At 46.1% G+C, this 57,671-nt stretch carries 52 protein-coding genes and 2 pseudogenes (2 of these 54 only partly in view); 15 read left to right on the plus strand and 39 right to left on the minus strand.

What is annotated here, in order from left to right:
- The 4 genes from ACFVS2_RS11260 to ACFVS2_RS11275 form a co-directional block, all read left to right on the plus strand.
- On the plus strand, positions 1–748 hold the 3' portion of the coding sequence (locus ACFVS2_RS11260; RefSeq protein ID WP_390233804.1) for a BMQ_0737 family morphogenetic spore coat protein. Its footprint begins 455 nt before the window's first position; only the last 748 of its 1,203 coding nucleotides appear in the window; its start codon lies beyond the left edge, outside the window; its stop codon occupies positions 746–748.
- A gap of 152 nt (positions 749–900) precedes the next feature.
- On the plus strand, positions 901–6,960 hold the full coding sequence (locus ACFVS2_RS11265; RefSeq protein ID WP_390233807.1) for a hypothetical protein: 6,060 nt from the start codon (positions 901–903) through the stop codon (positions 6,958–6,960).
- A gap of 82 nt (positions 6,961–7,042) precedes the next feature.
- Entirely contained in the window at positions 7,043–7,225 is a 183-nt protein-coding gene (locus tag ACFVS2_RS11270; protein ID WP_217367677.1) for a hypothetical protein, read from the plus strand.
- 22 nt (positions 7,226–7,247) lie between these two features.
- Complete coding sequence (locus ACFVS2_RS11275; protein WP_217367678.1) at positions 7,248–7,637, plus strand: M67 family metallopeptidase; 390 nt, start codon at positions 7,248–7,250, stop codon at positions 7,635–7,637.
- 37 nt (positions 7,638–7,674) lie between these two features.
- On the opposite strand, the gene ACFVS2_RS11280 is transcribed toward ACFVS2_RS11275, so the two are convergent.
- From ACFVS2_RS11280 to ACFVS2_RS11305, 6 genes are all read right to left on the minus strand, one after another.
- Positions 7,675–7,863 carry a hypothetical protein gene (locus tag ACFVS2_RS11280; protein WP_017251140.1) on the minus strand — a complete coding sequence of 63 codons (189 nt, stop codon included), beginning with the start codon at positions 7,861–7,863 and terminating at the stop codon, positions 7,675–7,677.
- Between the two features lie 16 nt (positions 7,864–7,879).
- Complete coding sequence (locus ACFVS2_RS11285) at positions 7,880–8,176, minus strand: ferredoxin family protein (RefSeq protein ID WP_007726971.1); 297 nt, start codon at positions 8,174–8,176, stop codon at positions 7,880–7,882.
- Positions 8,176–9,471, minus strand: coding sequence for an FAD-dependent oxidoreductase (locus tag ACFVS2_RS11290; protein WP_390233811.1), 1,296 nt, complete (start codon positions 9,469–9,471; stop codon positions 8,176–8,178). Before ACFVS2_RS11290 ends, ACFVS2_RS11285 begins: the two co-directional genes overlap by 1 nt.
- Positions 9,464–10,486 carry an electron transfer flavoprotein subunit alpha/FixB family protein gene (locus ACFVS2_RS11295; protein ID WP_390233813.1) on the minus strand — a complete coding sequence of 341 codons (1,023 nt, stop codon included), beginning with the start codon at positions 10,484–10,486 and terminating at the stop codon, positions 9,464–9,466. The genes ACFVS2_RS11290 and ACFVS2_RS11295 overlap by 8 nt, the downstream gene beginning before the upstream one ends.
- Complete coding sequence (locus tag ACFVS2_RS11300) at positions 10,483–11,313, minus strand: electron transfer flavoprotein subunit beta/FixA family protein (protein ID WP_173619025.1); 831 nt, start codon at positions 11,311–11,313, stop codon at positions 10,483–10,485. The genes ACFVS2_RS11295 and ACFVS2_RS11300 overlap by 4 nt, the downstream gene beginning before the upstream one ends.
- 199 nt (positions 11,314–11,512) lie before the next feature.
- On the minus strand, positions 11,513–13,774 hold the full coding sequence (locus ACFVS2_RS11305; RefSeq protein WP_390233815.1) for an immune inhibitor A domain-containing protein: 2,262 nt from the start codon (positions 13,772–13,774) through the stop codon (positions 11,513–11,515).
- Positions 13,775–14,171: 397 nt separating this feature from the next.
- Between ACFVS2_RS11305 and ACFVS2_RS11310 the strand changes: the two genes are divergently transcribed.
- Both ACFVS2_RS11310 and ACFVS2_RS11315 read left to right on the plus strand, forming a co-directional pair.
- Positions 14,172–14,930 (plus strand): TrmB family transcriptional regulator, encoded by a 759-nt coding sequence (locus tag ACFVS2_RS11310; protein ID WP_173619027.1) that lies wholly within the window; start codon positions 14,172–14,174, stop codon positions 14,928–14,930.
- A 125-nt stretch (positions 14,931–15,055) separates the two neighbouring features.
- Complete coding sequence (locus tag ACFVS2_RS11315; RefSeq protein WP_390233818.1) at positions 15,056–16,243, plus strand: MFS transporter; 1,188 nt, start codon at positions 15,056–15,058, stop codon at positions 16,241–16,243.
- Positions 16,244–16,319: 76 nt separating this feature from the next.
- Here the strand turns inward: ACFVS2_RS11315 and ACFVS2_RS11320 are convergent, their stop codons facing one another.
- Positions 16,320–17,651, minus strand: coding sequence for a sensor histidine kinase (locus ACFVS2_RS11320; RefSeq protein ID WP_390233820.1), 1,332 nt, complete (start codon positions 17,649–17,651; stop codon positions 16,320–16,322).
- Positions 17,652–17,892: 241 nt separating this feature from the next.
- Here ACFVS2_RS11320 and ACFVS2_RS11325 point away from each other — a divergent pair, with 241 nt between their 5' ends.
- A complete protein-coding gene (locus tag ACFVS2_RS11325) occupies positions 17,893–19,077 on the plus strand; it encodes an amidohydrolase (protein ID WP_390233823.1) in 1,185 nt (394 codons plus the stop codon).
- A 57-nt stretch (positions 19,078–19,134) separates the two neighbouring features.
- Here the strand turns inward: ACFVS2_RS11325 and ACFVS2_RS11330 are convergent, their stop codons facing one another.
- From ACFVS2_RS11330 to ACFVS2_RS11395, 14 genes are all read right to left on the minus strand, one after another.
- Entirely contained in the window at positions 19,135–20,301 is a 1,167-nt protein-coding gene (locus ACFVS2_RS11330; RefSeq protein ID WP_390233825.1) for an FAD-dependent monooxygenase, read from the minus strand.
- A gap of 15 nt (positions 20,302–20,316) precedes the next feature.
- The gene (cysK, locus tag ACFVS2_RS11335) at positions 20,317–21,231 is read right to left on the minus strand and encodes a cysteine synthase A (protein ID WP_390233828.1); all 915 of its coding nucleotides are present in this window, start codon (positions 21,229–21,231) and stop codon (positions 20,317–20,319) included.
- 133 nt (positions 21,232–21,364) lie between these two features.
- Positions 21,365–22,417, minus strand: a complete 1,053-nt coding sequence (locus tag ACFVS2_RS11340; RefSeq protein WP_390233831.1) for a hypothetical protein — start codon at positions 22,415–22,417, stop codon at positions 21,365–21,367.
- Between the two features lie 416 nt (positions 22,418–22,833).
- Positions 22,834–23,820 (minus strand): ROK family protein, encoded by a 987-nt coding sequence (locus ACFVS2_RS11345; protein ID WP_390233833.1) that lies wholly within the window; start codon positions 23,818–23,820, stop codon positions 22,834–22,836.
- Positions 23,821–23,847: 27 nt separating this feature from the next.
- Positions 23,848–24,672 (minus strand): sugar phosphate isomerase/epimerase family protein, encoded by an 825-nt coding sequence (locus ACFVS2_RS11350; RefSeq protein ID WP_390233835.1) that lies wholly within the window; start codon positions 24,670–24,672, stop codon positions 23,848–23,850.
- Positions 24,673–24,677: 5 nt separating this feature from the next.
- A complete protein-coding gene (locus tag ACFVS2_RS11355) occupies positions 24,678–25,652 on the minus strand; it encodes a Gfo/Idh/MocA family protein (protein WP_390233837.1) in 975 nt (324 codons plus the stop codon).
- A gap of 15 nt (positions 25,653–25,667) precedes the next feature.
- On the minus strand, positions 25,668–26,642 hold the full coding sequence (locus ACFVS2_RS11360; protein WP_390233840.1) for a Gfo/Idh/MocA family protein: 975 nt from the start codon (positions 26,640–26,642) through the stop codon (positions 25,668–25,670).
- Between the two features lie 13 nt (positions 26,643–26,655).
- Positions 26,656–27,645 carry a Gfo/Idh/MocA family protein gene (locus ACFVS2_RS11365; RefSeq protein ID WP_007726915.1) on the minus strand — a complete coding sequence of 330 codons (990 nt, stop codon included), beginning with the start codon at positions 27,643–27,645 and terminating at the stop codon, positions 26,656–26,658.
- A gap of 30 nt (positions 27,646–27,675) precedes the next feature.
- Positions 27,676–28,518: a carbohydrate ABC transporter permease gene (locus tag ACFVS2_RS11370; RefSeq protein WP_173619037.1), complete on the minus strand. Its 843-nt coding sequence runs from the start codon at positions 28,516–28,518 to the stop codon at positions 27,676–27,678.
- A 30-nt stretch (positions 28,519–28,548) separates the two neighbouring features.
- Entirely contained in the window at positions 28,549–29,508 is a 960-nt protein-coding gene (locus ACFVS2_RS11375; RefSeq protein ID WP_082195893.1) for a carbohydrate ABC transporter permease, read from the minus strand.
- Between the two features lie 71 nt (positions 29,509–29,579).
- The gene (locus ACFVS2_RS11380; protein WP_390233844.1) at positions 29,580–30,860 is read right to left on the minus strand and encodes an ABC transporter substrate-binding protein; all 1,281 of its coding nucleotides are present in this window, start codon (positions 30,858–30,860) and stop codon (positions 29,580–29,582) included.
- 154 nt (positions 30,861–31,014) lie between these two features.
- Entirely contained in the window at positions 31,015–32,220 is a 1,206-nt protein-coding gene (locus tag ACFVS2_RS11385; protein WP_390233847.1) for an ROK family transcriptional regulator, read from the minus strand.
- Between the two features lie 288 nt (positions 32,221–32,508).
- Complete coding sequence (locus tag ACFVS2_RS11390; RefSeq protein ID WP_390233849.1) at positions 32,509–32,997, minus strand: PepSY domain-containing protein; 489 nt, start codon at positions 32,995–32,997, stop codon at positions 32,509–32,511.
- 37 nt (positions 32,998–33,034) lie between these two features.
- A complete protein-coding gene (locus tag ACFVS2_RS11395; protein ID WP_390233852.1) occupies positions 33,035–33,289 on the minus strand; it encodes a hypothetical protein in 255 nt (84 codons plus the stop codon).
- Positions 33,290–33,547: 258 nt separating this feature from the next.
- Between ACFVS2_RS11395 and ACFVS2_RS11400 the strand changes: the two genes are divergently transcribed.
- Complete coding sequence (locus ACFVS2_RS11400) at positions 33,548–33,790, plus strand: hypothetical protein (RefSeq protein WP_390233854.1); 243 nt, start codon at positions 33,548–33,550, stop codon at positions 33,788–33,790.
- Between the two features lie 248 nt (positions 33,791–34,038).
- Here ACFVS2_RS11400 and ACFVS2_RS11405 read toward each other — a convergent pair whose 3' ends face one another.
- Positions 34,039–36,255: a glycosyl hydrolase family 18 protein gene (locus ACFVS2_RS11405; RefSeq protein WP_390233857.1), complete on the minus strand. Its 2,217-nt coding sequence runs from the start codon at positions 36,253–36,255 to the stop codon at positions 34,039–34,041.
- A gap of 397 nt (positions 36,256–36,652) precedes the next feature.
- Between ACFVS2_RS11405 and ACFVS2_RS11410 the strand changes: the two genes are divergently transcribed.
- Positions 36,653–37,171 (plus strand): hypothetical protein, encoded by a 519-nt coding sequence (locus ACFVS2_RS11410; protein ID WP_390233860.1) that lies wholly within the window; start codon positions 36,653–36,655, stop codon positions 37,169–37,171.
- Positions 37,172–37,228: 57 nt separating this feature from the next.
- The gene (locus tag ACFVS2_RS11415) at positions 37,229–37,519 is read left to right on the plus strand and encodes a hypothetical protein (protein ID WP_390233863.1); all 291 of its coding nucleotides are present in this window, start codon (positions 37,229–37,231) and stop codon (positions 37,517–37,519) included.
- A 161-nt stretch (positions 37,520–37,680) separates the two neighbouring features.
- On the opposite strand, the gene ACFVS2_RS11420 is transcribed toward ACFVS2_RS11415, so the two are convergent.
- Both ACFVS2_RS11420 and ACFVS2_RS11425 read right to left on the minus strand, forming a co-directional pair.
- Positions 37,681–37,866, minus strand: coding sequence for a hypothetical protein (locus tag ACFVS2_RS11420; protein ID WP_390233865.1), 186 nt, complete (start codon positions 37,864–37,866; stop codon positions 37,681–37,683).
- A 476-nt stretch (positions 37,867–38,342) separates the two neighbouring features.
- Entirely contained in the window at positions 38,343–38,498 is a 156-nt protein-coding gene (locus ACFVS2_RS11425; protein WP_390233867.1) for a hypothetical protein, read from the minus strand.
- 148 nt (positions 38,499–38,646) lie between these two features.
- Between ACFVS2_RS11425 and ACFVS2_RS11430 the strand changes: the two genes are divergently transcribed.
- Entirely contained in the window at positions 38,647–39,030 is a 384-nt protein-coding gene (locus tag ACFVS2_RS11430; RefSeq protein ID WP_390233869.1) for a hypothetical protein, read from the plus strand.
- Positions 39,031–39,497: 467 nt separating this feature from the next.
- On the opposite strand, the gene ACFVS2_RS11435 is transcribed toward ACFVS2_RS11430, so the two are convergent.
- Together ACFVS2_RS11435 and ACFVS2_RS11440 are read right to left on the minus strand one after the other, a co-directional pair.
- On the minus strand, positions 39,498–39,719 hold the full coding sequence (locus ACFVS2_RS11435) for a DNA adenine methylase (RefSeq protein ID WP_390234523.1): 222 nt from the start codon (positions 39,717–39,719) through the stop codon (positions 39,498–39,500).
- A gap of 9 nt (positions 39,720–39,728) precedes the next feature.
- Positions 39,729–40,049 carry a DNA adenine methylase gene (locus ACFVS2_RS11440; protein WP_390233872.1) on the minus strand — a complete coding sequence of 107 codons (321 nt, stop codon included), beginning with the start codon at positions 40,047–40,049 and terminating at the stop codon, positions 39,729–39,731.
- Between the two features lie 286 nt (positions 40,050–40,335).
- On the opposite strand from ACFVS2_RS11440, the gene ACFVS2_RS11445 reads away from it, so the two are divergent.
- Both ACFVS2_RS11445 and ACFVS2_RS11450 read left to right on the plus strand, forming a co-directional pair.
- A complete protein-coding gene (locus ACFVS2_RS11445) occupies positions 40,336–41,328 on the plus strand; it encodes a GNAT family N-acetyltransferase (protein WP_390233875.1) in 993 nt (330 codons plus the stop codon).
- Positions 41,329–41,580: 252 nt separating this feature from the next.
- Positions 41,581–42,015 carry a hypothetical protein gene (locus ACFVS2_RS11450; RefSeq protein WP_390233877.1) on the plus strand — a complete coding sequence of 145 codons (435 nt, stop codon included), beginning with the start codon at positions 41,581–41,583 and terminating at the stop codon, positions 42,013–42,015.
- A gap of 613 nt (positions 42,016–42,628) precedes the next feature.
- Here the strand turns inward: ACFVS2_RS11450 and ACFVS2_RS11455 are convergent.
- A pseudogene (locus ACFVS2_RS11455) lies at positions 42,629–42,826 on the minus strand (Tn3 family transposase); the annotation flags it as partial.
- Between the two features lie 163 nt (positions 42,827–42,989).
- Between ACFVS2_RS11455 and ACFVS2_RS11460 the strand changes: the two are divergent.
- A complete protein-coding gene (locus ACFVS2_RS11460) occupies positions 42,990–43,544 on the plus strand; it encodes a PadR family transcriptional regulator (RefSeq protein ID WP_173619052.1) in 555 nt (184 codons plus the stop codon).
- 1 nt (position 43,545) lies between these two features.
- On the plus strand, positions 43,546–44,526 hold the full coding sequence (locus tag ACFVS2_RS11465; protein WP_390233880.1) for a BtrH N-terminal domain-containing protein: 981 nt from the start codon (positions 43,546–43,548) through the stop codon (positions 44,524–44,526).
- An 865-nt stretch (positions 44,527–45,391) separates the two neighbouring features.
- Here the strand turns inward: ACFVS2_RS11465 and ACFVS2_RS11470 are convergent.
- The 12 genes and pseudogenes from ACFVS2_RS11470 to ACFVS2_RS11525 all read right to left on the minus strand — a co-directional run.
- Positions 45,392–45,481 (minus strand): annotated as a pseudogene (locus ACFVS2_RS11470) (helix-turn-helix transcriptional regulator); the annotation flags it as partial.
- A gap of 145 nt (positions 45,482–45,626) precedes the next feature.
- Positions 45,627–46,427, minus strand: coding sequence for a hypothetical protein (locus ACFVS2_RS11475; RefSeq protein WP_390233883.1), 801 nt, complete (start codon positions 46,425–46,427; stop codon positions 45,627–45,629).
- 684 nt (positions 46,428–47,111) lie between these two features.
- Complete coding sequence (locus ACFVS2_RS11480; protein ID WP_003387736.1) at positions 47,112–47,333, minus strand: helix-turn-helix domain-containing protein; 222 nt, start codon at positions 47,331–47,333, stop codon at positions 47,112–47,114.
- 421 nt (positions 47,334–47,754) lie between these two features.
- Positions 47,755–48,678 carry an ABC transporter permease gene (locus tag ACFVS2_RS11485; protein WP_390233885.1) on the minus strand — a complete coding sequence of 308 codons (924 nt, stop codon included), beginning with the start codon at positions 48,676–48,678 and terminating at the stop codon, positions 47,755–47,757.
- A 44-nt stretch (positions 48,679–48,722) separates the two neighbouring features.
- The gene (locus ACFVS2_RS11490; protein WP_390233887.1) at positions 48,723–49,646 is read right to left on the minus strand and encodes an ABC transporter permease; all 924 of its coding nucleotides are present in this window, start codon (positions 49,644–49,646) and stop codon (positions 48,723–48,725) included.
- 34 nt (positions 49,647–49,680) lie between these two features.
- Complete coding sequence (locus ACFVS2_RS11495) at positions 49,681–50,544, minus strand: ABC transporter permease subunit (protein ID WP_390233890.1); 864 nt, start codon at positions 50,542–50,544, stop codon at positions 49,681–49,683.
- A 350-nt stretch (positions 50,545–50,894) separates the two neighbouring features.
- Positions 50,895–51,416, minus strand: coding sequence for a GNAT family N-acetyltransferase (locus tag ACFVS2_RS11500; protein ID WP_390233892.1), 522 nt, complete (start codon positions 51,414–51,416; stop codon positions 50,895–50,897).
- A gap of 198 nt (positions 51,417–51,614) precedes the next feature.
- Complete coding sequence (locus ACFVS2_RS11505) at positions 51,615–53,411, minus strand: ABC transporter ATP-binding protein (protein ID WP_390233895.1); 1,797 nt, start codon at positions 53,409–53,411, stop codon at positions 51,615–51,617.
- 20 nt (positions 53,412–53,431) lie between these two features.
- A complete protein-coding gene (locus ACFVS2_RS11510; RefSeq protein WP_390233898.1) occupies positions 53,432–53,956 on the minus strand; it encodes a hypothetical protein in 525 nt (174 codons plus the stop codon).
- Between the two features lie 79 nt (positions 53,957–54,035).
- Positions 54,036–54,494, minus strand: coding sequence for a chemotaxis protein CheX (locus ACFVS2_RS11515; protein ID WP_390233901.1), 459 nt, complete (start codon positions 54,492–54,494; stop codon positions 54,036–54,038).
- Positions 54,495–54,674: 180 nt separating this feature from the next.
- On the minus strand, positions 54,675–55,073 hold the full coding sequence (locus ACFVS2_RS11520) for a hypothetical protein (protein ID WP_390233903.1): 399 nt from the start codon (positions 55,071–55,073) through the stop codon (positions 54,675–54,677).
- 70 nt (positions 55,074–55,143) lie between these two features.
- On the minus strand, positions 55,144–57,671 hold the 3' portion of the coding sequence (locus tag ACFVS2_RS11525) for a S8 family serine peptidase (protein WP_390233905.1). The gene runs 1,204 nt beyond the window's last position; the window shows 2,528 of its 3,732 coding nt (coding positions 1,205–3,732); the start codon falls outside the window, past its right edge — the gene reads right to left on this strand; its stop codon occupies positions 55,144–55,146.

A 57,671-nucleotide genomic window follows, 5' to 3' on the forward strand; every position in this document is an offset into this window, starting at 1 on the left:
TATCTTGTGCCGAATCAGTGCTTTCGAGTGCTCACCGACCGGTACTGTTCTCCTCGGTGGCATGGTTCAACTCGACGTCATTGTCTGCGTGGAGATCCAGGTAGAAGCAGAAGTCAAACTGGAAGTATTGGCGAAATTCTGCTCTCCACGTCCAAACAACATTCCAATTCCATCGCCAACGCCATCTTTCCGTTGCCCGCCGATCACATTCCCGCCACAATGCCCACCAATCTTCCCAGTACGCAACTGCGATTGCCAGGCGTCCGTCAACGCGTTGGTACCAAACGTCTCCGTATCGATCGGTATTCCACTCGCCATTGCCGTTGGTACGATCCAGCTCATCGCGGATATCTGCCCAAGTTGCGATCCATCCAGCAGCTCGTTTACCTTTAACTTCTTTGATGCTCTCCTGCCTGATGTCCTTGGCGATCAAAGCTTCAGCTTCTCGCCAACGACTATCAGCTCTCCGACATGCATTTCCGTACTACCTATCCTGCCAATTGTGACAGGTCTGATCGTAACAGGTACTGGTGTACGGACATTCACAGCAACAGGCGCACAAGAAACGGTGACCTACTCTCTGACACTCGCCGAAACAGGACTCAACCTGCCAGACGTTATCATTCTGACACTCACCGACTCTTCTGGTGTCCTCGTCTTCAGTGCCACTATTACAATCGTTCCAGACGAACAATTACTGGTTGCCGATTGCATCACGTTCGGGGATATTGTCATTACCACTCCGTAAGAAAAAAAATATTCGTTTCCAATCAGGCGGGAGAAGACCAACACTTCTCCCGTTTTTTCTATAGATGAGCCGTCACTACAATACAGGCACCAATTCCAACCCCGTACATATGTCTATATGGGAAAGCCAGACGGAAAAAGGAGGACAACACTGTGTACAAAAGGAGAATCTCCAATGCGAACAAGTCGAGAGAAAATGAGAAGCTCCTCCTGCTAAAAAAACAAGCACACTACTACGAAGAAAAAGCAAACCAACTCATGCAAGAAGTGTGGTACCTACAGAAGCAGATAGAGGAAACATCCCAAAAAAATGAAGCATATAGAGAGCAGCTTGAACAACTGAACCAGAACCTCCACGATTTGGACAGCAAAGGCGCAGAATGGAAGCAGCGCTTGAATGATTCACAAGACATGCTTCAAGAAATGAAGAGCAAGCTCGACTACTACGAACATCTCCTAAAACAACGCGAAAATGCCATAACCGACCACCAGGAAACAGAGGCAAAACTAAAGAGTTCAATCGACAGCTTGCAAACCGAGATCAGAGAGCAACGAAAAGGTCCACGGATTGAAGAAATCATGTCCAAACATCAAGCGCAGGAAACACACTTACGCGAGCACATTGAATTGCTCCAACGGCGAGTACAAAGCTACGAACAAAAAGAGGCACAATGGCAAAAAACGTTACACGATCAAGATCAGCAGCAGCTGAGTAAAATCGAGGAGATCCTGCAAGAACGCCAGCAGCATTTAGACATGATCGCGCATCTGGAGCATCAACAGCTTACATGGAAACAAGCTTTGGATCATGTACATGAAGAGTTTGAGTGTGCGCAGATGAGGCAGCACGAGCAACTATCCAAAATTGAATCATTGAATCAGCAGTTGGAGGACGCACGAGCACGGGAAGAGCAGACACTCTCTAACCTCCAGCAGCTTACAGAAGCAAGCGCAAATTGGGAGCAGCGGGAGCAAGAGCTACAGGTGCGGGAGCAAAACCTCCACGTGTTTGAGCACAGTCTAACGGCACAGGAGCAGGAACTTCACGATCTTGAGCAAGAGTTGCTGGGGCAAGGGCAGGAACTGCAATCCCTAGCGAGTAGCCTTCAGACGAAAGAGCAGAATCTACTTTCTCTCGAACAAGACCTCCAATCGAAGGAGCAAGAGCTGCATTCTCAGACGCAACGCCTACAAAAACGGGAGCAGAACCTTCTCGGTCTTGAACAAGAGCTTCAGACGCAATGGTTAGAACTGCATTCCCAAGCGGATAACCTACAGACAAAAGAACAAGAGCTGGTTGTTACAGATCAAAAGCTCCAGGCTAAGGAGCTCGAGCTGCATTCTCAGACACAAGACCTTCAAGCACAGCAGCAGGAACTTGCCGGTCTTGAGCAAGAGTTGCTAGGGCAAGGTCAAGAATTGCAATTCCTAAAGCATAACCTCCAGACCAAAGAACAACAGCTGCTTGTTACCGAGCAAAAGCTCGATGCTAAGGAGCTGGAGCTGCATTCTCAGACACAAGAACTTCAAGCACAGGAGCAGGAACTTCTCAGTCTTGAACAAGCGTTACAAGCGCAAGGACTAGAAATGCACACTCAGGCACAAGACCTCTATGCACGGGAGCAGGACCTTCACGTTCTCGAACAAGAGCTTCAGACTCAAGGGCAAGACCTTCAATCCCTAACGCATAACCTGCAGACGAAAGAACAACAGCTCCAGTCCAAAGAGCTAGAGCTTCATTCTCAAACGCAAGACCTCAACGCACGGGAGCAAGAACTTCTCGATATCGAACATGAGCTTCAGACGCAAGGGAAAGACCTTCAATCCCTAACGCACAACCTACAAACGAAAGAACAACAGCTCCAGTCCAAAGAGCTAGAGCTGCATTCTCAAACGCAAGACCTCAACGCACGAGAACAGGAACTTTTCGATCTCGAGCAAGTGCTTCAGACTCAAGGCCAAGACCTTCAATCCCTAGCGCACAACCTGCAAACGAAAGAACAACAGCTCACTTCCAAAACGCAAAACCTCGACGCACGAGAGCAGGATCTTCTCGATCTCGAGCAAGTGCTTCAGACGCAAGGCCAAGAACTTCAATCCCTAGCGCACAACCTGCAAACGACAGAACAGCAGCTCACGTCCAAAACGCAAGACCTCGACGCACGGGAACAGGATCTTCACGTTCTCGAGCAAGAGCTTCAGACTCAAGGCCAAGACCTTCAATCCCTAGCGCACAACCTGCAAACGAAAGAACAACAGCTCACTTCCAAAGAGCTAGAGCTGTATTCCCAGACGCAAGACCTCAACGCACGGGAGCAAGAACTTCTCGATATCGAACATGAGCTTCAGACGCAAGGGCAAGACCTTCAATCCCTGGCTCAAAACCTGCAAACGAAAGAACAACAACTCCAGTCCAAAGAGCTAGAGCTGTATTCCCAGACGCAAGACCTCAACGCACGGGAGCAAGAACTTCTCGATATCGAGCAAGAGCTTCAGACTCAAGGGAAAGACCTTCAATCCCTAACGCACAACCTACAAACGAAAGAACAACAGCTCCAGTCCAAAGAGCTAGAGCTGCATTCTCAAACGCAAGACCTCAACGCACGGGAGCAAGAACTTCTCGATATCGAGCAGGAGCTTCTGACGCAAGGGCAAGACCTTCAATCCCTGGCTCAAAACCTGCAGACGAAAGAACAACAACTCCAGTCCAAAGAGCTAGAGCTGCATTCTCAAACGCAAGACCTCAACGCACGGGAGCAAGAACTTTTCGATCTCGAGCAAGAGCTTCAGACGCAAGGGCAAGACCTTCAATCCCTGGCTCAAAACCTGCAGACGAAAGAACAACAGCTCACTTCCAAAACGCAAAACCTCGACGCACGAGAGCAGGATCTTCTCGATCTCGAGCAAGTGCTTCAGACGCAAGGCCAAGAACTTCAATCCCTAGCGCACAACCTGCAAACGACAGAACAGCATCTCACGTCCAAAACGCAAGACCTCGACGCACGGGAGCAAGATCTTCACGTTCTCGAGCAAGAGCTTCAGACTCAAGGGCAAGACCTTCAATCCCTAGCGCACAACCTGCAAACGAAAGAACAACAGCTCACTTCCAAAGAGCTAGAGCTGCATTCTCAAACGCAAGACCTCGACGCACGGGAACAGGAACTTCACGTTCTCGAGCAAGAGCTTCAGACTCAAGGGCAAGACCTTCAATCCCTGGCTCAAAACCTGCAAACGAAAGAACAACAGCTCACTTCCAAAGAGCTAGAGCTGCATTCTCAAACGCAAGACCTCAACGCACGGGAGCAAGAACTTCTCGATATCGAACATGAGCTTCAGACTCAAGGCCAAGAACTTCAATCCCTGGCTCAAAACCTGCAAACGAAAGAACAACAGCTCCAGTCCAAAGAGCTAGAGCTGCATTCCCAAACGCAAGACCTCAACGCACGGGAGCAAGAACTTCTCGATATCGAACAAGAGCTTCAGACTCAAGGGCAAGACCTTCAATCCCTAGCGCACAACCTGCAAACGAAAGAACAACAGCTCACTTCCAAAGAGCTAGAGCTGCATTCCCAAACGCAAGACCTCAAAGCACGAGAACAGGAACTTCTCGATCTCGAGCAAGAGCTTCAGACTCAAGGCCAAGAACTTCAATCCCTAACGCTCAACCTGCAAACGACAGAACAGCAGCTCACTTCCAAAACGCAAAACCTCGAAGCACGGGAGCAGGAACTTCACCTTCTCGAGCAAGAGCTTCAGACTCAAGGCCAAGAAGTTCAATCCCTAGCTCATAACCTCGAGACGAAAGAACAACAGCTCCAGTCCAAAGAGCTAGAGCTGCATTCCCAGACGCAAGACCTCGACGCACGGGAACAGGAACTTTTCGATCTCGAGCAAGAGCTTCAGACTCAAGGCCAAGAACTTCAATCCCTAGCGCACAACCTGCAAACGACAGAACAGCAGATCACGTCCAAAACGCAAGACCTCGAAGCACGGGAGCAGGAACTTCACCTTCTCGAGCAAGAGCTTCAGACTCAAGGGCAAGACCTTCAATCCTTAGCGCACAACCTGCAAACGAAAGAACAACAGCTCCAGTCCAAAGAGCTAGAGCTGCATTCTCAAACGCAAGACCTCGACGCACGGGAACAGGAACTTCACGTTCTCGAACAAGAGCTTCAGACTCAAAGGCAAGACCTTCAATCCCTAGCGCATAACTTGCAGACGACAGAACAGCAGCTCACTTCCAAAACGCAAAGCCTCGAAGCACGGGAGCAGGAACTTCACCTTCTCGAGCAAGAGCTTCAGACTCAAGGCCAAGAACTTCAATCCCTAGCTCATAACCTCGAGACGAAAGAACAACAGCTCACTTCCAAAGAGCTAGAGCTGCATTCTCAAACGCAAGACCTCAACGCACGAGAACAGGAACTTTTCGATCTCGAGCAAGAGCTTCAGACTCAAGGGCAAGACCTTCAATCCCTAGCTCATAACCTCGAGACGAAAGAACAGCAGCTCACTTCCAAAACGCAAAACCTCGAAGCACGGGAGCAGGACCTTCTCCATTTTGAGCAAGAAATCCAAGTACAAGGGCAAGAACTGCAAACGCAAGCAGATAACCTGCAAACAAAAGAACAAGAACTAACAATCCTCGAACAAGAACTCAAAGCTCGGGGGCAAGACCTTCTCACCCAGACCCAATACCTTCAAGCACGAGAGCAGGACTTTTACATTCTCGAGCAAGAGCTGCAAACGCGCGGGCATGAACTTCACTCTCAGAATCAAAACCTCCAGACGAAAGAACAAGAGCTACTCACTTTCGAGCAAGGTCTTCAGGCACGAGATCAAGAACTTCTCGCACAGACGCGAGAACTACAAGCACGGGAAGAAGAACTAAACGGTTTTGAACAAGATCTGCAGGTGCAAGGAAAAGAGCTACAAGCTCATGCGCAGGCGTTGCAGGTTCAAGAACAAGAGCTCAAAACCCATGAACAGGAGCTTCGGGATTGGGAGCAAGCCAACCTCTCCCAGGAACAAGCACTTCTGGCTCAGACCCAGGAACAACAGCTTCAAGAACAAGGACTTCAATCCCGAGAGCAAGCGCTACAGCTTCGCGGGCAAGAGCTTCTCTCTCATGAGCAGGAAGTCCACTCCCACGAGCAAGAGTTACTCACGCTGAAACAAGAGCTGAACGCACGAGATCAAGAGCTACACAACCAAGAGCAGGAGCTGCAGGCTCAAGGGCATACCCTACACAATCGTGAACAGGAGTTGCTCACTCAGGAGCAAGAATTAAACACACTGGAACAGGCCCTCCTCTCTCAGGAACAAGAAATCCAAGTTCAGAGGCAAGAGTTGCAAACCTGGGAGCAGGAGCTACAAGTGCAGAATCAAGATATTTACACCCGAGAGCAAGAATTCGAAGCGCAAAAACAGGATTTACGCACGAAAGAGCAAAAGCTAGAAGCCACCCGCCATGAGATGTTGCAAAAAGCAATAGATCTCGAACAAAGTTGGACAGCAAAGCACGAAGAGACTTCTCAACAATTAACAGAAGCTCTGCTTGAGCTGGAAGCAGCTCGGTTAACGAAAAATCAACTCGTCGCTGACTATAAAAAGCTGGCCGAATCGCATTCTCTGCATGAGCAAGAATTGCAGCAAAGCATCCAAAAACGCGACGAAGAAATCCAACAAACACAAAACACCGTTAAGAGTCTCCAGTCGGAGTTAAAAGAAACAAAACAGCAATTAACGGATGCCCAGGATCGAATCAAATCTTTTCAGCAACAAACCAAGGAAACCGACGAAAAGCTCGCGAACGTCTCTCTTCAAAAAAATAAATGGAACGAAGTCCTGGAGAAAACAACCCAAAAATACGACTCTCTGTTAACAGAAAAGGAAAAAGCCATGGAGCAGCTTGCATCCCAGGAGCAAGTGTTGAAAAAAACGATTACCGGACTCAAAAACATGGTGAAAGAACTCCAAAACAACGAAGAAAAATACAAGCAAATCATCAAAGAATTCACGCAAAAAGAATCTCGAACTAATAAAGCCTTCAGTCAACTCCAGCAAAATGCCCAATTCCAACCAAACACTCAATTCCAACCAAGCACGCAATACATGCCAATCTCCGATCCCTCCACTCAACAACTGTCTTCCGCACCAGTAAAAATGCAGATGCCCTTTCCCAAAAACGCCAACGAATTCAACCCGTTTCGTTGAAAAATTGAAAATGTGCGAGAGCCGTTACCATGTGAATCCATCATGAATACAACATAATACAGCCAGAAAGGGAGGAAAAACCATGACACCTGAACAAATGCGTGCACTGTATCATCAACGTCAACAACATCAAGTCCATCCTGCCCAGCGCCCATCGAGAATGCCGCGATCACCATTGCCAAAATCCGGTCCGGTTCATAAAGTCCAACCGTCCGTCCAGAATAGAACGAGTGGGGGATGCTGCGGCAGGCGTTGGCAGGGCTAATCTTTTAGAGACCCCCTTTTTCATGACCCGTGCAGTCTGGGATGAAATCATCCGAGATTCCCTGGAGAAGAAGCCAAATGAAACGTGCGGATTGCTTTCCGGTAGAAATGGCAGTGCACAGACGGTTTGGCGTATGGAAAATATATTGAAAAGCCCGGTCGCTTTCGCCATGGACCCCAAGCAGATTCAATACGTTTTCCACAAAATGGCGTTGCGCGGAGAGCATTTGGTTGGGATCTATCACTCCCACCCTACTGCACCTCCCATTCCGTCACCTGAAGATATTGCTTACTGTCATTACCCTGAGGCCGCGTATCTCATCGTTTCGCTCGCTTCTCCACAACCAGTTCTCGGCTGTTTTCGAATGGAGGGGGCTTTTGCTCGGGTGTATCCTTATACAGTCCGTAACTAGTGGTCAAATTCACGCAAAACAAAAGAACAGTGGGAATTTACTCCCGCTGTTCTTTCTGTTTTTGAAGATCGCCATGTTCCATTGAACTGGGCAGTAGCCATTCCCTTTTCTCCCAGCTGACAAAATCATCTTCCCACTTTACCTGGAAGCGGTCCTCCTCAATATGAATGACAACTCCCTTTGCGCCATCCTTTACGTATACGACCAGATCTCCTACTTGTATCACCGCTCATCGCCGCCCATTACCCGAGTCTGAAAATGATTCCGTGTCCACCCTTCGGATACACCCATTTGATATTTTCGTACGGACAACCAATGCGGCAGCTCCCACATTCGTGACACCCTTCGTAACCGACGTGCATCCGCACTTCTTCCCATTTGTATACTTCCGCAGGACAGAAGATGGTACAGAGCTTATCAGGGCATTGCGTCGCACAAACATCTGCAGAGAGCACATGCAAATGTGACTCCGTATCTGCTTTGAAGCGCACAAGGTACTGTTTCTCCTCGATTGACTGGCCCTTCGGTAGATCCTGCATCACTTCATCACCCTCCACGCATTCATCAAGTCACGCGCCATTTTCCATTTGTCCTTCGCAGAGCCGAGGTCGCTCCAGATTTTCTTCTGCTTGCTCCATTTCGAGCTGCCATCAACCGTGAACATTTGACTCGCCGCTTTGTTCATCATCGGAATGTACTGTTCGATATACTGCGGGAATTTTTCAAAGTGATGCGTTGCATCCTTATACTTTTTCAAATCTTGACCGACAAAGCTGTTCAATAGATTGATTCGGTATCCGTCGAGCATTTTTTCGGAATAGTCCCCTGCCTCTTTTGCGGCCAGGATCGTTTCCGCCGCCATGACACCAGATGCCATTGCCATATTCGATCCCTCTCGATGGATCGCATTGACGAGCTGGGCAGCATCCCCTACAACAAGTACACCATTGCCGACAACTTTGGGAATGGAACGATATCCCCCCTCGGGAATCAGGTGCGCCAAGTATTCCTGCTGCTCACAACCTTGGATATACGGCCGAATCATCGGGTGATTTTTTACATAGTCCAACAACTCATACGGCTTGATCTTGTTTTTGATCAGACCTGACAGCATCGTCCCTACCCCAATGTTCAAGCTGTCCTTATTCGTATACAACCACGCCGTCCCCAAAATCCCTTTGGTCGAATCCCCGAAAATTTCAATCGTACAACCGTGATCGCCCTCTAAGTTAAAGCGATCCTCGATTATTTTGCGATCCAGCTTCAGTACTTCCATGACAGCGAGCGCTACTTCATCTGGGCGAAACTCTTTGTGGAAACCTAACGATTTCGCCAGCAAGGAGTTGACGCCGTCTGCCAGAACGACAACATCTGCGTATAGATCCCCATCCGGTCGATCTGTTTTGACACCGACTACCTTGCCATTTTCAACAATGCACTGCAAAGCAACGGTCTCATTGAGTAAAAGTGCTCCCTGCTGTACAGCTTTATCTGCAAACCATTGGTCAAATTTCGCTCGCAACACCGTGAAATTGTTATAGGGCTCCTGGGCCCACTCCATGCCCTTATAACTGAAATTGATGGCTGATTCCTTATCGAGCATCATGAACCGCTGCTCAACGATCGGCCGTTCAACAGGCGCCTCCTTGTAAAATTCGGGAATGATGTCTTCCATCGTTTTGCGATACAAAACACCTCCCATGACGTTTTTGGAACCCGGATATTCCCCGCGCTCCATCAACAGTACATTTACACCCGCCTTGGCAAGCGTATAAGCACAAGCCGTTCCAGCCGGACCTGCTCCGACAATGATTACATCAAATTTCTCAGCCATACGTTACCTCCTTGTCCGGCTCCTTTTGGAATGCTTCAATGAGCATTGGCACAATTTCAAAAGCATCACCGACAATACCGTAGTGACAAGACTGGAAGATGAGTGCATTCGGATCTTTATTGATGGCAATGATCAATCCCGAGTTGCGCATACCGACCAAATGCTGAATAGCTCCCGATATGCCGATGGCAAAGTATATTTTGGGTGTGACAGTCACTCCCGTCTGTCCTACCTGATGTTCATGACCGATCCAGCCTGCTTCCACCGCATCTCTGCTGGCCCCGACCGTTGCCCCGATTCGTTCTGCGAAGCGATGAATAAGCGCAAAGCCTTCCTTGCTTCCGAGTCCCTTGCCACCAGCGACGATCACATCAGCCTCATCCAGCCGCACCTTTTCCTTCGTCTCCCGGACGATTTTCAGTACTTTTGTGCGAATGTCTTCTTCACGCAGCTCCATGCTTTCATCAATGATTTCTCCTGTACGTGACTCGTCTGGCTCAAGCGCTTTCATGACTTTCGGGCGAACGGTCGCCATTTGCGGGCGATGTTTTTTGCACAAAATCGTTGCCATGATGTTACCGCCAAACGCTGGACGGCTTGCCTCCAATAAGCCTGTCTCCGCGTTCACATCGAGCATGGTTGTGTCAGCGGTCAGCCCTGTCTCCAAGTCCGTCGCGACAGCGCTCGCCAAATCTTTTCCGGTTGAAGTCGCCCCATACAAGATGATTTCCGGCTTGTGCTTTTGGACACATTCGATAACTGCTCGCATGTAGGACTCTGTTCGGTAATCATGAAAAATCTTGTGATCGTATACATACACTTGGTCCGCACCGTATGGAAACGCCGTGTGGGCCAACTCCTTGATTCCATCTCCGATTAACAAGCCAGCAAGCGGCACGTCTCGCTTGTCAGCCATTTGTCTACCCGCCCCCAGCAGCTCGAGTGACACAGGCGCGATTCGGCCGTCACTCACCTCTAAAAACACCCAGATGCCACGAAAATCATCCAGATTCATATCTGCTCCTCCTTCACCCGAAACAGTCGCTGTTTATCGTGCAAAATTTCCATCAAGCGCGCGATTTGCTCGCTAACGCTTCCTTCGAGCATTTCGCCACCCTTTGGCTTCTCTGGGGGCCAAACTTTTGCAACGATAGTAGGAGAGCCCTTCAGACCTAACTGCGTCCGATCGATATCCCCCAAGTCATCGACGGACCAGACAACGGGATTATATCTAGCAGCTCGAAGCATGTTGGGCAGCGGAGAATAAGGTACCTCGTTAATCTCCTTCTCCACGGAAAACAAGCAAGGCAAGGTCGACTGAATGACTTCATAACCATCCTCCAGCTTTCGATGCACGATGGCGTAACCTTGTTCTTTGTTTATCTCCACTACTTTTTTCACACACGTAAGCGGCGGAATATCCAACCTTCTGGCGACACCTGGTCCGACTTGTCCCGTATCACCGTCGATAGTCATCTTCCCGCAAATGACGAGGTCGACTGGCTGGCTTTCTGCAATCTTCTCAATGGCTTTGGTAATTGCATAGCTGGTTGCCAATGTATCTGCTCCGGCAAATGCGCGATCCGTTACCAGATAGCCTGCGTCTGCTCCGATCTCGATACATTTCCGAATAGCCTTCACCGCTGGCGGAGGTCCCATGGTGACGACAGAGACCACACCCCCATATCGATTTTTCAACCGAACGGCTTCCTCCACCGCATGTGCATCATACGGGTTGAGGATGGCTGGTGCACTGGCGCGATCCATCGTATTCGTCTTCGGATTCATCTTGATGATTTTGGTGTCCGGCACCTGCTTAATGCAAGCAATAATATGCAGCATGATTGATCCCCCCTTGCTGCCGAGCGCGATACCTATGCCTGTACAAAAGGTTGCCTTTCTTACGCGCAATCAGATCAGGCAGCTTGTCGTTCATTGTTATAGCCTATTTCGATGCAGCCGAGCTTAGACCAGTTATCATAGAAACGAAAAAGACGCCAAACATCAGCTTGGCGCTGTGTGGCGTCTTTTGGCTTATTCATTATTTTTTATCAATAGAGAACTCAACCGAAGCTTCCGTAAACTTTTTGTCTACTTTTTTCAGCTTAATTTGCAAACCAATTTGCTGCAGGATTTTTCCGACTTCCGGTACTTCCGGCATCGAGAAGTCATCACTGTCGTCAAACTCCTTAACGCCTTTCAACGGCTCATATTCCATCGTTCCATAGATGTAATCCAGATCCATACCGGATGTTTTGTTCGGGCTAAACGCAGCATCGTTCACCTGATAGCGGGAGTCTGCAATTGCGTTTTTGTTACCCTCATCATTGTTCCAGTAACGTACTTCTTGATGGGCATCTACTACACCGAGTAAGCCGTAGCCTGGATGCTGGCTCGTATTGTTATCACGTGTTCTTTCGTAGCGACCATCAAAGTACCAGATCACCATACCTGGATCATACGTGAAGAAGGAGTCGTTACGGCGGAAGTGCTTCAGTCCAGCGTCAATTCCTTCGTGAGAGCGCAGCTCAACCAGGTAGTACGCATCGTACATTTTACCTTTTCCATCGAAGTGGACGAAGCCATCCAATTTGAACTTCTTCTCACCCTCTGCATCATCCGCGAAGATGACTTGTCCATCTGCCTCTACTTCAAAGTTATCGAGATAGAAGCCGTCCAATACGAAAGCAACGTCTGTCACATAGTTAAACTCAACTTGCACTTTTTTGCCGACAAACTCATTCAGGCTGATTTCTTCTTTGTCCCAGCCATTTGTTACATCATCGAATTTCTGTACTTCTTTTTTCTCACCTGTATCCGCATCAATCACATTGACGGACAGGTAGTCATAACCTTCCTCAATGCTTCTCCATGAATCGAATTTCATCGTTGCGGAGCTGACCCCAGTCAAATCGATCACATCGGAAGTCATTTTGGTGTTAAGTTTGTTGCCTTCATCCGAGAAGTATGCGTATCCACCATCTTTTGGCTCAACCGGCGGTTTCTTTTCAACTTTCGGCATATTCAGCTTAACGACTTTTCCGCTTTTCTCGGTGCTGCTCGCATCGATGAGCGGAACCGTTCTCTTGCGTTTTTCTACATCCTTGTAGTCCAGAACAGTCGGAGCAATCCAGTTGCCGCCAAACATTTGTTGCAGAACCATTTTGGACCAAGGATCAAGGCCAGTAGGTTCCGTTTGGAAGACTTTACCTGTATGGCTACCAGACGACATGAGAGACCAAGCACCTACTGGAGAATCTTTTCCTTTTCTTGACGTGTCATACAAGTCTGGCAAACCGAGATTGTGTCCATATTCGTGAGTGAATACACCTGGTGCGCCATCTTCAGGCTGGATCATGTAATCAAACGCTTTGAGGCTTGTGCCTGGAATATCCACTGGTTTTTTCAAGGTCCAACGGTGAGACCAGATCGCATCTGGGTCTTCCCCTGTCTCTTCTCCGATCCCTGCATGAACGAGCATGAGGTTGTCCAAATTGCCATCCGGCTCCATCAGGTCTCCATCACCATCGATGTCATACGGATCGCGCTGATCATACAATTCCTCTTTCCCAGCAATGGATTCCCCAACTGCCTCAAGCGTCTCGATTACCAGATCGCGCGGATTGGAATCGTCACCGGCCTTGGAGTTTCCTCCATAATACTTGTAGCCATTCTCTGCCATTTGCCAAGGCGTTACCACACCGTCAACCGTCCAAGATCTTCCCGATTGCAGATAGAAGTATTTCGCCATTGTTGTCATGCCGATTCCTTCAGGAGTTTCGTACCCCTTCTGATCAAACAGCATCTCTTTGTAGTGCTTTTCGTTGAAGTCTTCCGTCCAAAGCGAATCACTCACTTTTGGTAACTGGTTATGCTCCCGGTCAGGGAACTCAATAAGAGCGACAACAATGTTATCGGTATGTAGACGTTTGGAAGAGCGCACTTCATCGCCGTCCTCCATCTCAGCCACTTTCTGCACAGCATCAGCCAATGCTGCCTGCTGTCCTCTGCTCGCTTCCTTACCGTAAGAGGACGTTTCATCAACGCCGTGCGGTACTTTTTTGTCTTCGAAGTACTCGAGCAACGCCTCGTCAATCTCTTCCTGATCGGCGTCTTCATCAATGATTCCTTGCTCTATTAACCCTTTAATCAGTCGATCCAGGTTAACAGTGGACAAGTCTACTTGCAGATCATGCTTGTCCTCTTTTGATTTGGCCAAACCAGCTGTAGGTGCAGCCACAAAAGTACTGAGCACGAGTGAGGAGGAAAATAAAACGGATAAGAGCTTTTTGCCTTTCTTCACTACGGTTCACCCTCTTTTTCTATCTATTTGTGATGCATCGGAAAAATCAGACCCCCAATTCCGACTATTCATAATTATTGCGTGATACGTAATTTTTGCCAAATTCTTTTCTTCGACAAAAAATACTTCCCGTTCAAAAGAAATTTCTTAATAAGGCTATCGAACTAGTTACAATACGTGCCGAATTTTCGGCGATTCATTTATTCACGGGGTATCAGTTCGATATATTATCATCGTGTCTACTGTCTAAAGGCCTATAGAAATTTAGCGAATTTTGTCGAAAAAGCTCGATATTTTTCTATCATTTATTTCTTTCGCCCCCCTCTCTTTCTTGCAAAACAATTCATTTATCGGTACGATCGAATAAAAATGCTCGTGTTTTCCATGGAGGATTTTGATGCTGCAAACATTTGGTTTTTCTCTGTATGAGAGTAAAGTTTATGAAGCGTTGGCGTCTAGCGGCGAGCCTCTCGATGCAGCAATGGTCGTGAAGCATTCGGGGGTGCCAAAGGCAAAAATTTACGAGGTGTTGAATCGTCTGGTAGAAAAGGGGATGGTCCTTGACACCGTATCAGAAAAGAAAAAGCGGTATACAGCCCTTCCTTTGGACAGCCTGGTAGAAAAGCTGACCCGCCAATTTCAAACAGACGTCAAAAAATTGACCAGCTCCCTTTCTCATAAAACCGTACGCGATGACCGGGTCTGGAGCCTGAAGGTTAATGAATCGATCCGCGCTGAATGCAAACAATTGATCCAACGAGCAACACGGTCTATTCGCATCTCTGCCTGGTCCGATGATTTTTTGGAGTATGTACCCCTACTGGAGATGAAAGAAAAAGAAGGGTTGGAGATCGAAGCCTTGGTCATCGGGCAGATTAACACCAAGCTCTCCTGTGTTCATTCCTTTATCCCTGTGCAAGAGCATCAAGGCTTGGAGCGCTATCAGCTAATCGTAGCGGACCAAGATGAAATGATTTTTGCAGGCGAGGAGGACACGGGCTGGCATGCGATCAAGACACGCGGTCAACCGTTCGTCAAATTTTTTGCCGATTCTTTCTACCATGATGTCGCGCTGACAAAAATCACCCAAAAATATGTGGATCAACTGTTTGACGATGAAGAAATCCGCAAGATGATCATCCGCCTCCGATACTGACAATACCTGGACTTTGGCTTTTGGCCAGAGTCTTTTTTATTTGTATGGAGAAATTTGTAGTTGCACAGCACAAAAAAGGTTACTATTATGGTAGTAACCTTTTTATTTGGAGAGGAGCTATTGTTTTGAATCCACGTGTCTTCATCTTAGCGATTGCTACCTTTGTTGTAGGTACGGTGGAATTGATTATCGGTGGTACGCTCGATCTGATTGCTCGTGATCTTCAGGTATCGATTAGCGCTGCCGGACAATTGATTACCATATTCTCCCTTGCATTTGCCATTGCCGCTCCTCTGCTCCTACATGTTACAAGGCGTGTCGAGCGCAAAAAGCTATACATGTATGCATTAGCGGCCTTTTTCCTAAGTAATGTGCTCGCGGCACTTAGTCCGAGCTACGCTGTATTAATGACGGCACGCATCTTGAGCGCAGCAAGCAGTTCCATCCTGATTGTGCTGTCGATTACCATTGCGACAAGTCTTGTGGAACCTGCTTATCGCGGCCGTGCCATTGGCGTTATTTTCATGGGGATTAGCGGTTCGCTCGTACTCGGCGTCCCTGTCGGATTGGCTCTGGGGAATGCCTTCGGATGGCGTGCCCCGTTTTGGCTAATTGCGGCTCTGAGTATCGTCGCGATGATTTTTATCCTCTTGTTTTTGCCAAAAGTACAAACTGCACCGCCCATTCCGCTGCGTGATCAAATGACTACCCTCCGTAGCGGCAAGCTATTCAGCGCATTGTTTATCGTCTTGTTAATGTTGACAGGGCACTTGACTCTGTACGCATACTTTACCCCTTATCTTCAAACAACGATGAATGTGGACGCAACGACACTGAGCTGGATTTATCTCTTGTTCGGGCTTGCTGCCGTTGCAGGCGGTGGTATTGGCGGTTGGATCTCAGACAAATGGGGAGCAACCAAGAGCATTCTGTTCATCATTCCAGTGTTTGGCTTGATCATGTGTGTCTTGCCGTTTTTTGCAGGCTCTCTTTATTTGTTCTTGCCGATCATGGTCATCTGGAGTGCGCTTAGCTGGGCTATTTCGCCAGCACAGCAAAACTATTTGATCTCCTGCTCACCTGCTACCGCAGACATTCAATTAAGCTTGAATACTTCTGCCCAGCATTTAGGTATCGCCCTTGGCTCTCTGGCTGGCGGTCTCGTCGTCGAGCGGTCATCTGTCATCTACACGCCTTGGGTTGGAGCCGTGTTCGTCCTGCTTTCGTTCGGGTTTGCCTTCTACTCGATCTCACGTCCATTTCAAGCACAGGAGAGCCAAGTAGCACAGCCTGCGCCAGGACAAAATGCATAGTGACTCGCAAAAGCAAAAAGCCGTCAAATCATTGACGGCTTTTTCTTATCATCCTAGAATCGTTTTCGTTACGAGCCTATTTCACTGGCAACCGGACGGTAAATCTCGTGATTCCCCGCTCGGACCAAACCTCAATTTTCCCCTTGTACTTGTGAACAACTGAATCTACGATCGTCAGACCCGTTCCACGAGAGCCACATTTTTTCTCTGTTTTCGTTGTATAGCCATTCTCGAAAATACGTGCACGTTGTTCTGGCGATATTTCCGGTCCTGTATTTTCCACTCGGAAAATAACGTGTTCTTCATCACAACAAAAATAAATGCTGATTCGTTTCTCCCCATCCGCTAACTCCGCCGCTTCAATCGCATTATCAATAAGATTCGATAAAATTTTGATCAGATCAATGGATGGAATGCTATCGAGTGGATCAGAACATTCTTCAAATTGCATCACGATTTGTTTGGATTTAGCCTGCTCCCATTTGGTGTGAAGCAATACCATTAAGGCAGGGTTCGCAAACCTCACGGTGAGGTCCAGAAGCTTGGTTTCCTTCAGCAACGACTGCACGTAATCTCGTGCTTTTGGATAATATCCGCATTCGATCAAACCGTAGAGCACTTGCATGTGATTGACGAAATCATGGCGTATGGAGCGCATCGAACAAATGACTGAGCGCAATTCATCCTGATAGGTTTCTTCCGTCTCGCCAACTGCTGCCTTGATGGCGCGTTGGTACCAGCGTTCCATGCAAAGAACCAGGAAGATGAGTACGACGACAAACAAACCTTGAATCGCAAAAACAGGAATGCTGCTACGAACGACATCATTTCCAATGTCCTCGATGATGGCTACGTCCGTATCTACTCCGATGATTCCGATGATTCTTCCTTCTCTATCTCTAAGCGGCGCACCCGCAGACATGTAGACCCCGTAATTTGGATCTCTGATAATATCTGAGTAGTACGCTGATGATCCTTCGTAAATCATTTGAATGTGCTCAGAAGATAGAACAATAGGCATACCGATATCAAAATTTTGCTGCGCACTTGGAGGTCTTGCGACGATCATCGCGCGACCACTCTGCCTGTCTTCATTGACTTGAATCGTGTATAAATACAGCAGACCGAACTGCTCACGCGCTAGATTCAATTGCTGTTCGATTCGTTTATAGGCGGGCGTCTCTTTTACCGGATTTCGTAAAAACTCCTGATACGCGTCAACATCTAGACTGTCTGCTACCGTAGAAGCAGCTTTCATGCTTTGATTCGCAATGGAGAGTCGGACGGATTGAATCGTATTGAAATAGGAAATCGCGATGCTTACACAAGTCAAGATCAAAACAAGGATGCCAGAAACGAGCATAATGATTAGAACTCTAGGATTTTTTGGTTGTATTGGACTCGTCATAATCTCCTCAATCCATCTGTTCAAAAAGTCGTCTTTTGATTACGCAGTTGTACTAAAAACACGACTTTTTGAACATGTCTCTCTAATATTCTAGAGATTTCTACTGAAAATGTCTACATAATATGAATTTAGCTTCATTATACTTCTCGAAATCATACATTGAAATATGATTCGGAATATTTTTATAATAAGACGAATACGAAATACCAATCTCTTTCCCTAGGAAAAAGGAGTGGGTTCGATGGAAGAAAAATGGTTTGCCCGACTGCAGGAGATTTATCCAGAGCTTGTTTCATTCAGACGTGATTTGCATATGTATCCCGAGCTTTCCTTTCAGGAGGAAAACACAGCGAAGAAAGTTGCGGACAAGCTGGCTTCTTTTGGTATAGAAGTACAAACCGGTGTCGGCGGCATGGGTGTTGTCGGTCTCTTGAGGGGTGGAAAGCCAGGAAAAACAGTTGCGTTGCGCGCTGACTTCGATGCCTTGCCCATTCAAGATGAAAAAGAAGTACCGTACAAGTCCCGCATTCCAGGCGTTATGCATGCCTGCGGTCACGATATACATACCTCCGGACTTTTGGGAGTCGCACAAGTGTTGAGCGAGTTCCGTGATGAGCTCCCAGGAAATGTGGTATTCCTGCATCAGTTCGCGGAAGAGCTGCCACCTGGTGGCGCCAAAGCCATGGTAGAGGCGGGTTGCCTCGAAGGAGTCGATGTCGTGTATGGCGCGCATGTCGCCTCCGAGCTTCCCGTAGGCACTGTCGGGATTGGTCATGGCTACATTACGGCAGCAGCAGATAGCTTCGAGATCGTCTTGTACGGAAAAGGCGGACACGGTGCTTATCCTCATACCTCCGTTGATCCAATCGTATTGGGAAGTCAGGTTGTCATGAATTTGCAGCAGATTGCCAGCCGTCAGGTAGATCCGCTGAAACAAGTCGTTTTGTCTGTTTGCTCCTTCGTGGGCGGGGGCGAGGCGTTCAACGTCATCCCTGATCAAGTAAGGCTAAAGGGCACAGTCCGTACGTATGACGAGGAAGTGAGAGTCGCGGTCGAGCAATCTCTGAAACGCATCGTGGAAGCCAGCTGCCAGGCCGTAGACGCTACTTGCGAAATCATGTACCAACGCGGCTACCCAGCTACTTGGAACGATGAGACAGAGACTCCGCTGTTTGTAGCAGAAGCCAAACGTATTTTTGGTGAGGAGCGCGTTTTGAAAATCCCACCTGGCATGGGCGGAGAGGATTTTGCTTACTTTGCCCAAGAGCGCCCCGCTACCTTCTTCATGGTCGGTGGACGCAACCCGGAGATTCAGGCGACGTATCCGCATCACCATCCCAAATTCGATGTCGATGAGCGCTCCATGATTCAAACCGGTCAGTTATTCATTGCAGCGTTGCTTGCCTATCAGGCACGTCATCAATAATCAAACAAAGTTGAAAGGCAAGGGCCTCTTGTCCCTTGCCTTTTTTCTGCGCCATATTCACACCTCGTGTCCAACAATCCAGTCCAGTCTTCTGCTCTGGATACGGGCAGGGATCGTTTTTAGCATAAAATGACGAGCCGCGATGGCCAACGGATTTTCCCATTGGGTGACTGCCCCCATCAAGCGGGAACCTTTCACAATCGCATTCGCCCGCTTCTTCCGTAGCTCTTCATACATGTGCAAAGCATAAGCCGAGTCTGTATGATCTGCCACTGCCAAGCATCTGGCCAGCACGAGTGCGTCTTCCATTCCCTGACCCGCTCCTTGCCCCAGATTTGGTAGCATCGGATGTGCCGCATCGCCCACTAATGTAACCCGGCCCTGACTCCATCTCCTGAGTGGTGCACGGTCGTATATATCATGCCGCAAGATGGCTACATCCTCTGTCGCCTCAATCACTGCACGTACTGGCTCATACCAGCCATCCAGTCGGCGCAACGTCTCTCGCTTCCGGCCCAGCGGCCCATCTTTTTCTCCCTCAGGTGCATTGATGGCGGCAAACCAATGTATTCGATTGTTGCCAATATGGGAAAACCCGAAACGAATCCCCCTGCCCCATGCTTCAAAGCCTCCTCCTGATTCCAGCGGATAACGAGGGTCTTGGTAAGTAGCAATCCCGCGAATCGCCGTGTACCCGGAGTATCTCATAGACTCTTCACCGAACAGGCTCTTCCGCACACAAGAGTGAATCCCGTCCGCTCCGATCAGAATCGTTCCATGTGTACTTGACCCGTCTGCAAAAGCGGCATAAACCCTTCCTTCTTCTTGAGAAAAAGAAACGAACTGCTTGCCGAGAACCAATTCATGCGTCGAGATTTTCGCCAAAAGAGCCTGCTGTAGATCAGCCCGATGAATTAAGTAGCTATCAGCCCCGTACCGTTCTGCTTGTTCCGCGACAGGCAGCTCGACTAACAAATTTCCCTTCCAGTCGCGAATTCGTGCTGAACGGACAGCTGCCCCAAGCTCGCGTACTTCCTGTCCAACTCCCAGCTTATCCAATGCCTTCATCGCATTGGCAGCCAAAACGATTCCAGCACCGATGCCTTTATGCTCCTTTGCCTGCTCATAAAGCGTCACTTGCCAACCCTTTTGCTTCAAGGCAAGCGCCGATGCAAGCCCGCTCAAGCCTGCCCCGATGATCAGCGCGTGTTTTTCGTTGCTCATCGCCTTTTCTCCTAATTAGAAAAGATTCATACTCAAATACCGCTCCCCCGTGTCAGGCGCAATGCAAACGACCCGCTTACCCACTCCCAGCCTTTTGGCAATCATGATGGCAGCAAAGACCGAGGCACCCGATGAAGGCCCGACGAGAATCCCTTCCAACGCTGCAAGCTGCCGCATGCTTTGTAGGGCGTCTTCGTCTGCGATTTGAATGATTTCATTATAAATGCTTGTATTGAGGATTTGTGGAACAAAACCAGGGCTCGTGCCGACCAGTTTATGTGGACCAGGCTTTCCGCCAGACAGAACCGGGGAGCCTTTTGGTTCGACGACAGCGATATACAGCTCCGGGAGCTTTTCCCGCAACGCTTCGCCTGTTCCGGTAATCGTTCCCCCCGTCCCCGCTGTGGCGACAAACGCATCCAGTCGACCATTCGTTTGCGTAAAAATTTCCTCAGCTGTCGTCGTTCGATGGATGTCCGGGTTTGCCTGATTCTCGAATTGCTGAGGTATAAAGCTGCGTGGAATCTCTTTTTGCAGCTCTTGCGCTTTGGCTATTGCCCCCGGCATCCTCAGCTCGCTCGGAGTCAAGACAACCTCTGCCCCATACGCTTTCAAAATATTGATCCGTTCCTTCGACATATTGTCAGGCATGACCAAAATCGCGCGATAGCCTTTTGCTGCGGCATTCATCGCCAAGCCGATTCCGGTATTTCCGCTCGTCGGCTCTATGATCGTATCCCCCGGTTGAATCAGTCCTGCTTGCTCAGCCGTCAAAATCAGATTGTAGGCAGCGCGGTCTTTCACACTCCCGGATGGATTGAATTTCTCCAACTTCACAAAAACTTCTGCTGCTCCTTCAGGAACCATGCGCCTCAGTCGAACAATCGGCGTATTTCCAATCAATTCGGTAATGTTCTGGTAGACGCTCATCGTACTCCTCCTGGAAAATTTGCCTTATGATTATCTCTTAGTAATACTATAAGAATAATACAATTTTTTCGACCTGAAAACGATAAGGGTGCTCAAATGGGAAAAAGCTCTCGAATGAGAGCCTTGTTCCTGTCTAAAAACCATACTTTTCTTTTGTCTGATTCAGTACATTCACCGCTTGTTGATACAGGCTGTTCGCAGTTTCTTTCACTTTTGCTTGTCCGCTTTTGTCTACCGAGCCTTGGCGCTGCTTCGCCTCCGCAATTGAATCAGTCGCCGTCTTGACTGCCGCATGGATTGCTTTTTCCCGTTTCTCGGCATCCGGCACGCTCGCTTTGATTTCCGCCCATATCGTTTGGATATTCTTCATATCGGTCTCCATGATGGCGATCATTTCCTGCATGTTTTTGTTTTTATCCTGGATCGAACCATCCATGGTGTTCATCCCATCGACCAACACCTTCATACTGCCCAGCGTTCCTTGCATGACCTCGAATTCCATTTTGCTCAAGCCTGGCTGCGTCGAATAGGTCCGAATCTCTTCCAACAGTCTTTGTAGCTCCGCTATTTGATCATTTGAAAACTGCGCTTCATCCGTAAATTGCAGCTCGTCCAAATACTTTGCCGTTTCAATCAGATCAGCCTCTAGCTTCCCTGTCTGTTCTACTTTTTTGGCGAAGTCGACACGCGCTGCTTCTTTGACTCTTTGTTCTGCTACTTCTTTCTTTTTTACTTCTGCTTCCTCGTTGATGCGCTTGGTTAATGTCGCCAACTTGCTCTCGAACGCGCTTTTGTTTGTAGCAACAAGACTCGTCAGTCCCTTATTTTCTTCCATAAGCAGCCCGTCAAATTGGAGCTCGTCACCATTCACTGTGCCGATGATATCCTGGCCAGTTGCCGGATTTTTGAGGGTCAGCTGCTTCCCATCCATAGTTCCCTCCAGCAAGATCGACTCGGTTTTTAGAACAGGGATGCTGTCTTCCGTTTCGACGATAGAATCTGTCATTTCTACGTTTACTTTCTCGTTAGTTACCGTGACACTCGTGTATAGCATGCGTGTATCGTCTTCGTACAAATACCCTTCCGCCAGTGTCACAGGACCAAAGAAACGATAGCCTGCGTAACCCAGCAATGCGACGATGACCAGAGCCATGACGATCATGATGCTTTTGTTTTTTCCTTTCATGCTGCGACCCCTTTACCCACAAATTCTATTACGTTTGACCTGTTTTTCCTGCCAAAACGTGCCATAGTATTATGATACATGAATCGCGCTGGAAAACCCTATGAGTCTAAAGGCCAAAACACTCATTAAAAGTACGTGTTCCCAAAATCGTGACTAAAATCGAGGGTTTGACCTTCTTCGATTGTAATGGTAGAGACCTGATATTTCTTATCCATTAGACTCAACGATAAAAAATCATCCCATTTTTGTAGCACTATTCCCCTCCGTCAGTCTCTCTATCAAGTTATGTGAAGATTTTCCAATCAATATTTTACCAATAGATAGAATCTAGGTCTAGGCTCCTATGACTCGCACTGTCCACGGAACAGGAAAAAGCCGATGTCTACCAAACATCGGCTTCTCGTACTTTCGTTTCGTTATACCTCAACCATTTCACGCTCGGACGGATAATACATGCCTGCAGCACCGAGCACCCCTGCTTCCGCTCCAATTGTCGTCATCTGGAGGCTCACTTGGTTTGCCATCCTAGAGATGGAGCGCTCGCGAATGACGTTCTTTGCTTCCGCAAGCAGCAACTGTCCGTTCTTCATCACACCGCCACCAATGACGATCACCTGCGGATTGAACAGATGGATCAGATTGGTCAGTCCGACCCCGAGATAATAACCTGCTTCCTTCATCAAGGTCATGCTGAGCAAATCGCCCCGAATCGCTGCCTCTCCGACCTCTCTAGCCGTTATCCTGCTCAGGTCATTCCCATTTTCAACGAGCAACGAGCTTGTAACACCCTGTAGTAGCTGTTCCCTAGCTCTACTTGCCAAAGCCAGCCCAGACGTGTAATTTTCCAGGCACCCTCTATTCCCGCACACGCACAACGGTCCTTCGGGATCAAGCGAAATATGCCCGAACTCCCCGGCACTATCGCCAACACCTGTAATCAGCCGTCCTCCACTGATAATGCCAGCACCAACACCCGTACTGACCGTTACATAGATCAAGTCTTTCGTACCTCGTGCACTTCCAAACGCCCATTCTGCTACCGCTGCTGCATTGGCATCATTGATCAATTGCACAGCTACGCCAAACCGCTCCTGAAGTATCGCGCCAATCGGCACATCGCTCCAGTTTAGATTGCTCGCAAAGATGACCATTTGGCGCTGCGTATCAATAATTCCCGCAGTTGCAATCCCGATCCCGCGAATGCGAGAGAGATTGATTCCGCTATCGTCTAGGACAGTCTGCACCAAATCACCGATGCGTCCGATGACTGTCTGAGCTGCCTCTTCTGTTTGGGTCGCTGCGTTCGCCTGCCTGAGGATGTTGCCATGCTGGTCGACGATCGCGGCTATGATTTTTGTACCACCCAGATCAATCCCGATGGCATATGGTTTGTCTTGATTCATCTTCCGCTTCACATCCTTGTTGTCCATTCACGATTGAAAAATGGCGTCCAACGCTTGGGACGTATGCGCGATCAATTGCTCAGGCAACTGGCTGTATGGCGAGATTTCCGGGATGATGTAGCCTTCATACCCGATCTCACGCAACGCTTCCACCACGCGGTTCCATGGGATATCGCCAGCGAGCAGCGGCACGAAACCTGTGATGTTGCCTGTCGACGTCTTGAAATCTTTGACGTGAATAGCTTGGATTCTCTTACCCAAAATGCGAATCCATTGCTCAGGAAAACCGAATTGCAGCACGTTGCCTACATCAAAATAAGCGCCTACCCAAGGACTGTCTACTTCATCGATCAAGCGGGCCATCTCCAGTGGACTGAGCAAAAACTTGTTCCACACGTTTTCTACTCCGATGTATACCTGATGCTGCTCCGCCTTTTTCGCCAAGTGCTGCAATGCTTCACGCGCCCGCTCGTAGGCCTTATCATACGACACCTCAGCCGTTACGAGACCTGGGACGACGAGAACGGTCCGTGAGCCAAAAATACTTGCCGCCTCTATCATTTTCTCGACAACGCGAATACCTTGCTCGCGGATCGCTTCCTCATTGTGTGTCAACGGATATTTCCATAAAAGGGCAGTAGAAACGCTTGGCAGCTCCAAACCGAGCTCACGAGCCTCGTCTGCCAGCCCCTTCCATTCCTGCTCTGTCATCTCTAGATGAAAGGGTGCATCTCCCTCCTCCAAATTCAGTTCTACCCCTTGATAGCCATGCGCTTTCGCCTGGCGAAACATTTCTTGTACGCTCGTTTCCTTTGGGAAGCACCAAGCATTGATTCCCTTTTGAAAAGCCATGCGCCTCACTCCCCTTTTCTCAAAATAGTGACAGGCTTTCCTTCTTGTGCCGACTGATTCGCTGCCAATGTTACTTCTAGCGTCTTTCTCGCTGATTCATAAGGCGACAGAATCAAGCTGCGATCCCCTGTCAAAATCGCTGTAATAAACGCTCGATCTTGCTCCACGTACATATCCACTGTGCTCTCTTGAGTACGTGCTCCCTGCTCATCCATGATCGCTAATTGCTTCCCGTCAATCATGACGCGGAAATCTTTACCCAAGATTTCTACATTTGTACGGTGATCCTGCTGGATGAAGCACGTATCCAGATGTCCTAGCGCCCCTGACTGAAACACCATACTGATGGATGTCACGTCTGGAATATCGATGTTTGGAATGTCACGCGAGGCGAGCAAGGCCATCTGCGCATAGACCTTCTCGATATCTCCGGCCAAATACCGCATCATGTCCAATGTATGTGTCGCCTGCTCGACAAGCTGTCCGCCTGACTTGCCCATTTCCCTCCACCAAGGTGTCGTGACGAACTTAGTCAAATAATGGCCACGAACGAGTGCAATCGACTTGCCTTCCAAGTACGCTTTTGCTTCCTGCACGATATCTAGATAGCGTAGGCAATAGCCAGTCGCGGTGATAATCCCTGCCTTTTCAATCGCTGCTTGCTTTTCGTTCACTTTCTGTATGTCCAGCCCAATTGGCTTTTCCACAAACAGATGAATGCCTTTCGCCGCCGCCGTTTCCTCAATCTCTTCATGCGCAAAAGGTGGGACGCACACAAACAAAGCATCCAGCTTTTCTGCCTCTACTAGCTCACGCCAAGAGGTGTAGCCATGCGCACCAATGCGCTCAGCAGTCTCTGCAGCCGCCTCTTGGTTCACGTCGCACACCGCAACGACCTTTACCCTTTCGTCCGTCAATAAGCCTTTCAGATGATGCTGCCCGATTCCACCTACGCCGATCATGCCTACACGTACACTCATGCGTCATTCACCGTCCTAGCGTAATACGACTGGTTGCTTCTGTTCAGCAGATTGATAAGCTGCGAGTGCTACTTCCACAGCTCGCAAGCCGTCTTCACCCGTAATCGACGGCGCTTTCTTTTCACGTACGCTGGTGACGAAATCTTTGACCAATTGACTGTCCATGTCATCGCCCCAGTTGACCCACTTCAAGCCTTTTTCATTGGAATAGACATCCAGCTTTTGAGAAAAAGCGTCGAGCGAAATCGTGCCTTCTGTCCCGATGATTTCCATCGTCACGTCGCCCCATGTTGGGAAGGCTTTGTTGCGAGACCAGCTGCAATCGAGTGTAGCAAATACCCCATTCTCAAATTCCATGGTCAAAATGCCGCAATCATCAATCGGCGTATCGGAAAACTTGCTGTCTACCTCCGCGTAAACCTCACGCACTTCAGAGTCCATGAACCAGCGCATCAAATCAACAACGTGAACCGTGTGATCGATCACTGCGCCTCCGCCGGATTTTTCCCGATCGACGAACCAACCACCAGGATTTTGTCCACGGTTCGTACCCCGGATCGCCATGATACGTCCGACCTTGCCTTGCTCCACCAATTGCTTTGCTCGAACAACAGCCGGATGGAATCGCACTGGGAATGCCGTCTGCAAAATAACGCCCTGCTCGCGGCAAAAGTCGATCATCTCTTGAGCAGCCTCTGCTGTTGTCGCCAGCGGTTTTTCGCACAAGATGTGCTTGCCAGCCTTCGCTGCCGCTAACGTATGCTCTTGGTGCTTGGCGTTTTCCGAGGTGACGATGACCGCATCGATATCCGTTGCGAGCAGCTCGTGATAATCGGAGAAGAACGGAACACCAAACTTTTCAGCCGCCGCCTTTCCGCGTACTTCATCCTCATCTGCTACTCCGACCAATTGAACCCCATCTACTTTCGCAATCGCATTTGCATAGCTGTATGCATGCATATGTGCAACACTGATGATTCCGAGTTTCATGTCTAGTCCCCTCCTACACCAAAGTTACGGGTTTACCCGTTTCGATTGACACAAGCGCAGCACGAGCGATTTCTACCGCTTTCACGGCGTCTTCTGCCGTCACGAGTGGCTCCAGATCACGGTCGATGCACTCGATAAAATGCTTCAATTCTCTAAAATACGGGTTTTCACGCAACGGACTCTCCGGAACTGCGACTCCGCTCATGCCTGCTTGCTTCGAGCGATTAACCGCCACGAGCGGTTTTTCCTTCGAGCTGTCGTAGGAAATGATGCCTTCCTTCCCTGCCAGCTCCATTTTCATCGCGAAGCCTTCGTGTGCCCACGAGCCTTCCACATGTGCAATCATGCCGTTCTTGAAGCGAAGCGTAACCAGTGCGTAATCCATCCGGGCAAAACCTCGACCAAGCAAGCCTTTCGCGTATACACGCTCCACATCCCCGAAGCACCAACGCAAAAAGTCAAAATCATGAATGATCATATCTAATACAAGGCTGCCACTGTTTTTGTAGTCCGCGTACCAGTCGTTCCACGCTGTCGGGAAAATACCACCACGGAACGTACGTGCCACACCAACGTTACCAATCGCACCATCATTAACCAGCTGACGGGACTTTTCGTATTCCGGGAAGAATCGCAGGACGTGTCCAACGAACAGCTTGACGTTCTTCTCCCGGCAATAATCAACGATAAAACGAGCCTCTTCCTTATCACGAGCCAACGGCTTTTCGCAAATGACATGCTTGCCTGCATCCGCAGCCTTTTTCACATAAGTCTTATGAAGGTACGTAGGCAAACACACGTCTACGATGTCGACCTGCGCCAATTTTTCCATAGCCTCTTCATAGCTTTCAAACCATTCTGTTTTTGTCTCTGCTGCCAGCTCTTTTCCTCTCTCGCTGCGGATATCGACGATCCCGACCAGCTTGACGTTTTCCATGGCAGCATACGATTTCGCGTGAACAGTCCCCATGGTTCCTGCTCCGATTACCAGAACATGATGCATAATGGTTTCACTCCTTTTTTTGAACTTGTACTATTTGGACCCAGTTAGGGTAATTCCCTCGACAAAATGCTTCTGCAAGAAAATAAAGACGATGATCATCGGCCAAATGGCAAGAACGGAGCCCGCCATCAAAATCGGGTAATTCGTCAAATTGGTGTGCTCGCCCGTCAAGTACGCCAAACCAGCGGAGAGCGGCATTTTATCAGGCGTGCTGTTGACGATCAGCGGCCACATTAGGTCGTTCCAAGACCACAACGCTACGAAAATGGCGAGTGCGATCAAGCCGGGCCTCGCCAGCGGCAGCATAATTCTCCAGTAAATCTGAAAATGGTTGCAGCCATCGAGCTTCGCCGCTTCTTCCAGTTCTTTTGGCAGCGACATGAAAAACTGGCGCAGAAGAAACGTTCCAAATGCACTAAACAATCCTGGTACAATCAATGCTGTCAACGTATTCAGCCAGCCAAGCTCTTTCATGATCATAAATTGCGGAAGCAGAAACACCTGACCTGGCACCATCAAAACGGTCAAGAACAAGATGAACAAGGCGTTTCGCCCTGGAAATTCAATTCGCGCGAATGCGTATGCCGCAAGCGAGCAAAGGAATACTTGTCCGACTACCTTCGCCGCGGTTGTGATCACGGTATTCCAATAAAAGTCCAAGAAGGGCAGCATCTCAAAAATATGGGTGTAATTCTCCCATTGATACTTGGTCGGCAAAATGACTGGAGGCACCTGTGTCGATTCGCCTAGTGACTTGAGAGAAGTGAGGACCATCCAGACGAATGGCGCAATCATCACGAGAGCACCTGCAATCAACAGCAGATGAATCAACAGCTTCTTGCCCATTTTGTTCCGACTCGTATAAACACTCATTCCATATCCCTCCCGTCTGTTCAGCTTTGATTAATCATAGTGAACCCATTTTTTCTGCAACTTCATTTGAATAGCAGTGACGATCAGGATCATCACCAGAAGCACGACAGCAACTGCGGCCGCATAGCCACCGTTCCCTGATTCAAATCCATTCGTAAAGAACAAGTACGCCATCGTCTGCGTTTGCTCAGTCGCCGGATTGCCCATTTTGCTTCCGAGCATCAGATAAATCAGGTCAAATACTTGAAAAGCCCCAATCAAGGAAGTGATACTGACGAAAAAGATCGATGGAGTCAACAGCGGCAACGTAATCTTGAAAAACATACGAACCGGTCCCGCTCCGTCAATTTCTGCTGCTTCGTAATAGCTTCTCGGGATCCCTTGCAATCCGGCCAGAAAAATCACCATGTTGTATCCGATGGAGCTCCAAACGGCAACGATAATCACCGCATACAAAGCAATGGCGGGATCAGATATCCAGCGTGGGCCCTCAATGCCTACCAAGCCCAGCAAATAATTGATCAGACCGTAGTCAGCGTTGTACAACCATCTCCACACCATCGCCACCGCTGCCGCCATCGTCACAACGGGCAGGAAGTACAGGGTGCGATAAATCGTAATACCCTTAATTTTCTGATTAAGCAGCACAGCGATAAAAATGGAGATAGCGATACCGACAGGAACTGCGATCACTGTATAAATCAGCGTGTTTTTCAGCGCGATCCACAAGTAAGGGTCCTTGAACAACAACTCGTAATTATGTAAGCCAGCCCACTTGTACTTGCCGAATCCTCCCCATTTGGTAAAGCTCAAATAAATGGTTTGTACGATCGGCCATAAGTAGAAGACACCCAACCCGATCAGTGTGGGAGCAATCATGAGATACGCCCAGAACCAATCACTTCTCTTCATGCGATTCAACGATTTTTTCGTTTTTGGCTGGACGGCGGCGTGCATTTCAGGCTGCAACTGGCTGCTCATCGCATTCATTCCCTCCTTACATAAGCTTTTCAAAAAAGGATGGCCTCGTCCATGATGCGAAGCCATCCATCATGGAGCTTTTATTCTTGGCTAAGCATTTCGTTCATTTTTTGTGCGAGCTCTTTGGAAGCATCCTCTACGCTCATTTGACCAGCCCAAGCCTTGGTCATGAGCTCTGTTTCCAGCTTGGCCCATTTTGCTGTGTCCTTCGAGATCGGATATGGTTTTGCTGCAGCTGCCTGATCAATAAAAATTTTCAGATTAAAGTTCGGCATGGATTGTACCCATGTATCCTGTGTTCCGTTAAATGCCGGAATCGCAGCACCCGATTTTGCCAGGATTTCTGCCCCTTCTTTCGAGCCCAAAAATTTCACGAATTCCCATGCTTCCTTCGGATGTTTGGTATTAGCCGAAATCACGTTGCCCAGGCCGTGAATGACGCTTGTGTTCTCTTTCCCTTTTGGAAGATACGTCACGTCCACTTTGTCCTTTGTATACTCATTCTTATTAAAAGCGGATGCCATCCATGATCCGTTGTACATCATCGCGATCTTGCCTGATTCAAACAGCTGTGTTGCCTCTGTTTCGGACAATTGCGCTGCTGTTGGGGATGATTTTTCGTTGATCAGGTCTGTCCAAAACTTGAGGCCTTCGATCGTTTCCGGTTTGTCATAGCCGGACGTTTTCTTGTCTTCCGAAATGATATAGCCACCGCTTTGATAGATCGTGTTATAGAAGCCGTCTTGTCCATAAGGAGGTGCTGCAATTCCCCAAACGCCTTTTTTCTCATCAGTCAGTTGCTTTGCTGCTTCCTTCAGCTTGTTCCAATCCCAGGTTTCGTCTGGATATGGTACTTTTGCGTCATCAAACAACTTCTTGTTGTACCAAAGGCCAATGGTGTCGAAGTCTTTCGGTAGCGCGTAGTTTTGTCCATCGTAGGTGTAGAGATCAACGAGAGCTTTCGGATAATTGTTCAGATCGATGCTATCTGCCTTAATTTGATCTGTAAGCGGCAAGAGCATGTCATTCGCTGCGTATTTAATAATACGTGGACCATTAATCCAAAAAATGTCTGGCAAGGTGCCACCCGTTGCGGCTGCCTCCATCTTTGTCCAGTATTGCTTGTTAGGCGTTAGCTCGATTTTGATGTCCACGTTCGGATTCTTTTCGTTAAACTTTTTCGCGATTTCCTCCATCGCAGGCAATTGGTTTTTGTCCCACAGTGCATATGTGAGCGTTACCTTTTCGCCTGAAGCAGCACTGCCAGTCGTTCCAGCTGGTGCGGAGCTCTGTCCGCCGCCCGAACATCCTGCCACTGCTACCAAGAGAGCAGCCATTGCAATCGAAACCAACTTCTTCATCAGAAATCCCTCCTCGATTTACGTTCTCCTCTTTTACCCCCAAAACATTGCCAAACACGACACGCTTCCCTTTTCGACTCGCCCCCTTTCAACGATTTTTAATGGATGAAAACTTTCTTTTTCCAATGACCAAACAAAGAATGTAAAAAAGATGTTACAAGCTGAAGTGAAAAACCTCTTGTAACAAAACAGCAGCAGCAGCCTTGACCTCGAAATCAGCTCCCAATACAGTTGGACGGAATTCCAGCCCTTCGACCATCGTCCCCATCGCTTGAGCCATCACTTGTTTTTGGATGCGATCAAACAACACTTGATTGTCTCGGATCATTTCTCCACCCAGAATGATTAGGCTCGGGTTGAACAAATTCACCAGATTCACAATGCCGATCGACAAGTACGAAGCGATTTCGTCGACGATGTCTTGGCATACTTGATCCCCTTGATGCAGTGCTTGGCGAAAGACATCAAATGTGATTCTTGTCATATCTCCGTCAGCCAAATCCATGACGAGCGTTTCTTTTCCGCGTGTAACGGCGGACAATATGCCTGAGTAAATGGCTGGCCACGCCACGTAGTTTTCCAAACAGCCGACGTTGCCGCAGTCACAGCGCATCCCACTTCGATCGACTGTCGTATGCCCGAATTCACCTGCTCCACCTCGGCTTCCGCGGAAGATGGAACCGTTTACAACGAGACCCGAACCAACCCCTTCTCCTACGGTAACAAACAGGAGATTGTCAGCATTCAGTCCACCACCAAAGTTTTTTTCTGCCAGCGCGATTGCATTGGCATCATTGTCGAGCCATGTGTTTAGCCCAAAACGTTCTTCTGCCATGTCCTTTAACGGAACATCATGCAAGCGCAGCTTGGAGTTGAAGCGGATGACCCCACTCGCTGCATCGACAATCCCTGGTGCGATGATGGAAATGCCTAGACAACGACTAACATCATCCACTGACTGGAGAAAGTCCTCAATCGAATCCAGTACATACTGGATGATCAGGTCACTCACTTGACCAGCTTTTACCGGATAGATTTTCTTTTGCTTTGTAGCCGCTTCCAAATTCATTTCCGCAATCGTAATCGCTGTATTCGTAATAGAGACGCCAATCAAAAACTTCCCGTCTGGACAGAAGCGAACCATAATAGGCTTACGGCCACCCTTTGACTCACCTGTCCCATCTTCTGCAACCATGCCGTCACGGATCAGCTCATTGACTGCCGAGGTGACTGTAGTTGGACTGATGCCCTGCTTTTTGGCGATATCACTTCGCGAGATGGGCCCAAACTGGCGAATAGTGTCGAGTATAATAAAGCGATTGAGCTCTTGGATTAGTTTCAGATCTCCAGTTCTGCGCATCGTATTCGTTCATCCTTTGTTTTTCCAATGACTTTATAAAGTGATCATACTGAAATTTGTATTTTGTGTCAATTTCGTTTTTTCTTAGATTTCAATCAATTTTTTCTGATTGAATATTCCATATATCTTCGCCAACAATCAAGCTGATATACTATATCGCCTTGGGTGCCTATCTCACCTTGGATTCTAATAGCTCTGGAGACTTTATAGGAGGCTACGATGAAACGAAAACCATTCCACTAAAGAATGGCCCCGCCAAGTTCGGTTACAACGGCCCATTAGCCACTCTTATCTGGAAAAACCGCTCCACCCACTATGAACTAACGTACCATTACTATTATGAGGACGATGTGGAAGCCAAGCTGGTGGAGAAGGAGGTTCTTCTTGCTTATTCTTATTCTGTGGGCCGTAGGTATAAAACTCACCCGTCAGCGCATCTATTTTTGCATCGAATAACATAGGCAGGGTATAAACGAGAGAAGCTTTGCCTTCCTCTTGCAAGATATACTGTAACTGCAATGGATATTTCTTGAGTAAAGCGGCTGCAGCTTGTTCCTGGGAGATTGCCTTCTTCGGATCAGTCATTACTCCATCGACCTTTTCATTGAGATCGCTCCCCATGACTTTCCCATTGCTACCGTTGATCGAGATATGCGTCAGCCAATCCTCTACAGGAATCCCTTGCTCTTGCGTCAATTTTTTAGTAGCGGTCTTTGACACACGAGTATCGATGACATGATAGTTCACAATTGAACCTGTCTCCGGTTCGATTAGCATGCTCCCAATCCATCCGTCGTCCGTTCTCCACGAATAATTAGTACGTCCCTCCCATTTCTTTGTTTTCCAGAAATAATTGATAATCACGGGTTTTCACCAGTTTATTCTTCAAAAAAGACATCCCCTTTTGCAAAATCATAACCCCTTTTTCTACCAGTTTGTTTATTTCAGGTGTCATTTGCTCTACTTTTATTTTTTCCAGCGTGTTCTCCCTTGCCAGTGCACCACTAGAAGATGACATCGCAATACTTGCAGCCATCAGGAGGAACACAGCGTGCGTAACTTTTTTCATCATTTCTCTTCCTCTCGTCTGTTCATATTTGCTTTCTCGCATTCATTATTCGAACCTCAATCTGTTTTGTTTCAATTATCCCGAAAAATTTACATAAAAAAACATTCCTCCGATGAATCGAAGGAACGCTGTGCCTGCCTTGGTAAGAAGTCGGAATACTCCCCTTTGCTTTTCATTTAAGTCCCCAACTGGGCCTTATGGCTTGGCTTATTTCTTATGTATGTTAAAATTTACAAAAAAGGGAAATGGGGCGTTAGTATGAGTGAGCAGCCCTTTTGGTTTAAAGCGACTGCAACTGTTGTTGTTGTCATTGGAATTTTAGCACTACTGACAAGTGTCGCTTTCTTTCAGCTATTAGCATTGGTAGGCCTTGTCGTTATCTGTGCCTCGAAAGGCGTATTGGAATGGAAAAAGAACAGAGACTGGGCTGTTATTATTTTTGGACTGGTTGCATTACAAATCGTTATTGTTATCAACGCATTCTATCACTTTTTTACATAAGCCACTTTGTTAATTCGACATGAGTGGAAAATATTTCTTGATTACTATTATGAACATTAATATAATAATAGTGAATTTGGAATTTTAAGGAGGGGCTTCTATGAATACTGCAATTGCGATTCTTACTTTTATTGGAGATCTTATTCCATTAGTCCTCCAACTGTTAAAAGCCTTTGCTTAATTTCCAAACGAACAAATAGGGGCTGTTCCTCCGTCATTTATGACTAGAGGGACAGCCCCTTCCTTACTTATTGGGTATCTGCATTTCCTTCTGTTTCTGGCGTTTCTTCTGTTCCTTCCGTTCCTTCGGTTTCCTCCAAAATCTCCTCATCTACATAACCATCGACTCCTTCTACTGCCGCTTGCTGTTGAACTTGCCAGAGAGCCGCTACATTTGATGGCTCCCACCCTACGAGAGAAGTGTGTGGTTGCAGACATTTGTATACCTTGCCTTGATAGCTAACCAGGTCACCAGGTACGTAGCTTACATTTGGAGCCCATGCTGGAGTTCCCGGATTTGCAGCATCTGTCACGCCTACGACCTCGATGCTTTTCTGAGAAGAATTACCTGCTGCATCCTTCGCTACCACCGAGAAGGTATAAGACGTGTTAGGCGTGAGTCCTGTGACAGTTGCAGTTGTAGTCGTTACATCCGTTGCTAATGCTGTCCCGTTGTAAACCTCGTAATTCGTCACCGCGATATTGTCTGTAGAAGCAGCCCAGCTCAAGCTGATACTCGTGCCTGTTTTCCCTGTTACAACTAGATTGGTAGGTGTGCTTGGAGGTTGATTGTCTGGCTGAATCGTATCCGTCGTAACCGTTACCTCATTGCTTGCTACTGAGGAATTACCCGCTGCATCTTTCGCCTTCACCGTGAATTGGTACGTAGTGCCAGCTGTAAGCCCGCTAATCGTCGTAGTTGTACCGGTTACCGTTTTCGCAAGCTGAGTGCCATTGTATACTTCATAGCCAGTAACCCCTACATTGTCGGTAGCAGCTCCCCAACTCAGGCTAACACTTGTAGCTGTTTTTGCAGTCGCTTGGAGAGTGGCTGGAGCTGTCGGCGGTACATTGTCGACTGGAGCTGTCCCGCCCAGAAGATCGCCATTCACTTTGTCCAGTAGAACCTTGTTACGGTCCCCGCTAAATTCCCAGAACATTGCGCCTGCCAATCCTTTGGATGTAATATAAGAGGTTTTGTGTCCGATCGAAGTCACATCGTCATAGCTAATATATGTTTTCGAAGCAGGGTTGAAGAGGTAAGGCACTTTTGCCGCGTCATTCCAGTGGCGTGTGAAGCCATTTTTGTTTACATAATTATTTTGGATATCCGTGAAGTCAAGCATGCCAGGTTCCCACGTTCCTACTGAAGGCCCAGTGCAATTTTGATATTCTCCATTGTTAGCCGTTCCGCAACCCGACCAGCCCCTTCCGTAAAATGGAAGTCCGAGAACGAGCTTGCTGGCAGGAACACCGTCACGAAGATGACCCTCTACAGCTGTTTGGATGTTATAGGTTTGAGCATTTGGCAAACCAGCTGCTCCTGCTGCTGGATCATAGGCCAACGGAGCGTTATGTCCAGTCTGCTTTTGGAAGGCTCCATAGAAGTCGTAGGTCATAATATTGATCCAATCCACAACCCGGGCAATATTTCCAAGCTCTGTATTTGCTGCATAGCTAGGGCTGGCACCAGAGGCAATCGTCAAATAGTACTGTTTGCCATCCGTTACCTCAGCCGCATCGAGTTTGTTTCTGACAGCCTGTAGCAACAACGTATAATTTTGCTTATCTTCTGGACGTTTGCTGTTTCCAGGCAAGCCTCCTTCAACTGGGTACTCCCAATCGAGATCGACCCCATCCATCTGATATTTCCGGATAAAATCTACCGAAGATTGTGCAAATACTTCCCGTGCAGCCGGATCTGCCGCTACATCAGAGAAACGATTGGACCACGTCCAGCCCCCGATCGATATCAATGTCTTCAATTGAGGGTTTTTTTGCTTCAATTTTGCCAATTGATTCAAATTTCCGCGGATCGGCTGATCCCACGTATCTCCTGGAAAGGATTTTTGCACATCAATCCATGGATCTCCGAGAACAACCGTACCATTTGGGGCATTAATATTGCCTACTTCATTCTGGCAAGCCCACGTTTGTGGATTGGGCCCCGTTGGATCAGGGTTGCCGTGTCTGCCATTCCAGCAAATATCCGCAAATGCGTAGTTAATATGCGTTACTTTATTGGGATCGATATCCGTTACATTGTAGTTTCGTCCATAAGCCCCCCATGAGGGATAGTAGCCAATAATTTTGTAATTGGATACCGCTGTCGCCTCCGCTTGATTTTCCTCTGCTTGCGCCGCCTGTGCCGCCATGGGCAATACGGAGGTGACAAGCAGGGCACCTACCATTAGCACATTCCTAACACATTTCCCAAATTTCATAGTATCCCTCTCGATCTTCATGGATTTTGTTACAAATCCATCTTATTACGACTTATATCACGATATGCTAATGCATTTACATAAATGGTAATAAAAGGGTAATCTAATGCAAAAGAACATAAAAAACCCTTCCTTCCGACCAAGGGAAGAAAAGGGAGGATGGGTGGACTGTGTTCAAATCTCTCGTTCACCAAGTCGAACGTGTACACAAGGCACACTCATAAATACCGCCAATGTAATGAGATAGCTTTTCGGACCCGCGCGTTGGGCAGCATCCCCCTAAAAAAATAACTCTACAAAAATTTTAGTATTCACATTTTTGTAACAATCCCTTCCGTACATCCAAAGGAAAACAATTGATAGTCAAGAAATTCATATTGAATTGGAAATAAATTACAAATTAAGGAGTTGTTTTTTTATGAAGCGCACTTTGTCTTGCCTATCTGCTACATTACTTTTAGCTAGTATGTTGGCTACACCATCGTATGCTGAGTCAAATAAGACGACTGCCACCTCTCATTCTCCAAAGTCAAGTCAGTCAATTCAAGCAAAAGCAATAGATCCACATCTATTGAATGGTTTTCGGGTGAAAGAAACTAACAGTGCAACAGTATATTTGGTCATGGATGGTAAAAAAAGAGGCATTGTTAGTGCCGAAGTTTATTTTAAATTATTTAATAATTGGGATGGTATTAGGGAATATCCGTCTCTTAGCAGTATTCCCGATGGGCCAGTCATTGGTGAAAATGCTCAACTGATAAAGTTCCAAAGCAGTGCAACTGTCTACCTTTTGGATGAAGAAAATGGAAGAGTCATTAAGCGCGGCATCACAAGCGCATCTGTTTTTAACAAATACAATTTTGATTGGAATAAAATTATTGTACTTGCTGACTCTCTAAAGAATGCATTTCCCGACGGTTCCCTACTAGACAAATAAATTGTTTTAACAAAGCTTGATAATAGACACACCTCTTACATTGCGTTAAGAGGTGTGTTGACGTTTCTTGTTTATTACTTGATGGATAAAACAAATTCAGATGGAAGTATCGATCTGGATTACATTCAGGTGTCATCACTGAAATACCAACAAGGTAGCTTAGTTGAAGTGGATAAACTTATTACAAAGAAATTACCTGACAAGCACACTCTAGACTTTTCCTATGGCGGTCTAAAGTTGTGGGCGAGTGTGCTCGACAATACAAGTGGTGAAGAAAAACTCGTTAAAACCGATTTATACAAATGGGATTTCAAAACACATAAGATCATTCCTATCAGTAATAAGTGATACCGTATATCTTTTTTCGTCAAACAGCAACGTGTGTGTCTCTGTTTCCAAAGGGCACACCGTTTTCATTGTTTCTAGACAAACTCGCGAATGGTTTCTTTGGCCCGTTCAAGAGTATTCAGAACCTCCCCATTTACCAAATCGATTGTTTTGTCAAATTACTAGACAGGAATCGGGTCTTCGTAGATGTTACCAACGACTTCGACAACGTTCCCAATTTGAACATAGTGAAAAAGGTCATTATCACCTTCGTCCAACGAAATGACATCATTTCTAAAGTCAATTTTTTCGACTGGCAACATCTTTTCTTGGACTGTATCCCAAGCGCGAAACCTAATCGCTCGCATGCTCATTCCTCTTCTTTACAAATCGTGTGGTTTGTATCCACCCTATTAAGAATCTCCTTACCAATATTTGTGATTTCGAGTATTGTTTTTAGAAACACTCCGCACTCCTCGAAATGACCAGGAATATTATGCTGATTAGATTAGGAAGGAGTGGAAAGCGAATGGCGTATCCTGCTCAGGCTCCAACATCTCCACCCCCAAGCTTCATCCCTCCCAGACCAACTTACATCCCTCCACAACCATCTACCTATCTTGTCGATTGTGTGTACGAAAACACTTATGTTTGGCTCGTAAATGGAGAACAATTTTGGTTTTATCCAACTACCGTTGAGTACAACGGGGTTTCAGGCTATCGGTGGAACGGCAGGTCCTGGATGTTTTATGGTATTGATCCAAGGTTTATCGATGCCGTTGTATGTTACCCGACTCCTACCCTTTATTAAGGTGTGGGAGTTTTGTACATATTTACCGATGTGTTACGCACGTGTCTCAATCGCTTTAATCGTCCTTTTGGGTGCTTCACAAATGACCTCTGGATCAATCGCGCAAACGTATGGCGTACCAGTGTTGTGAAGAGCAATCGCCACGTCGATGTTGTGCCCGCAATATCGGCAGTTTGTTGTCCTCGACATCCATCTTTCCTCCCTAACTATTTAGTAAAATAAGACTCGTTATCCCTTACGTATCCTAGTCAAAATACCAAAAATCAAAAATTGTAGTGATGCCCTTGTCCCCTCCAACACCTCCTGCATATATTGGTACAAGGAGGTGATATCTCTCATGGCAACACAGCCGATTACAATCGGGGCAAATAGCATTGCACGGATCGGAGACCGATTTTTCCTAATTGTTGAAGTGGAAGCAAAGGCGCCTGGTGTTGAAATTGACCCCGTTTTTGCGGTTCGTACAACGCCCCAACAGGCGAGGGCACTCATTAATGCAGGTGTAATGCGTACTATTATTCAGAACACACGACCGCGAGCCCGCCCAGGATTGAGTGTTGAATTTAAAGGTGTACTGTTCGCTAATGGTCGGTTTTTCTCAGTCTTTGACGTTGAAAACTCAACAGATACTTCAGTACTTGTTAGAATCAGCCGTCAACGAGCGCAAAGGCTTATCCGCAATGGAGCACGGAGAATTAAAGTTATTAGAAGACCTTTCTAACCATTTCACTAAGAGACTGTTAACCTGCACAAGATTAAACCTATCTTGCTGCAGGTTTTTTTGATGGAGTTGAATGGAATGAAACAATATCGTTTGTTACATTACTCTTGAGATGATTTCGTTGAGCGAAGCAACACTCTTCCAAACCATTAGTGATTGTCGAGAAAAAGCTCAACAACTTCTAGCTAAAGGTAAACCGAAAAATTGGATTATAGGTGTACTTTTCATTCTCATTTGGATTCTCCTTGGATTTTGGATATGTTGGTACCTCTACAAATTGCTAATTTCTTGATTGAAGGCTTTCACTTTCCTCCCTGAGCATTTTGTAACCATCCGCTATATGCCGGGCAGCTAGAAGATTGTCTGCTGCCCCACTTGATCAACTAGCACTGGATTGATCCAAAGCACTTCCGTCCGCGCTTGCCCCGTTTCTATAATCTACTGGCGTTCCTTCAGTTGCCACTCACTCAGCAAATCCTCATATATAGCTCATTTGCATATCCGGAGAGCAGCACTGAGCCGGGATGATCATTTAGAGCCTTCAACAAATCAGAATGATCATCATCCGTCATCTCATTCCCATAAATCTCTCCGTTCCTTGTACCCAAAATGTAAGGTGGATCAGCATAAATCAGGACATCTTCGTGTCGATACCTTCCGATGATCTGGAGTGCTGGCCTATTCTCAATTTAGATCTCCTACAGGCGTTCAGCCACTAAACTAATTTTGTTCGGCAATTCATCGACATCATCGTTTGGTAGGTCGTAAACTGCCTTATATTCTTCACGGGAGTAAGGTGTCCAGTAAAGCATCCTTGCCAAATCATCTGTCCGTTCACGAATCATTTGGAACAGATTGACTACATCACCATCGATATCGTTTAGCGTCTCTAGTGTTGCCGACCGTTTATTGAATAGCACTACTCCAGATCCAAAGAACGGCTCAAGGTAGGCTCTGTGCTCGGGCATGTGTTCTATGATCCAGTCAGCCAGGCTCCACTTGCTGTCTGGATAGTGCAAAATCCAACCTCCAAACTCCTCCAAGTCATCGACTGAAATATCATCAACGCCTGACACTTTTCCAGTCAAAATGTTCGTCTAATAGCTAGCTTAGTACCTATAATCCTGTTAATTTTTCCACACTCATAGGAACTGAGAAGAGAATTTTTAATTTTACTTCACCTTCTAGGGCGAAATTTCGCCATGTTATTCCCCCAAGAATTTAAAGTGCCAATTGGATTAACGAAACTAATTGCAATAGATTAAGAGCAGCTTTATGATGATAAAAAACAGAGGTGTCCATTTCATGTATTTCATACCATTTACTGATGAGTTAATCTCAGAGGCTGGGCAACTATTGTCCAAACGTCATAAACTAGATCGTGAAATCCTTTCGGTACTACCAATTGAATGTGAAGATGAAAATTATGCAACGACTGCTGTTAAAACGATATGGTCAAAACCAAACAGTAGCGGAGTCGCAGCAATTGAAGATGGTAAATTAATTGGTTACCTAATTGGACAAAAGATTGAAAATCCTCTTCGGGATCGACATGTCTGGATCAATTTGGAGGGTCATGCAATTTCTCACAATACCTCCGTTGAATTATATAGAGATCTTTATTCAGAGGCTTCTCAACGATGGGTAGATGAGGGATATTTCAGTCATTTTGCACTAATTCCAGCCAGTCAACCGGAATTACTTCATTCTTGGTTCCGTTTAGGATTTGGCTTTGAACAAATACATGCATTACTCTCCTTACAAGATCGGGAATCTCCCTTTGCCTTGAGCATTCCAGATGTTGAAATTCGCTTGGCATCCCCAGAAGATCGTAGTTTGGTAGAGGATATTGCAAATATTATTAGAACTCATCAAAATAAGGCACCCGTTTTTAGTTATTCTTTACGTGATGATCCTCAGGAATTACGTAAAGGTTATGCAGGTCTCCTTGATGATCATGATGTCGATTTCTGGATCGCCTTAAAAGATGGAAAAATTGTTTCTTTCCAAGGATATTTCCCCTTAGATAAAAGTAATGTAAATTTGAATGTACCGGATCGTTGTGTTGAATTAGGGGTTGCTGGTACTCTAGATCAATATCGCGGGCAAGGTATCAATTATGCACTTACACTACATGGACTTGCCCATGTGAAGAAAAAAGGATATGTCTACTGCATGACAGATTGGAGAGAAACGAATTTACAATCTTCACGTTATTGGCCTCGTCAAGGCTTCCATCCTGTTTCTTACAGAGTTTCTCGCCTTATTGATAGCAGAATAACCTCGGTGAAAGAGTAGTTCCAAATCCCCGTCCTCTCTGATATTTCGAAATACTGTATTCAAATAATCGTTTCACGAATCCGTCTAATTTTTACAAATTTCCTTCTAAGCTGATCTACAATAGATCAGCTTGTTTTCATTTATGAAATGACACTTAATGGTGGGTGTTCGTAACTTTATTACTGTTATGTAAAATTACTTCCAGAATAAATATTCAAATAACGGCATAAATTTGGGAATACCTTATAACTTCGTAAGCAGGTGATTATTTTGCCAACCCTTTCATTTGCACAGAACGATAATATTCCAGTGCCCATTGCGACTGAAACGACACTTGTTTCTCTATCACCGATAACAACACGTGTTGGTCAGCAAATTAAATTTGATTCTATGGCTCATCTAGTCGTTAATGTGGACGTACAACCTGATTACCTTATTCGTATATTCTTTGGTTTAAAAAGAGTAACTGGTACAACATCCACTGTAATTGCGAGTTACTCAAATTGGCACAGTCAAACTAACTCCCCTGAATCCCCTTCCGAAATTGGAACGAAATATGAAATGCTTCCTCTTACTATTACTTGGGTTGATACTCCTTCTCCAGGCACTCATATTTACAGCATTTTTCTTCATATTGGAGTGGTTAATAATGTGTACGAAATGTTCGTTCCTATTACTTCGTTAAATGCTATTACCTTCCCATGAAACTTACTAATTACACAATTTGTTAAACTACTGACTTTTCAAGAGCTTATAAACTATTACCAATACATCACGACTCACGACTGGTGTCCTTCTATACCTGTTTTTCACGCTATTTTCGATTCGGCAGAACACTCGTCCAGTCAAAAGGTAAAATTTGTTAATATGTTATCTTAGATCGTTATCAGGAGGTGATATCTCTTGAGCAAGAAAAATTCTAACTCTAAGGGATTCAAGAAAGTAAATGGTCGATTGGTTCAATTTCCAGATCAATATCCGCGTTGTTTCCCTTTTTGCATACCTGAAGGGTGCTATTGGATTTGCTCATATCACACAATGGGACCATACAGACGATGAGAGAAGGACTAAGTAAACTAATTCCCTCTGTTGATGAATTGACTTAGGAGAAGCCATTGTTAATCGAATAGTGCAGCTGGACAATAAATAAAAACCTATCGCCCACCTCCGCCCCTTACCAATAATGGAAGGGGTATTTCTTTATTACAATGAGCATTACTGTAGTGCTTAGTTATATATGAGTTCGAAAATAAAGAACTACATGCTATACGCGAAAGTTCTTTCTTATATATATTTTTACATACTTGTGTGAGAATGGGGTCGCATCGCGTACAGCGGCGTTGATGACTTTGGTGTGAAATGGCGAATACTGATCTGATATATGTGTGTAAAATGTGACGCCGGGCTCCTTGCCATATTTCGCGTTGAAGTGGCCGACGGCTTGGCCTGTGCCACCAGCCCGGAACCACTGACCGTCTGATGATGAAGTCGTACCGTCTCCCCACCAAGTGCTAAAGGTCTGTTGGGACTATGCATTGACCACTTCGGCCAGTTTTCTTTATTCTCAAGAATGCTTGCCAACCGTGGATTTGTGTGCAACGAAAGGAACAAGATATTGATCTTATATTCCACTACTGTTATATTACATATATGAATTATAAATCATGAGGAGTCTCTCCATGAATCAACTTTCGAATGTAGAATTTATGCTGTTGCAAATTATCGCGGAATGTAATCAAGTGTCGGGTTACGACATCAATAAGTTAATCGATCAGCGCGGCTACCGGGAATGGGCGAATATCGGCACGACTTCGATATATACAGGACTGAAGAAATTGAACGATAAAGGATTGATCGAGTCAGAGGGTTCCAGTGAGAAATCCGGTAAGGGACCTATGCCGATACGATTTATCATGATGGAAGCCGGTATGGACTTGCTAAGAAATGAAATCATTGTCAGCCTGTCTTCTTCGCGAGAACGCGACCCCCGGTTCGACCTTGGGTTGGCTGCTTTGCCTTTTGTCAAGAAGGGTGAAGCCATTGAAGCATTGCGGCAACGGCTGGATTTTCTTAAGGAGACTTCGAAACAGATCGGGCGAAAGTCCGAATCGCAAGGAGGCGTTCAATTGCCGTTGCATGTAAGAGCGCTTTTCCTTCATGCTATGAGCCTTATTGAGTGCGAACGGTCATTCGTCGTTCATCTAATCAACGAATTATTGGAGGAGATGAAATAACATGGCTACAATCATTGAAGGTTTCGTTCCTTATCAGGGCGAACATTGCGAGACGACGACGATGGGGAATTTGCTTCAATTTGCGGGTGTCCAGCTTTCAGAACCCATGTTATTCGGACTCGGACAAGGATTGGGATTCATTTATTGGGATTCGAAGGGGCTGGACTTTCCTTTTATCGGAGGAAGAGTGAAGCCGGATGAATTGACTGCTTGCTTAGCCACGCGACTCAACTTGACCGTCAGGATACAAGAAACTTCGTCCGTTGACAAAGCTTGGAAGAACGTACAGAGCTTCATCGAACACGGCAGTCCGGTTGGACTTAAACTGGACTCTTATTATTTGGATTATTTCACAAACAAAGTGCACTTTGCCGCCCACTATGCGGTGATCTATGGGATGGATGACGAATACGCCTACATGGCGGATACGAAACAGCAGGGCGGACTGGTTAAGACGCGTTTGGATCATTTGGCCATGGCCCGCAATGCCAAGGGGTCGATGAGCTCCCGAAATCGTTCCTTCACGATTGAGTCGGTTGTTGCCCTTCCGCCGCTTGTACCTGCTATTCGTGCGTCCTTAACCCAGAATGCGAATGACTATTTGAATCCGCCCATTCGAAATATCGGGAATAAAGGCATTATGAAAATGAGCAGCGAAATTTTGAAGTGGCCTGAGCGCAGCAAAAATTTTGAGCATGATCTATGTTTAACTGCGTTGCTAATGGAAAGAGCGGGAACCGGCGGTGCATTGTTTCGAAACCTATATCGCGATTTTCTCAAAGAATGCACAGAACTGCTTGAAGACCCAAAATTAGAGCAGGCATCATTGATGTTCGCGGAAATCGCTCCAATGTGGGCCAGCGTTTCTTCTTTGATCAACCATGCAGGAAGAACGGGAAGCTACCAGGAACTAAACCAGGTTTCTAAGCTTTTGCTCGAGATTGCGGATAAAGAACGAGCAGCTATGGAATTATTGTTGTAATTCCTAAGCTAGCATAAGGTCGGCTTATTTGAATTAAGCTTAACGTACGTTTTACGCGATTTGTTGTTGATACCCCTTATAGCAATTTCGAGAACCGGGTTACCTTGTGAGATCCGGTTTTTTTCATGCAAAGCATTACTTAGCGTACGATTTTTTCCGGTTCGTGAGCAGGCCCGAGAATTTCTATTTTGATAAATTGCTATAATTACCACGCGGGTTGTTGTTCTATTTGCACCCTTTTCAATCTATCCGTAACCGTCAATATCCGATCAGCTACTTTTCTCCATTGATCAGGCATCCTATTGTTGGGTGCTTTTGATACGTCGATGTTATGCTTCCAGCCGATTTTGTCAGATGTTTTTCCACTCCTCGGTCAAGGTCAATGATCGTTTCAAGTGCGGATGATTCCCGCTCTCTCCCGTCATTTATCAAACGTGTGCTGTGTTAAAACGACCAGGTAACCAATATTCCCCAATTGCGTATTTAAACTGAAAGGAGTGAATTTTGCATGATCGAAATTACATCAATTATTTTGATAACATTGCCCTTCCTTGGATGGTGTTTAATCGTACGTTCAAAGTCCCTGCGTAAAAGATGGATATATGTGCTGATCACTTCTATTATTTATTGGGGAGTTGTGGTATTAATTAACTATCTTGACCCTACGCCCCCTCACTATGAGTAACAACTAACTACGACACTAAAATTCCTACAATTTCCGATTTGTTAAGCACCAACCTCCAGCCTCCCATCGCCTTCTCTGCTTCTTACTTTGTCCGCCCCCTCATGTTCGCCGTTTACAAATGAACATAAAAAACCCTCCCTCCCGACCAAGGGAAGAAAAGGGAGGCTGGGTGGACTGGGTTCAAATCTCTAGTTCACCAAGTCGAACGAGTTCGACTACTGCCTGAGATCGACCTTTGACACCTAATTTTTGCATGACGTTACTCACATGTTTTGAATAACACGATTAAAAGTCTCTTTAGATACGTTGGAGTTTACACTCCTTGTTATCGTCAGTCCAAACAACTTCATATTATTAAACAAATAAAACCGGATATTCCTAAACTAACTATCGTTTAATGATTCGAAATACTTCGCTAGTTAATTTTATTTTGTACTTTATCAAAATCATTTTTGTCATCAGAAAGTTCTTTAATTACACGATCTAGTGCTAAAAAAATAACCACTCCCGCATAACTAAATAAGCTTTGATAATCGATGGTCATAGTAATCTTTTCACTTTCAAGTATTTGTTTGTATTTATCAAAGCATTCATTGATAGATAAAACAGCAATAAAAAAATAGAAGATTATCCTTCTAAACCTTATGCTTTCTTTAGGTCTGAATCTTAGTTTTGTATTGAAATAACTCCATAAAACAGCGTAAACAGGGATCAAAACATAACCTATAAAATAAGTTTCATGGGGCCACTTAAGTTGAACTAAAAAAGTAAGTGAAACGACTAAAGCCACCATTAAAAAGAATATACTTATAAGCTCTTCAAAAAAAAGCTTGCTCCTGTTCATAAAATAATTCTGCTTATTGTATCCTTTTTTTATCAGAATAAATAGGCTTGGCAAATTAGCACACTTTTTCCTGATTTGATATGTTATGTCTGCGACGAAAAACAAGGTAATGAAAAAAGATGAAAAAACAAACAACAAACTATTCGGTGAGGTAGTATATTTCAAGAATAATAAAGCATGTGTGACTACAAGAAGAATAAACAAAACTTCCATAGCCAATAATATATATTTTCCTTTAGCATATTTTGCAATTTCTAAAGATATTCTTTCTACTCCTGGAAAGAATATTTTACTCAGAATAATATTTAAAATGTAGCTAAGAATCCCGAGTGCAATGATCGTCAAAATTATCACTTTTAAATTAAGAATCATAATTACTCCCCCAATAAATAATTTTATCTAATTTGGCATATCTGTGTAGTCAAAATGATAAATTCTATCTCTTAGCAAGTGAGAATCTTTGAATTACTCCGTCTTTATTCATCTCATTCATTTGTTACGCTAAGACATCACTCCCTGGATCACTACTTACTAACGTCACAGGTATGAATTGCTCCCTTGTTGTCTCCTTAAGTGCATTTTCCTTTCATCTGTAACCATAAACATTAATGATAATTCGGATAAAACAACTCATTACTCAAAACTACATACCTTCTTGATTCAATAAAAAAACCACACTGATCCATCCTTGAATGGACCTAAGTGTGGTGGTATTTCCAGCACAAGATTAAATTATGTCCTCATATTATCACAATTCAAAAAATATTGTCAACCACCCTCATTATGATTAATTATGATAGTACTCCCTTAATGTTAAATCAAAAGGGTGCTTAGAATTCAATCTGATGAATGACTCAACCTTAAAATTATGTTTTATAATTCTGGATTTTTAAGATCCTTTAGCTGCTCTTTGTAATGCAATCGGTCAGGAAAATTCTATAATCCCGACCAGTAAGCTTTGGTAATAGGATATAACCGAGGCCAGACAAAGCCCACAAAATAAAAAAACCCTCCCTTCCGACCAAGGGAAGAAAAGGGAGGCTGGGTGGACTGGGTTCAAATCTCTAGTTCACCAAGTCGAACGAGTTCGACTACTGCCTGAGATCGACCTTTGACACCTAATTTTTGCATGACGTTACTAATGTGATTGCGCACAGTCTTTTCGCTGATGAAGAGTTGTCCGGCAATCTCTTTGGTTGTCTTATCTTGGACCAAGAGTTCAAACACTTCTCTTTCGCGATTCGTTAACAACGGCTTGGTTTGGTCGCTACCCTTCAATCGTGCCACCCCTCCTTGTGGGCTCTACAGGAACAAGGTTGAGGGATTACAGAGTCACCTTATCCTATGATGGGGGGTGGGTGATGGTGCCGGAATTTCAAGGATTTTAGGCTTTTGCCTTACATCCTATTCAGAAAATGGGCAATGGGTTCCGAACACCGCTGAGAAACCTCTTCGACATCCGCCGTGAATTTTTCCGTTCGAGACGACGATGGCCGCCAGTTGTCCCCCGTTCAGATCGAGACGAGTTCGCCTCGTCTGATGAGATTGCCATCGGAACCCAAGGCCAACACCGCCCCCGACACTCCAGTCTATTCACCCGACACATATACTGCTCCCTACAATTCGACTTCCATTCCATTATTTTTAACCGGATCAACCAAAAATGCCCTTGATTCGTAAAAATCAAGGGCACCACAACTTAAATAAATGGGGTACGACTATACGTTTGCTCGAACTTATCACGCAAACCTTTGGCTAACAAGCTAAACGATCCAATGGCGATCATGAATGCACCCAGTGGTACGAGAAAAATCCACGTATAGTTACTGTAAATAAAGCCTCGATAAGACCCGAGCAGCCCTGCCCATTCGTGTGTAATGGAATGATACAGAATCGGGTCAAAGGTCATTTTCGTACCACCTACAAACAGGTCAAAGATGCCGAGAAGCCCCATCAAGGTCATGACAGCGATCATTTCTGTCACCAAGATGATAATGAGCTGTTCCTTCAAATGTGGCAAGATGTGGCGAAAGACGATTTGATTCCGGCCAGCTCCCAGTGCAACAGCAGCCAAAACGTATTGTGACTCTTTAATTTGTTCGGCCTTTTGACGCACAGAAGAGGCTACAGAAGGTGTTCCAAGGACAGAGACAAGCCCAATGAAAAGCAGCACGAGCGAGAACGTCGGCAGCTCCGAATTCACATTGATTCCTCGCAAAAGAAAATACACGGGGATAAACACAGGCATATAGCTCCATGCATTTTCAATCGCCATCCACCAACTCTGCTCTTTATCTTGGATGCCGATATAGAGTCCAATCCATGTACCAAGTAACACGCGAATAAATGCGATCGCAAGGGTAATAAAAACAGTGTATGGCGCTCCATGGAGCAAGAGGGTCAGTAAATCATACCCCCATTTGTCCGTGCCGAGTAAATGTTCCTCTGACGGCGGGAAGGGTGGAGAGACCATGACTTGTTTACCGTTCACAATCTCCTGACGCATCTTCGCTTGATATTCCAGATCATAGGGAGCCAAGTAAGGCCCCACCACAGCGATCACGATCAGAAGGAACACGAAAATACTGCCTAGCCATAAAGAAAAATGGAATCGTTTTTTCATCAAAAAACCTCACTTATCCCTCATGCTGAAAAGTGACCAGCTGCTTAAATAAATGGGGTACGACTATACGTCTGTTCGAATTTATCACGCAATCCTTTGGCCAGTAGACTAAAGGAACTGATTGCAAGCATATAAGCAGCAAGTGGAATCAGGAAAATCCACGTGTAATTCGTGTAGACAAAGCTTCGGTAAGTCCCGAGCAGTCCTGCCCATTCATGTGTGGTCGAGTGAAACTCAACAGGGTCATAGTACATAGTCGTGCCACCTACAAACAGACCAAATATCCCGAGAAGCCCCATCAACGTCATGGTGGCGATCATCTCTGTCACCAAAACAATGACCAGATGCTCCTTCAAATGCGGCAGAATGTGGCGAAAGATGATCTGATCCCGCCCAGCCCCCAGCGAAGTCGCAGCTAAAACGTACTGGGATTCCTTGATTTGCTCCGTTTTTTGACGGATGGACGCAGCTACCGAAGGCGCCCCTAGCACTGCCACGACCACTACGAAAAACAACACGAGTGTAAACGTTGGCAACTCTGGATTGATATTGATTCCTTTCAATAAAAAATAGACAGGAATAAATATGGGCATGTACCCCCAGGCGTTCTCAATCGCAATCCACCAACGCTGCTGCTTCTCCAATATTCCAATATACAGTCCGATCCATGCTCCAATCAATAATCGCAATAACGCAATCATAAGCGTAATAAAAATGGTGTACGGTGCCCCATAGAGTAGTTTTGTAAGCAAATCATAGCCCCATTTATCCGTACCCAACAGATGCTCGCCTGAAGGTGCCAGAGGCGGCGAAATGATCACTTGCTTCCCGTTCACCATTTCATTGCGCACTTTCACCTGGTAATCAATGTCATAGGGGGCCAAATAAGGTCCGGCTACACCGATAATCATTAGAAATACTACCAAAATACAGCCTAGCCATAAAGCCCAATTGAACCGTTTCCTCATACCATACCCTCACTCATTCCAAAAGAAGTCTGGGTTATTTATACACAACCGCGCGTTCAATCACATACAGAATGAGACGAATCAACACATAGACTAAAATGGATAGCAAAATAATACCTAAAAGTCCCATGACAGCAGCATTGAATTCGTATCCGCCATCTTTGCTGAAAATAAACCGGGTCAATCCTACGACGTTTAATAAGTACTCAACAATAAACAAGTTGGCTACCGAAATCGCAATCGTCTTCTTTAAATCAGCAATGAGAAACGGCTTGATATTTTTATAGACGTGGTGAATCAGAACATGCCAAATCCCCATCCCCTTGGCAAGTGCTGTTTTTATATAGTCTTCGCCGCCAATTTGTGCATACTTCAGACTGACTACCTTCATGAGAAAAATCGTTGGTCCAATTGACAGTAAAGTGATCGGAAACCAGGTACTCTCAGAGTCACTTATAGGTGATAGGGTGATAATTCGAATGTTCGTCATCTTGTAAAATCCGACCGCACCCACAATCGAAACAACAATCAGGATAAAATCAGGAATCGTGGCAAGGAGATTCAAAACCTTTTGAATTTGACGTACAAACCGAAAGCGCTGCAATAGCAATCCAAAAATAATACTAGCAAGAACTGCGACACTAACACTTGCGAATAGTAGTTCAAAGGAGCTAATTGCAAATGGGAGGATATCCTCTGCGATACTCCTTTCCGTTTGCCCCGAATAATAGGTTCCGAGGGAGCCTTCTGCAATCTGCTGAATCAGATATACCGTATGGACTACGATATTTCCCGGTTCGAACACGATTTCTTCCTTTTGCGTATATAGCATGAACGGCCCACCGCAAACGACGATAACTAGGAAAAACATCCCAATTAATTGTTTTACATAGGACAATCTCTCATCCCCCCTTACTATTTCCAACAATACACTATCTATTAAAAATCATCCAGACAATAGAAAATATTTTATTTTTTTATTCTATTCAAACATAAATAAAAAAGTGGCTGAGCAGGATAGCCTGTCAACCACTTCTCCATTCATGGAAACAGTTGATTCGAAAAAGATGATAGCTGATCGATTACTTCGTAGAAGAAGTAACTACACGCAGCTGCTCATTTTTCATGAGAAGATTTTGAATCGAAGCAGTAAAAGGTTTTCTTACTCCGTCTTTCAAACGTGGTACCATTGGAATCATCTGATAGTCCTCCTTTCTGGCAATATCTTCTTAAGAATAGCATTTTTCCTTATTTACCGTCAATTACTGCTCTCAAATAAGAGGCGAGTTGATTGATTTCGGCCATGTAGATGTTTTCTTGTCCGTAATAGCCCTCCTGCTCCCCTGCAACCTGGGCAAATTTAGAATAGAGCCGGTTCAGATAAACATGGTTAGCATCTGCACTAAAGGTCACTTGTTTCACGTGTTCATTTTCTTCTTGGACCTGTCTGATAAGATGGCGAAAGCCTTTCAGAAATACCCTGCTACTTCGATATTTTTCTTCAACGATGACAGAATGGATATAGCAAATTTCGCCCGCTGGGTCTGGTTGCCTTTCTGCTGTCAAATATTGATAATGGCCCCATCCGACCAATTTACCTCGCTCGTCTTCTATCAGGATCAAATGAGAATCCGGGAGAAACGTCAAAATATGAACAAGCGTGTCACTAAGGGAAAACATACGGCTAAATTCCAATCGATTGCGCATAAAAAATAGCGTGAATTGGGCAAAATCATCGTCACTGGTACAGCTTCTAAATTGGACATGCATCCTTTGCACACTGCCTTTCTTTTTCTGTTCGTTAACGTATCGGCTGTTGGACTTTCCTGCCAATCGCCGTGTGTTGGGACGTGATGTACTGGTATACCTTCAAAGGTAAGGTCAAAACAACACAAGAGGTGAGAGCCGTCACGGTTGTTGTCTGTAAAGCACCCGCTAAGTCTGTTTCTCCAAAGTGATCGCCGTCCTCTACGATCGCAAATCGAATCTGCTCCTCAGATTCAGCAGATGTTTGGGAACATCCGTAACACCTTCTGGGCTGCTCAAAGCACTTTGCTTCTCCCATAGCCTGCTGTAATAGCCCCGCTTTTGCAACAGTTGAAAGTGTGTCCCTTGCTCCACTAGTTCCCCCTGCTCCAACACAAATATTTGATCCATGTCCGTTATGGTCGACAAACGATGTGTCACCGTAATGACAGTCCGATCGCTGGAAAGCTTTGCAAAAGTCTTGTTAATAGAAGCCTCTGAAATGGGATCGAGGGCAGAAGTTGCTTCATCCAGAATGAGTAATGAAGGATTGCGCAGAATCGCTCGAGCAATGGCAAGTCGCTGCCTTTGTCCCCCAGAGAGGTTGCTTCCCCCATCCAAAACAAGTGTTTCGTACTTATCTGGTAGACTCATGATATAGTCATGGATCTCCGCTTGCTGTGCAGCCATCCTCAGCTCATCGGTGGTCGCATCGAGTTTGCCGAGCCGGATGTTTTCCGCTATTGTTCCGTGAAAAAGAAAGTTATCCTGAAAGACGACCCCTACGTGGTTGCGGAAGGCTCCCCGATTACATTCATCGAGCTTTGTGCCGTTTATCTCGATATGACCAGAGCTAGGTTCATAAAAGCCAAGTAACAGCTGAACGATCGTGCTTTTTCCAGACCCGCTGGAACCAACAATCGCAACTTTTGTTCGAGCCGGAATCTGCATGTTGACCTGATTTATAGACAACTGATTTTCCTGATAACCAAACGCAACATTTTTTATGGACACTTCAGTCAAACGCAAATCGGGCTGATCCGCTACAGAATGGTCGACTTTTTCACTCGGTTCATTCAGTACCTTCTGGATTCGCTCCATACTGACTTGTGCATCTGTAATCAGCGGGAGCGTAAAGGTCAGATTAAACACTGCATTCCCCATCGACGTATACATGGTGAAAAAAGCGACAAGTGAACCGACAGAGATTCGCCCGGTGAGTGCCAGATAGGAACCAAAGCCAATGATCGTAAAATTGATAAGTAATAAGCATAGCGCAGGAATTCGTTCCAATTTCGCTGCCATCAAATTTTTGCGATAGTTGCTGACCAACAGCAATTTGAGTCTTTCATTGAATTTATCGATCATGACATCTTGCAGGTTGAAGCCCTTGATAACCATTTGCGCTTTCGTATTTTCCTGAATATCATTCGTCATTGCAGCGAGCTGTTCTTTGTATGCGGCATTGACGGCGTGGGCACGTCGGCCAAGCAAATAAGGACCTGTAAAGACCAAGATTGCTCCCACCAAGATACACAGCGCCATCACCCATTCCAAGTAAAACAACACCATCGTACTAATCGTCACGACCGCCAATGACTGAATACCCGTCGTGAAGAGAATGGCCAACGATCTGTCAATGACAGGCAAATCCACTGAAAAGTGAGAGACCAGTTCGCCCGAACGCGTTTTGTGGAAATAGCTAACCGGCAAATGCTGCATATGCGCAAACAATTTTTGCCGCAAATCATTTTGCACACGTGCATTTAGTTTTGCCAGAACATAATCACTGATAATTCCAGCACTAACACAGATAAACCCGCTAATCGCCAATACGATCATGATGACTGTGAAAACGTGCATATCTTTGGGAACAATCGCTTTGTCAATGATCATCTGGAAACTAAGAGGTGCCAAGGATAAAAAAAGCAGATCGAGTGCAAGTGTGAGGAAAAAAAGGAAACTCAGGTGCTTATAGGGGCGTATGTAGCCAAACAGGTTTTTGATGACGAACAGCATCGTAACGTCTCCTTCTTGGATTAGAAAAATGGTTCATGTTGAAACCTGGCTGCATAGGATTGCCAAGCCAAAAACGATGCGCGATATTCATCCAATGGACCATTTGCCGTTTCCACAGAAGCTACTCGTTCTGCAATCTTGCTAAACAATTTACGTAAAGAGTCGTCCGAGGAAGTCCAGAATCGAAACTCCTTCACGTCTTCCTCCATATAGGCGATATATTCGGTTACATACTGAAGGGCATGCAAAAAAAGGCGACTGCTGCGATACTGTTCTAAAAAATAGGCCACCTGAATTTGAACGATATGCTTGTCTTCGTACTGATTTTCACCTGTCCCGTAAATGTACGAAAAGGCACCGATCACTTCATCGTCATCGTTGAAGCAAAGAAATGCTTTCCCCTCCATTAAAACGGGACTCGCCAGAAAACTGAGCGTCACAGGAAAGGAATAGGGCATGCGAAGCTGGTCGTAGTTTTCCAATAAAAAGGCCATGTATTTCTCATAATACATCTCAGCTGAACAGATCGAGAAGTAATGATCCATCTCTTTCCATCCCTCCTTTGAATGATGGTGTGTGGCTACGTATCCTTCACAAAAAAGACGGCCATTAGATTAGCCGCCTCTATCTTATCACAATAATTTGAATATCCAGTCTGCCCATGTCATGAAGATCGAGCGGTGCAATCAATGCTGTCCCTGCCATGTCTTTCAAGTCATGTTGGTGTAAAAATAAGGGCGGGGTAATGTCTACAAGAACACCTCGATTGGACAAAAGCGTACTCGCATTCCCGGAAATCATGTTCCCCAACTCGGAAATGGCACTTTTTCCGAGCTCATCCATCTCTTGCACGGGGTAACCGCCCATCATGGCCGAGACAATGCGCAAAGCCAATTCCTCTTGCAGACCGAAAAAGACCTCACCCTGTAATTGACCTGTCATTCCGATTCGAATCCATGTATGGCCTTCTACATGGCTCCATTCTCTTTCAGCTAACTCTCCACGCGAAATGTCGACATTGCATACTTGTTGAATCACGGACGAAGCTGATTCAAGAAATGGATCAAGGTACTGGACTATCATCTGCGTTCTCTTCCTTTCCCGGGCAATTCACTCTCAGAGGTTGTTCAAAAAGTCGTCTTTTGATCACGTAGTAGTACTGGAAGCCTATTCGACATCGAAAGAGGTGCTAAAAAGACGACTTTTTGAACACGCACTCGTATAGGAATATCATAATGTCGATTTTTGGCAGACGCAATAGGATTACGAAAACTTTATAGGCATAAGGTCACGGAAGCATGGTGTACCAGGAAAATAATCCTCTACTTTTGTCTCATGACGAAAGGTATAGATGGCCGTGCACGTTCGCAAGTCTAATATTTCTACTCCGATCTCATGCTTACTCAATTGCCACATCGGAAGCTGGACTCGATCAAAGGCAAAAACAGTATCTCCAAATGCCAAGCATTCCTGTATACAGCGGACAGCATCGTACTGTTCGTCGGCCTCAAGCAAATGAACGGGCTCCAAACCGAATTGTTCGATCAGATGAATACGATCCCACAATTGCTCTGCCCCACGCTTCCTTCTGGCGGTCCTTCTTGGTGATAGCACAGGGTACTCTCTCGTAACATATTCCCACATGATCCCGTGGTAAAACATCGAATGGAATCCTCCCACAAAAATTTGGCCCGACAATAGCCTTTTCTCTGCTACTGACGGGCCTGCTACTCTATTTTTTCTTACCGACGACGTTCATCTCCGCCCGGGCTTCCCTACCCAGTGCATCAGTAGCAACAACCGTCAATTTTTGCTTGCCTTCCTCTACCTCATGAAGCACCAAGCGAAATAGCCCACGATCATTCGCGTTGGTCTGAAAGCTTTTTGATCCATAGTTGATTTGAAGGTTAACAGCACCAGCACCTGTCACTTTCCCTTCGATGGGCAGTGCTTCACCTTCCTGCCCTTCTAGCTGTTTGTTCGGTAGCTGGATCGTCGGAGCTGGCACTGTTCGCGCCTTGTAGGATATACGCTGCTCCCCATTGCTTATGACGACCGACCCTGAATTGGCATCGACATACGCATACACCAGCAACATACTTTGATTACCTGCACCGTCTTTGCCTTCAAGCAAAATACGATTTTCTCCCTGCTTCATACTCAAAATTTGCGTTACGTATTTTTGGGCAGGAATTTCCAATTGCTCTTCTTCAAAGTAGGACACGATTTGCCCATTGATACTTACCTGACCTTTATATGTTTGATCTCTGTACATGAAGCGGACTGGAACCAGCATATTCTTAGTTGCTGCATCGAACTGGACGTCTTCGCTGCCATCGTTTAACAATTGCAGTGTTGGAGGACTCGTATCGACGATGACCCGCTGCGTGAATTGGCGCTTGTTTCCATACATATCCATTGCACTGTACATCACATAATTGAGACCTTCCGTTAATCGCAGGATCGTTTCAAATGATCCATCCGTCGCCAGCTTTACAGGCGTTTTGTTAATCGACAAGCGGACTCTGTCCATCATATCCTCGCCTGTTACTTTGCCCCTGAAGGCTACATCCGGCTGCTTGGATATTTTCAGATAAGGAAACAAATCATCCGGGAACTCCACAAATGGCGGAGTGCTGTCACTTTTCCCGTTAATATGCGCCACACTGATGTTCCCTGCATAATCATACGCTACCACACTCATTTTTTTATCCGGCTGATTAATGAGTGTGCTGGACACTTTTGGAGAATAGGGACCGCCTACCCTTTTGCCGTTTACATAGAGGAAATAGGCTTGGATATCTTTATCGCGGCTGCTCCACTGAACCCGGTTTCCTGACACAGAAGCTGTAATCACAGGAGCTTTTGTATCCACGCGGATGGGGAGTGTCATTGATTGCCAATTTGCATTGCGGTCGTCTATTTTGGCCTTAATGGAGAATTGGTACTGTCCATCAGGTGCCTGTATATAGGCGCCTTTTTGTGGTGAAAAGATCTTTCCATCCCAGCTCCACGCTTCCTTTTCCGTATAATAGTATGGCGTCCCCAGCTTGGATTGGTCGTACTTGCTCACCTTTTCATCACGCACAAGAGTGCGAATCGGCTTGCCTGACTGGTCTGTTACTTCGACGATAATATGACGGGCATTGCGCAAAAAAGTAATCGAAGGAGCAGCAACATCGTAATGCCCATCCCCGTTTGGCGAAAAGGCAATATGATTGGGGTCGACTTTCGCACCGCCATCGGCTTTGACACCTGTAACACCTAGATAATCCCGATAGCGCCATTTGTCATTGCGTTTATCGTGATACCAGCTCGTCTTGACACCTGTTCGTTTTTCCTGACTTTCTGCCTCCCATACGGGCTGATCCATAATCCTTGGTTCATCCCAGTCGCCGTAGAAGCCATAAAACGACGTGCGCAACGTTGGCAGCTCCTTATCATCTGGTTGAAAGGAAATAAATCCTTCTGCAAATTGATTGCGTGCTGAGCCTTTCGGAATCGTGAGCGTTACCTTCACTTCCTCTAACTTCCCCGGCGCAACGGTAATCTTAGGAGCGGAAAATTGCAATTCTGCCCCCTCGAAAAGGGTATCGGTCAGCATGTTGATCCCATTCTTGCGCAAGTCAGTCATCACACCAAACTCATTTTGCAGCTGATACGTAATGGGCTTTTTGCCAAACTTGTTATTAATGAATAGAGAAAAGGTCGTTGAATTCCCAATCTCTCCCAACGAGACACCTGCTTTTCCTTTTGCATTCACAACAATGGCTGGCGTCTTGATCGCTTTTGCGATTTGCATCAGTCCTGCCCCTTGAACCCGTGGGCTGTAAGGAACTTTTTTTGCTTTCTCTTTATCCGCTGCGGGTACGCTGATTTGCGGATCGATAATCGGTTCTGCTGTATTCATCGCCGCCGCCTTTAACGTATCGACAAGCGATCTGCCTTGCAGGTTCCGCCCTTGCTTGAGATAGCCTTGCTTCAGCAAAGCCATCCCGCCTGCCACATGTGGCGTTGCCATTGACGTACCACTTTTCACGGCATATTCAGACTCTCGCGTGAGTGACAAGATGCCCCCACCTGGAGCTGCAATCTCCGGCTTGAACTGCAAATCAGGGGTTGGTCCCCATGACGAAAAGGCCGAGATCGTTCCTCCGTCTGGATAAGGCATTGGATTTTGTCCATATTCACCGTTAAAGGAGACCGTCACTTTCTTGCCTTTTTTAATCGCTTGTGCCATTTGCTCTCCCATGTGCTTTA

Source organism: Brevibacillus sp. NPDC058079 (genome assembly GCF_042885155.1).
Lineage (GTDB): Bacteria > Bacillota > Bacilli > Brevibacillales > Brevibacillaceae > Brevibacillus.

Excerpts from the sequence above, each read along its gene's own strand:
- ACFVS2_RS11270 (WP_217367677.1), top strand. The coding sequence starts at position 7,043 with ATGACACCTGAACAAATGCGTGCACTGTATCATCAACGTCAACAACAT.
- ACFVS2_RS11275 (WP_217367678.1), top strand. The coding sequence starts at position 7,248 with ATGACCCGTGCAGTCTGGGATGAAATCATCCGAGATTCCCTGGAGAAG.
- ACFVS2_RS11285 (WP_007726971.1), bottom strand. The coding sequence starts at position 8,176 with ATGCAGGATCTACCGAAGGGCCAGTCAATCGAGGAGAAACAGTACCTT.
- ACFVS2_RS11290 (WP_390233811.1), bottom strand. The coding sequence starts at position 9,471 with ATGGCTGAGAAATTTGATGTAATCATTGTCGGAGCAGGTCCGGCTGGA.
- ACFVS2_RS11295 (WP_390233813.1), bottom strand. The coding sequence starts at position 10,486 with ATGAATCTGGATGATTTTCGTGGCATCTGGGTGTTTTTAGAGGTGAGT.
- ACFVS2_RS11300 (WP_173619025.1), bottom strand. The coding sequence starts at position 11,313 with ATGCTGCATATTATTGCTTGCATTAAGCAGGTGCCGGACACCAAAATC.
- ACFVS2_RS11310 (WP_173619027.1), top strand. The coding sequence starts at position 14,172 with ATGCTGCAAACATTTGGTTTTTCTCTGTATGAGAGTAAAGTTTATGAA.
- ACFVS2_RS11320 (WP_390233820.1), bottom strand. The coding sequence starts at position 17,651 with ATGACGAGTCCAATACAACCAAAAAATCCTAGAGTTCTAATCATTATG.
- ACFVS2_RS11325 (WP_390233823.1), top strand. The coding sequence starts at position 17,893 with ATGGAAGAAAAATGGTTTGCCCGACTGCAGGAGATTTATCCAGAGCTT.
- ACFVS2_RS11330 (WP_390233825.1), bottom strand. The coding sequence starts at position 20,301 with ATGAGCAACGAAAAACACGCGCTGATCATCGGGGCAGGCTTGAGCGGG.
- cysK (WP_390233828.1), bottom strand. The coding sequence starts at position 21,231 with ATGAGCGTCTACCAGAACATTACCGAATTGATTGGAAATACGCCGATT.
- ACFVS2_RS11340 (WP_390233831.1), bottom strand. The coding sequence starts at position 22,417 with ATGAAAGGAAAAAACAAAAGCATCATGATCGTCATGGCTCTGGTCATC.
- ACFVS2_RS11345 (WP_390233833.1), bottom strand. The coding sequence starts at position 23,820 with ATGAATCAAGACAAACCATATGCCATCGGGATTGATCTGGGTGGTACA.
- ACFVS2_RS11350 (WP_390233835.1), bottom strand. The coding sequence starts at position 24,672 with ATGGCTTTTCAAAAGGGAATCAATGCTTGGTGCTTCCCAAAGGAAACG.
- ACFVS2_RS11355 (WP_390233837.1), bottom strand. The coding sequence starts at position 25,652 with ATGAGTGTACGTGTAGGCATGATCGGCGTAGGTGGAATCGGGCAGCAT.
- ACFVS2_RS11360 (WP_390233840.1), bottom strand. The coding sequence starts at position 26,642 with ATGAAACTCGGAATCATCAGTGTTGCACATATGCATGCATACAGCTAT.
- ACFVS2_RS11365 (WP_007726915.1), bottom strand. The coding sequence starts at position 27,645 with ATGCATCATGTTCTGGTAATCGGAGCAGGAACCATGGGGACTGTTCAC.
- ACFVS2_RS11370 (WP_173619037.1), bottom strand. The coding sequence starts at position 28,518 with ATGAGTGTTTATACGAGTCGGAACAAAATGGGCAAGAAGCTGTTGATT.
- ACFVS2_RS11375 (WP_082195893.1), bottom strand. The coding sequence starts at position 29,508 with ATGAATGCGATGAGCAGCCAGTTGCAGCCTGAAATGCACGCCGCCGTC.
- ACFVS2_RS11380 (WP_390233844.1), bottom strand. The coding sequence starts at position 30,860 with ATGAAGAAGTTGGTTTCGATTGCAATGGCTGCTCTCTTGGTAGCAGTG.
- ACFVS2_RS11385 (WP_390233847.1), bottom strand. The coding sequence starts at position 32,220 with ATGCGCAGAACTGGAGATCTGAAACTAATCCAAGAGCTCAATCGCTTT.
- ACFVS2_RS11390 (WP_390233849.1), bottom strand. The coding sequence starts at position 32,997 with ATGCTAATCGAACCGGAGACAGGTTCAATTGTGAACTATCATGTCATC.
- ACFVS2_RS11395 (WP_390233852.1), bottom strand. The coding sequence starts at position 33,289 with ATGAAAAAAGTTACGCACGCTGTGTTCCTCCTGATGGCTGCAAGTATT.
- ACFVS2_RS11400 (WP_390233854.1), top strand. The coding sequence starts at position 33,548 with ATGAGTGAGCAGCCCTTTTGGTTTAAAGCGACTGCAACTGTTGTTGTT.
- ACFVS2_RS11405 (WP_390233857.1), bottom strand. The coding sequence starts at position 36,255 with ATGAAGATCGAGAGGGATACTATGAAATTTGGGAAATGTGTTAGGAAT.
- ACFVS2_RS11410 (WP_390233860.1), top strand. The coding sequence starts at position 36,653 with ATGAAGCGCACTTTGTCTTGCCTATCTGCTACATTACTTTTAGCTAGT.
- ACFVS2_RS11420 (WP_390233865.1), bottom strand. The coding sequence starts at position 37,866 with ATGCGAGCGATTAGGTTTCGCGCTTGGGATACAGTCCAAGAAAAGATG.
- ACFVS2_RS11425 (WP_390233867.1), bottom strand. The coding sequence starts at position 38,498 with ATGTCGAGGACAACAAACTGCCGATATTGCGGGCACAACATCGACGTG.
- ACFVS2_RS11430 (WP_390233869.1), top strand. The coding sequence starts at position 38,647 with ATGGCAACACAGCCGATTACAATCGGGGCAAATAGCATTGCACGGATC.
- ACFVS2_RS11445 (WP_390233875.1), top strand. The coding sequence starts at position 40,336 with ATGTATTTCATACCATTTACTGATGAGTTAATCTCAGAGGCTGGGCAA.
- ACFVS2_RS11460 (WP_173619052.1), top strand. The coding sequence starts at position 42,990 with ATGAATCAACTTTCGAATGTAGAATTTATGCTGTTGCAAATTATCGCG.
- ACFVS2_RS11465 (WP_390233880.1), top strand. The coding sequence starts at position 43,546 with ATGGCTACAATCATTGAAGGTTTCGTTCCTTATCAGGGCGAACATTGC.
- ACFVS2_RS11475 (WP_390233883.1), bottom strand. The coding sequence starts at position 46,427 with ATGATTCTTAATTTAAAAGTGATAATTTTGACGATCATTGCACTCGGG.
- ACFVS2_RS11485 (WP_390233885.1), bottom strand. The coding sequence starts at position 48,678 with ATGAAAAAACGATTCCATTTTTCTTTATGGCTAGGCAGTATTTTCGTG.
- ACFVS2_RS11490 (WP_390233887.1), bottom strand. The coding sequence starts at position 49,646 with ATGAGGAAACGGTTCAATTGGGCTTTATGGCTAGGCTGTATTTTGGTA.
- ACFVS2_RS11500 (WP_390233892.1), bottom strand. The coding sequence starts at position 51,416 with ATGCATGTCCAATTTAGAAGCTGTACCAGTGACGATGATTTTGCCCAA.
- ACFVS2_RS11505 (WP_390233895.1), bottom strand. The coding sequence starts at position 53,411 with ATGCTGTTCGTCATCAAAAACCTGTTTGGCTACATACGCCCCTATAAG.
- ACFVS2_RS11510 (WP_390233898.1), bottom strand. The coding sequence starts at position 53,956 with ATGGATCATTACTTCTCGATCTGTTCAGCTGAGATGTATTATGAGAAA.
- ACFVS2_RS11515 (WP_390233901.1), bottom strand. The coding sequence starts at position 54,494 with ATGATAGTCCAGTACCTTGATCCATTTCTTGAATCAGCTTCGTCCGTG.
- ACFVS2_RS11520 (WP_390233903.1), bottom strand. The coding sequence starts at position 55,073 with ATGTTTTACCACGGGATCATGTGGGAATATGTTACGAGAGAGTACCCT.